The organism is Arthrobacter sp. ERGS1:01 (genome assembly GCF_001281315.1).
In the GTDB taxonomy this organism is placed as follows: Bacteria; Actinomycetota; Actinomycetes; order Actinomycetales; family Micrococcaceae; genus Specibacter.
Genome location: NZ_CP012479.1, coordinates 858,761 through 916,431, shown reverse-complemented (window position 1 = coordinate 916,431; position 57,671 = coordinate 858,761). Strand labels below are relative to the sequence as shown.

Sequence of the window (57,671 nt, the reverse complement as noted above, 5' to 3'; positions counted from 1 at the left end):
CCCCCAACCTTGACCGGCTGGCGGCCCGCGGCACGACCTTTGACCGGGCTTACACCCCCACGGCCATCTGCACGCCCGCACGCGCCAGCCTGCTCACGGGCCTGCAACCGTTCGAACACGGCCTGCTGGCCAACTACGAGTGGAACTCCGGGCACCGCGAGGAACTCCCCGACGGGCTTCCCACGTTTTCGGCGGCCCTCATCGAGCAGGGCTACCGCTTGGGGCATGTGGGCAAATGGCATGTGGGCAAGGACCGCGGCCCGGAACACTACGGTTTCGAGGGCGTGCACCTGCCCGGCGCCCTGAACGTCTTCGACGACCCCGGCTACGAGGACTGGCTCAAAGCCAACGACCACCCGGACTTCCACATCTCCAACCCCGTCTACACGACCCGGTCGGACGGCAGCCAGGGCCACCTGATTGCCGGGGTGACGGACCAGCCCACGGAGGCCACCTTCGAGGCGTTCCTGGCGGACCAGACCATTTCCAAGCTGCGCGAATTCGCCGCCGGGGCATTGGCGGCGGACGGCACCCCGTTCTTCCTCTCCTGCCACATCTTCGGCCCGCACCTGCCGTACCTGATTCCCCGCCAGTGGTACGACATGGTGGACCCCAACACGGTGGAATTGCCGGGATCCTTTGCGGAGACCTTCAACGGCAAGCCCATGGTGCAGCAAACCTACGCCGAGTACTGGTCCACCGACTGCTTCACGGTGGAGGAATGGAAGAAGCTCACGGCCGTCTACTGGGGCTATGTGTCCATGATCGACCACGAGGTGGGGCGCATCCTCGCCGTCCTCGATGAGCTTGGCCTGGGCGATTCCACGGCCGTCATGTTCACGGCGGACCACGGCGAGTTCACCGGCGCCCACCGGCTCAATGACAAGGGCCCCGCCATGTACGAGGACATCTACCGGATTCCGGCGATCCTGGCCCTGCCCGGCGAAATCGAACGCCGCGAGGACCGCTTCATCTCGCTGCTGGATTTCACCGCGACCTTCCACGAGATTGCCGGCGCCGACGCGTCCGGCGTGCAGGGGCGCTCCCTGCTTCCGCTGGCGGCCGGGCTGGAGGTGGACGGGTGGCGCGAGGACATTGTGTGCGAGTTCCACGGCCACCACTTCCCGTACGCGCAGCGCATGATCCGCAACAAGGAAGTGAAATACATTGCGAACCCGGAGGGCATTGACGAGTTCTATGACATGCTCGCCGACCCGGATGAGCTGAACAACGTGATCGACGTTCCGGCTTACCGATCCCAGGTCCGTGCCATGCGCCGGGCCATGTACGGCCAGCTGGTGGCCCGCGGCGACAAGTTCTCGCAGTGGCTTGCCTTCGCCGGAGACATTCCGGCGGACGAACGTGTCCGCCCGGAGACCGCCGTCGAACGCTTCATCAGCTAGGCACCCACCCATCCGAGGATGCCTCCCGCGGTCCACCCAAACAAAGGCACCAACCATAGTGAAACCGTTGAAAAGAACGACGGCGGCGGGCTTGGCGGCCGCCGCAGCCCTGGGCCTGTTTGCGGCAGTGTTGCCGGCAACGCTGGCCCCCGCACCGGCCCAGGCCGCCCCCATCACCGTCCCCGCCCAGGCGCCCCAACCGGTCAACCTGGCGCTGACCGGCAAGGCCACGGCATCCAGCGTGGAACCCGCATTACCGAACAACACGGCATCCCTGGCCATTGACGGGAACACGGCCACCCGCTGGTCCTCCGACTACGTGAACTCCACCTGGCTGCAGGTGGAGTTGGCGGCGGCCGGCCCCATCGACCACGTCAAGCTGGTGTGGCCCAACGCCGCGGCACGGGCCTACACGCTGGAAACCTCCCTCGACGGCGTCCAATGGACCGTGGCCAAGTCCATGACGTCCACCACGGGTCCGGGCCGCACGGACGAGGTGGCGCTGGGCGTGGCCAATGCCAAATTCATCCGCATGATGGGTTCGAGCCGCTGGTCGACGTTCGGCTATTCCATCTCCGAATTTGAAATCTACGGCGCCCCGGCACCCGTGGTCCCTGACAGCCTTCCCCTGGTCCCGGCCCCCGTCGCCTCGGCCCCCACAGACAAGGGCACCTTCGAGCTGGTGCCCGGAAGCCGGATCGTGGCCACGGGAGCCGCCGTCGACGCGGCCAACTACTTCGCCGCCAAGGCACGCGCAAGCACCGGGTTCGCCCTGCCCGTGACCGCCGGCCCGGCGTCGAGCCATGACGTTGAACTGTCCGTGGCCCCAGACTCCTCCGCGGACAAGCCCGAAAGCTACACGCTGCAGGCCGACGCCGGCGGCGTGAAGATCGCCGCGAACACGGCGGCCGGCGCCCTGGACGGCGTGCAAACACTGCGCCAGCTGTTCCCACAGTGGATCGAGTCAAAGACGCCCGTCGCCACCCCGTGGACCATCCCCGGCGTGGTGCTCAGCGACTACCCCCGCTATGAATACCGCGGCATCCAGATCGATGTGGCCCGTTCCTTCTACACGGTTGCGGAAATGAAGGCGCACATCGACAACGCCGCACAGTTCAAGTTCAACCGGCTGCACATCCACCTCACCGACGATCAAGGCTGGCGCATCGCCATGGACCAGCCGGCCGTGAACCCCTCGGGCATCAAATACACCGATTTGACCGACATCTCCGGCAAGACCGCCATGACGTACGACGGGTCCGGGAACCTCATGGGCACCGAACTGGGCCACACCGGCTACTACACGAAGGCCGACTTCGCCGAGATCGTCCGCTACGCCGGCCAAAACGGCATGGTGGTGGTGCCCGAGGTCGACATGCCCGGCCACACCACGGCCGCGCTGCACGCCATCCCGCAGCTGAACTCTGCCGGTTCGGTCCCCAAGCCCCAAGCCGGCGAGGCCACCGTACCCGCACAGGGCACCGGCGACGTGGGCAACTCCGGCTACGACGCCGACAGCCCCGTCACCTACGAGTTCACCAAGCAGGTCCTGACCCAGCTGGCGGCCATGACACCGGGGCCGTACATCCACATTGGCGGCGACGAGTCGCACTCCACCCCGTCCGACAAGTACCAGAAAATGGTGACCACCTTTGCGGGCCAGGTCACGGACCTGGGCAAGACCATGATCGGCTGGAACGAGTCCGCCGCGGCAACCCTGCCAGCCAACTCCGTGGTCCAGTACTGGAACGGTGACCGCCAAGCCACCGCCACCCGGGTACTGGCCAACAACGCCAAGGTGATCCTCTCCCCCGCCGAAAAGACGTACATCCCGCAGAAGCAGGACCCGTCCGAGACGGCCGGCGGCACGTGGGCCTGCGGTGGCGGCGGATGCACGCTGCAAAACCACTACGACTGGGACCCCGCCACCTACCTGCCCGGCATCGGCGATGACAAGATCCTCGGCGTGGAAACCGTCCAGTGGGGCGAATGGATCCGCGGCATGGACCAGACCGAGGAATACCAGTACCCGCGCACCCTGGCCACCGCCGAGGTGGGCTGGTCGCCGCAGTCGGTGAAGAGCTACACGGACTTCAGCAAGCGCGCCGGCAAACTCGGCGGCCGCCTGGGAATCGAAGGCATCAACTACTTCCACACCCAGGGGGTCACCTGGACGGCGCCCGATCCGGCACCGGCCACCGCCGTCACCGTCACGGACCCGGCAACCCTGCCGGCCACCTCACCAGTTGACCTGGGCATCCCGGCCACCGAGTTCGACGCCGGTGCGTACCTGACGCTGCACAAGCTGCCGGCCAACACCTGGCTCTTTGCCGCAGTACACGAGCCGGTTCGGGGCGCAGCTTCCCCCCTGACAGGTTCTCCCCTGACGAGTTCTCCGCTGGCGAGGGCGTCGGTTGCCGGCACCGCAGCTGACGGCGCCACGGGATGGATCCGCACGGATGCGCTCGGCAATGCGCCGCTCACAGTGCCCGCCGGGCTTGCCGTCGGAGACCACCTGGTGACCGTCCAGGGCGCAAGCGGCACGCTCGCGGCCTTTGGCTCGGTCACGGTTGCCGCGGTGGTGGAACCCACCGCCACTCCGACGACCGAGCCCACGGTCGAACCCACCACGCCGCCGACGACCGAACCGACAGCGGAGCCGACACTGGAACCGACCACGAACCCGACAATCGACCCCACGGTGAACCCAACCACCAACCCGACAGTTACCCCAACTACCCCAACGGTCGATCCCACAGCTACCCCAACGGTCGATCCCACAGCTGACCCGACGGCTGAGCCCACAGTAGACCCGACCACCGACCCCACCGCCGGGGCCACCACGGCACCGGCGGCGAGTAGCTCAGCAAGTGCCACCCTGACGGCGAGTCCGGCCGTCTCCGCGGCGGCGTCAGCAACGGCCGCGCCCTCCACGCCGGCAGCTGCAGCAGCTCCCGGGGACCTGGCCAGCACGGGGTCGAACTCCGCGCTGATGCTGGGCGGGGCGCTGCTGGCCCTGCTGGCCGGCATGATCGCGATCGGCGCGTCCCGCCGACGTCGCAGCACCCACTAGGCCGGAGAAGGATCCGACCATGGTGGCACGAAGCCGTGGGTGGTGTCCGGCAAGCCTTCCAGCCCGGACACCACCCACTTTCAAAAGTTGAAGGGACACCTCAACCCGCGTTGAGAGCCCAGATAATCCCCTTCAAAACTGTTGAGAGCCCAGATAATCCAAGGGATTATCTGGGCTCTCAACAGTTGTTGCAGTTTTTGCCGCGGAGATGTGTCCCTTCAGCGGGGCCGGGTTTGCTATACAGCGGCGAGCTCACGCTCCGGCGCTGCGGGCGCCGGAACCGGTGTGCCGGCGTCGTGCGTCAGCATGGATTCCTCGTTGAACGGATCCTGCTTGTCCAGGACCCGGTGCGCCTGGTCGGCGTCGATCTCCTTGACCCAGGTGCCCATCAATACGGTGGCCACGGCGTTGCCGGTGAAGTTGGTCAGTGCGCGGGCCTCGGACATGAACCGGTCGATCCCGACGATGAAGGACACCCCGCCCACCAGGTCCGGGCGGTGCGAGGCCAGTCCGCCGGCCAGCGTTGCCAGCCCGGCACCCGTGACACCGGCTGCGCCCTTGGAGGCGATGACCATGAAAACCAGCAGGCCGATCTGCTGCCCGAGGTTCATGGGGACGCCCATGGCGTTGGAGATGAACAGGGAGGCCATGGTCAGGTAGATGGCCGTGCCGTCCAGGTTGAAGGAGTAGCCCGTGGGGACGGTGATACCCACCACCGGCTTGGAGATGCCCAGGTGCTCCATCTTGGCGATGAGCCGCGGCAGGGCGACGTCGGAGGATGAGGTGGAGACGATCAGCAGGTATTCACGGCCCAGGTAGCGCATGAGCTTGAAGATGTTGAACCCGGTGGCCAGCTTGAGGATCAAGCCCAGGACCACCACCACGAACAGCGCACAGGTCAGGTAGAACGCCACCATGAGCAGGGCCAGCGAGCCGATTGCGGCCCAGCCGGTCACGCCGACGACGGCGGCGATGGCACCAAAGGCGCCGATCGGGGCGGTCCACATGATCATGACCAGGATCCGGAACACCACCGCCTGGACGTGGGCGATCCCGGTCAGCACGGCCTGGCCGGACTTGCCGAGCCGTTGCAGCGCGAAGCCCGTCAACAGGGCCACGAGCAGGGTTTGCAGGATGTTACCGCTGGTCAGGGCCGAGAACAGCGAGGTGGGAATGATGCCCAGAACGAAGTCCTGCGTGGAGCCGGCCTCGGCGCTTGCCTTGTAGACGGCGTCCTGCAGGTGCAGGCCCGAACCGATGGGAATGACGTTGCCCACCACCATGCCAATGCCCAGCGCAAACGTGGTCATGACGGTGAAGTAGGCCAGTGCCAGGCCCCCCACCTTGCCCACCGTGGCGGCTTTGGCAATGGAGCCGACGCCCAGGACAATGGTGCAGAAGATGATGGGCGTGATCATCATCTTGATCAGGCTCACGAACGCGTCGCCCATGGGCTTCAGCGATGCGGCAAATCCGGTCTTCCCGGGAAACACCAGGCCCACCACCACGCCAAGGACCACGGCCACGATGACCGCCAGGTACAGCCAGTGGGTTTTGTCCAAACCCCGACGCCGGACGGGCGCCTCGGTCTGGGACCCTCTTCTTTGAGAGCTCATTGTCACTCCTTTGTGCTTAGCATTGGTGGTGCGGTGTGCGATCCGCCTCACATAAGATTGCCCCGAGCTGTGAGATCAATCACCCTTGCGTTCATATTGGTCACGGGGACCCACACCACAACACTGGAAAGGCGGCAGATGGGCTTCAGGAATTGGAGCATCGCCCGGCGGCTGTTTGCTGCAAACCTGGTGTTCGTGCTGCTGCTGACGGCGGGCGTTGGCGGCGCCGCGTTCCTGGATGCCAAGTCCCGCAGCTACGCCCAAGCCGGGCAGCGGATGGTGACGCTGGCCTCCAGCATTGCCGACAACCCGCTGGTGGTCCAGGCGGCCGGCACGGCCGATCCCTCGGCCACCCTGGAACCGTACGCGCTGCGCGTCACGGCCGATGCCGGCGCCGATTTCATCACCATCATGGCCCCGGACAGGACCCGGTGGACCCACCCCAACCCGGCCCAGATCGGCAAGCAGTACATCGGCACGATTGCCCCGGCACTGGCCGGGCGCACGTTCACCGAGACGACGGCGGGCACGCTGGGTCCCTCCGTGCGGGCCGTGGCGCCCGTGAAGGACGCCGCCGGCACGGTGGTGGCGCTGGTGGCGGCGGGCGTGACGGTCAGCAACCTCGATGTGGCCCTAAACGCCCAGCTGCCGTCCATTGCCGGGTTTGCCGTGGTCATGCTGCTGGCCGGGGCGCTCGCGTCCTGGCTGCTGGGCCGGTACCTGCGCCGGGTGACCCTGGGCTGGGGTCCGGAACAGCTGGCCCGCCTGTTCGTCTACTACGACTCCGTGCTGCACTCGGTCCACGACGGCCTGGTGCTGGTGGACGGCAGGGGCGATCTCGTCATGTACAACGATCAGGCCGCCGTACTGCTGGGCATTCCCACCCGGCGCGAACGCCCCGGCATCCCCGCGCTCTCGGAGCTTAACCTCACGCCAAGCCTTGCACAGCTGCTCTCCAGCGGGCGGCGCGCCGAGGAGGAACTCCACCTGACGGACACGCATCTTTTGGTGGTCAGCCAGCAGCCCGCCGTCGAGCCCGGCCCGTCCAGGCGCGGTCGGCAACGGTCCGTCGGCTCCGTCGCCACCCTGGTCGACCACACCGAACTGCAGGCCCTCGACGACGAACTGCGCTCCAGCAAGACCCTCGCGGACGCACTGCGCGCCCAAACCCATGAACACGCGAACCGCATCCACACCATGGTTTCGCTGCTTGAGTTGGGGCGCACTGAGCAGGCGCTGGAGTTTGCCACGGCGGACCTCGCCATGACCCAGCAGCTGGCCGACGACGTCCTGAACACGGTGGACGAGCCGGTCATCAGCGCCTTGTTGATGGGCAAGATCTCCCAGGCCTCCGAGCGCGGCATCGAGCTCCGGGTGCGGGTGGACGGCGGCGGGGCGGCCGGCACCCTGTCCGCCCACGACGCCGTGACCGTGCTGGGCAACCTGATCGACAACGCCATGGACGCCGCCGACGCCGGTGCGTTGCCCCGCTGGGTGGAGGTGTTCCTGGATACGACGGCGGCAGGCACGCTCCTGCGGGTCTCCGACAGTGGCCCGGGCCTGGACGCCGAAGCAGCCGAACGGCTGTTCCACAAGGGGTACACGACCAAGGGCGCCGACGGCTATGGCCGCGGGATCGGCCTGGCGCTCGTGCAGCAGGCCGTCCGCCGGCTGGGCGGCACTCTCACCGTCCGCAGCACCCCCGGCGCCGAATTCACCGTGGCCCTGCCACCGCTCCCCCGCACCACATCCAACCCCCAGAAGGAAACCGACCATGGCCGCTGACCTCCCCGACATCCGGGTCCTGGTGGTGGACGACGAAGCGATCGCGGCCGCCGCCCACTCCGCCTATGTGGAGCGGTTGGACGGCTTCACGGTGGCCGCCACGGCCCACGACGGGCAGGGCGCCCTGCACGCACTCAAGGACGCGGCCGAGGCCGGCACCCCGGTGGACCTGGTGTTGCTGGACATGAACCTGCCCGACCTCCACGGCCTGGACGTCAGCCGGCGCATCCGTTCGGCAGGGTTTGCCGTGGACATCATCGCCATCACGGCCGTGCGGGAACTGGCCATTGTGCGCGGTGCGATCTCCGCCGGGATCGTGCAGTACCTGATCAAGCCGTTCACCTTTGCCACGTTCGCGGACAAGCTTTCGGGCTACCTGGAATTCCGGCGGCATCTGGCCGAACAAGCCAGCCAGGCGTCCCAGAGCGGCGTGGACCAGGCCTTCGCGAGCCTGCGCACGCCCACCGATTTGCCGCTACCAAAGGGATTGTCGGCACCCACCCTTGCGGCCGTGACGGAGTTTGTCCGCCACCAGCCGGGCGCGGTCTCCGCCACCGAACTCGTGGACCCGCTGGGCGTTTCCCGCGTGACGGCACGGCGCTACCTGGAGCACCTCGCCGATACCGGCACGGTGCTGCGCTCGGCCCGTTACGGGACGCCGGGACGGCCCGAAAACGAATACCGCTGGAATCGCTGAGCCGAAATTCCGCCGGTGCCGGAGGTGTTGGCGCCCTACTTAGGGGCACCCTAGGGCATCCCGTAATTCTTAACCAATTAAATCACATTAGTTTGACGTAAAGGTAATCCTAAGTAAGGCTAGGCTGTGCTAACTCACTTTGTCAGCCATTACCGATAGCAAGGATTCCCTTCGTGAAACTTCTGCCCGCCACACAAGAGCGCCCCACCGCCGAGCTGGAATTCGGTTCAGGGGTGGAACGGGCCCTGGCCGCCGGAAACCACCTTTTCAACTCAGGCAATTCCGACCGCTACGCCACCGAGGTCCTGCAGGGCGTCAACCTCGTGGCCGCCACGGTGGCCCGCACCACCCGACCCTTTACCGGCGCGACGCCGGCCGAGCTGGCGGAGTTGGTGGCCGCCGTCGATCTTGAGCAGACGCTCGAGGACACCACCGCGGCCCTGGCGGAACTTGAAACGCTGTACCTGCGCGACGCCGTCTACTTCCACGACACCAAATACGCCGCCCATCTGAACTGCCCCGTCGTCATTCCGGCGCTCGTGGGCGAGGCCGTGCTGTCCGCCGTGAACTCCTCCATGGACACCTGGGACCAAAGCGCCGGCGCCACCATGATCGAGCGGCGGCTCATCGACTGGACCGCCGACCGCCTGGGTCTTGGCCCGGACAGCGACGGCGTGTTCACCAGCGGCGGCACGCAATCAAACCTCCAGGCGCTGCTCATGGCCCGCAACCACGCCGTGGCCCGGCTGCGCCGGGACCCCGCGAATGCCGGGCTGCGCCTGCCCGCCCTGTTGGAGCGCCTGCGCGTATTCACGTCCGGGGCCAGCCACTTCAGCATCCGCAAATCGGCGTCGATGCTGGGCCTGGGGTACGACGCCGTCGTCGACGTCGGCTGCGACGAGAACCGACGCATGGACCCGGCCCTGCTGGCCGTCGAGCTTGCCCGGTGCAATGCGGCGGGCCTGGTGCCCATGGTGGTGGTGGCCACGGCCGGCACCACCGATTTCGGCACGATCGACCCGCTCCGGGACGTGGCCGCGCTCAGCCGAGCCCACGGCACCTGGTTCCATGTGGACGCCGCCTATGGCGGCGGGCTGATCGTCTCGGGCCGCCACCGACACCTGATTGACGGTATCGGACTGGCCGACTCCGTCACGATCGACTACCACAAGACGTTCTTCCAGCCGGTCAGTTCCAGCGCCATCCTTGTCCGCGAGCGCGCCAACCTGGGCCACGTCACGTACTACGCCGACTACCTCAATCCGGAAAGCGCCGCCCAGGCCAAGGTGCCCAACCAGGTCGACAAGAGCATCCAGACCACGCGCCGCTTCGACGCGCTCAAGCTGTGGCTGACGCTTCGCACCATGGGCGCCGACGGGGTGGGCGCGCTCTTTGACGAGGCAATCGACCTGGCGGCCGGCGTCGGGAGGGACCTGGCCGCCGATCCCGACTTCGAGCTCGCGGCCGGCCCGGAGCTGAGTACCCTGGTGTTCCGGTACCGCCCTGCCGGGACGTCCGAGTCCGACGCCGACCGGCTGAATCCATTGATCCGTTCCACCGTCTTTGCCTCAGGGGAGGCCGTGGTGGCCGGAACGAAGGTCGATGGCAGGCATTACCTGAAATTCACTCTGCTCAATGCGGAGACGACGCTGGGTGACGTGCGCCAGATCGTCGAGTTGCTGCGCTGCACAGGTGCCGCCCTGAACACCCGGGGCGTCGCGGCATGAACGCGGGGATGACAACCACTACCCCGGGCCACATCCACGACGTGGCCGGAATCGGTGTGGGCCCCTTCAACCTGGGCCTGGCCGCCTTGGCCGCGCCCGTGGACGGGCTGGACGCGGTGTTCCTGGAACGCCGGGCGGGCTTTGACTGGCATCCGGGCATGCTGCTCGAGTCGGCGCACCTGCAGGTACCGTTCATGGCCGACCTCGTGACCCTGGCTGACCCCACCTCGCCTTACTCATTCCTGAACCACCTGAAGGAAACCGGGCGGCTGTATCCGTTCTACATCCGGGAGAACTTCTACCCGCTGCGGGCCGAATACAACCAGTACTGCCAGTGGGTGGCCGGCCAGCTCCCCAACGTGCGCTTCGGCACGGATGTCAACCGTGTCACCTTCGCCAACGGCGTGTATGAGCTGCACTGCCAGGGGCCCGGCGGCCCCGAGGTGGTCCGCGCCCGCCGGCTGGTGCTGGGCACCGGCACGTCCCCGCACATCCCCGAGGCTGCGGCCGGCATCACCGATGCGGGAGGGCTGGTGCTGCACAACTCCGAGTACCTGGCCCGGCGGGAGGAATTGGTGCGCCAGCCCAGCATCACGATCGTGGGCAGCGGGCAAAGCGCGGCCGAGATCTACCACGAGCTCCTTTCCGAGATCGACGTCCACGGCTACCAGCTGAACTGGGTGACCCGGTCCGGGCGGTTCTTCCCCCTGGAGTACAGCAAGCTGACCCTGGAGATGACCTCCCCCGAGTACGTGGACTACTTCCATGCCCTGCCGCCGCAGACCCGTGACCGGCTGAATGCCGAGCAAAAGAACCTCTACAAGGGGATCGACGCGGAGCTCATCAACGACATCCATGAGCTGCTGTACACCAAGAGCGTGGCCGGCCCCGTCCGCACCTCCCTGCTCACGAACGCCGCACTGACCGGCGCCGCCCACAACCCGGAGCCGGGAACCCACACGCTGGACTTCCACCACCACGAGGCCGGGGCGGACTTCACCCTGGAGAGTGCCGCCGTGGTGCTGGCCACCGGCTACTCCTACCGGGAACCGGCGTTCCTGGCCGGCATTGCCGGGCGGATCCGCCGCGATGCGGCCGGCCGCTTCGAGGTGGGACGCAACTACGGCGTTGGTGCCGTGGCGGAGGACATCTTCGTCCAAAACGCCGAACTCCACACCCATGGCTTCGTCACCCCCGACCTTGGCATGGCCGCCTACCGCAACTCCTGCATCATCCGCGCCATCACCGGCCGCGAGGTGTACCCCGTGGAGCGCGGCATCGCCTTCCAACACTTTGGCGTGCCGCAGCGGGCTGTGGTGACGGCATGACATTCACCTTCCGTCCTGTTGATGCAGTTGCCGACGCGCCCCTGTTGCACTCCTGGGTCACCCGCGACTACGCCAGATTTTGGGGCATGCAGTCGGCCTCCGTGGTCGACGTCGCCGCCGAATACCAAGGCATCCAGGCATCCGGCCACCACACGGCGCTGCTCGGCCTGGACGACGGGATTCCGGTGTTCCTGATGGAACGCTACGACCCCTCCCGGTCCCCCCTCTACGGACTCTACGCCGCGAAACCGGGCGACGTCGGCATGCACCTGCTGGTCTCGCCGCCGGACCACCCGCGCCCGGGCTTCACCACCGCCGTCATGACGGCCGTACTGGGGCACCTCTTCGAGGATCCCGCCGTGGACCGCGTGGTGGTGGAACCGGACGCCGCCAACCACAAGATCCAGGCACTCAACGCCCGCCTCGGCTTCCGCCACCAGGCCCTGATCCGCCTGCCGGACAAGGAGGCCCGGCTGAGCGTATGCACCCGCCGGACGTTCAACGACGCCCGCCGCCACCTCATCACTTCATCCCCGCGCAAGGAGCAAACCCCATGACCGCCACCCTGACCGACCCGTTCCGCATCCCCCCGGCCGCGTTGCCGGCGGACACCGCCGCACCCACCGCACCCTCCTCACCGTCGGCCGCCGCCGTCGCACACCTCACCGCCGGGCATTGGGCCACAGCCAACCGGCACCTGGTCCGCAAGGCGCTGGCCGAGTTCGCCCACGAACGGCTCATCACCCCGGTGCCCGTGCCCGCAGCCGGCTACCTGCTGGCCAGCGACGACGGCGCCGTCGAGTACCGCTTCCAGGCCCGCCTCCTGCTGCTGGACCACTGGGCAATCGACGCGGCGTCGATCCGGCGCACCCGGCGCGGATCCGGCGTCGAGCTGCCGTTGGACGCCTTGGAGTTCATCCTCGAATTCCGCGGGTCCCTGGGGATTGGCGAGGATGCGCTGCCCACCTATGTGGAGGAAGTCGTCAGCACCCTCGCCAGCCACGCGTACAAGCAGCACGCCGCACGGCCCGGATCCGTGGAACTGGTCCGCGGCGTGAGCGGCGGGGCCGACCCCGCGGCCGACTTCCAGGCGATCGAGGCCGCCATGACGGAGGGCCACCCCTGCTTTGTGGCCAACAACGGCCGGATTGGCTTTGGCATCGACGACTACCTCGCCTACGCCCCGGAGGCCGCCGCGCCGGTGCACCTGGACTGGGTGGCCGTGCATCGCAGCAAGGCCGTCTTCACCGCGAGCGCGGGCCTGGACTACCGGGCCCATCTTGAGGCCGAGCTGGGTGCCGCCGCCCTGGCCGGCTTCGACAGCCGTTTGTCGGAAGAGGGCCTGGATCCGCGGGACTTCCTGCTCATGCCGGTCCACCCCTGGCAGTGGCGCAACAAGATCGCTGTCACCTTTGCCGCGGAAATCGCCCTGCGGCACGTGGTCTATCTCGGTTCGGGTGCCGACCACTACCAGGCCCAGCAGTCCATCCGGACGTTCTTCAACACCTCCGTCCCCGAGCGCTGCTACGTCAAGACGGCCCTGTCGGTATTGAACATGGGCTTCATGCGCGGACTGTCCCCGCAATATATGAAGGCCACCCCCGCCATCAACGACTGGCTGTCCACCCTCATCGAACAGGACCCCACCCTGCAACACCATGGCCTGGCCATGCTGCGCGAAAAGGCCGCCCTGGGCTACCACAACGCTTACTACGAGGCGGCCGCCGGGTCCGGCTCCCCGTACCGGAAGATGCTCTCGGCGCTGTGGCGTGAAAGCCCGCTGCCGTTGCTGGGCCCGGGCCGGCAATTGGCCACCATGGCGTCCCTGCTGCATGTGGACGCCGACGGCGTGCCGTTCGTGAGTGCCCTCATCCGCCGCTCCGGGCTAGCTGCCACCGCATGGCTGCGGCGCTACCTCCACGCCTACCTGGTGCCCGTGGTCCACTGCCTGTTCCGCTACGAGCTCGCGTTCATGCCGCACGGCGAAAACGTAATCCTCGAGTTTGCCGACGGCGTGCCGGTGCGGGCCATCATGAAGGACATCGGCGAGGAGATCGTGCTGATGGGCGACGCCGTCGAGGTCCCCGGGGAGGTGTCCCGCATCAAGGCGGCGATCCCGGAGGACGAAAGGGTGCTGGCCGTCTTCACGGACGTCTTTGACTGCATCTTCCGGTTCCTGTCCGCCATCATGGTCGAGGACGGGCTCCTCGACGAGGAGGCGTTCTGGGGCACCGTGGCGGCGGTGGTGCACGGATACCAGGACGACCACCCGGAACTGGCCGCCTCCTTTGCCCGGCACGACCTCTTCGCCGACACCTTTGAGCTCTCCTGCCTGAACCGCCTGCAACTGCGCAACAACCAGAACATGCTGGATCTGGCCGACCCGTCGGGCGGGCTCCAAAAGGCCGGCACACTCGTGAATCCGCTGGCAGCCTTCCGCCGCCAGGCTATCTAGCAGGACCCCGCGCGGGACCCGGCACCGCACCAGCTGCCGGGCCCCGCGCGTACTCCGGGAGGACGGCCACTCTCCAGCGTCTCCGCCCCCGCAGCCCTCGACTCATGTATACAAATTGATGAATTCTTGGATAGTTCCTTGAATTCCATTCCCGATTACCCCAACTCTGTATACACTGAGGGAATTGGTGGCACCGGACCACCCACACCCGAAGGAGGCGCGCATGCGGGCAAGCGAGAAGGCCTACGCCACCCTCCGCAGCGACATTGTGGACTGGCGCCTGCCGCCGGGCACGGTGTTGGCCGAGGTGGAACTTTCCGCCCGTTTGGGCGTCTCCCGCACTCCCGTTCGCGAGGCCCTTGCACGGCTCAGCGCCGAGGGCCTGGCCGAGCCGCAGAGTGGGCGCGGCGTGGTGGTCAGCGAGATTTCCCTGGACCATCTGGGCGAGCTTTTTGAACTGCGCTCCGCGCTGGAATGCCGGGCGGCGGAGTTGGCGGCCGTCCGCCGTGACCCCGCGGTGTTCCGGGACCTGTATGAGCAACTCAATGACGCCGGCCGGCTCATCACGGACGACGATCCCACCCGGTACGACTACTACCGGCTGGCCGGAGAATTGGACAGCGCCATTGACGCCGCCGTCGGAAACCACTACCTGGCCCAGGCGCTGAAGAGCCTGCGGGTGCACCTGGTGCGCGTGCGCAGGCTCTCCAAGGACAATCCGGCCAGGCTCCGCGATGCCGCCGGCGAACACGCCGCGATCGCCCTGGCCATCGCGAACGGCAACGCCGCCGTCGCCAGCGCCGCAACCACCGTGCACCTGGACAACAGCCTGCGCCACCTGCTCGCCTCCCGCCCCGCGGAGCCACCCCCGTCCGGGCCCTGACCCGTCATGTACGAAACAATTCTTCCCACCGTTTGAAAAGGAATCCCCATGGTTATCCAACACAACGTCCGCGTGTACAAGAGCGAAGAGAAGCTGCCCCGCGAGGACCAGCTTGCCTTCAAGATCGCCAAAGTTGCCGCCGATCCCGTTGCCGTCACCCCGGAGGTGACCGACATGATCATCAACCGCGTCATCGACAACGCCTCGGTCGCGATCGCCTCCCTGAACCGCGGGCCCATCGTCGCAGCCCGTGCGCAGGCACTGACCCACGCCCCGTCCACGGGAGGCGCCGGCGCCTCCGTCTTCGGCATCACGGAGAAGGTCTCCCCCGAATGGGCGGCCTGGGCCAACGGTGTGGCCGTCCGTGAACTGGACTACCACGACACCTTCCTGGCCGCAGAATACTCCCACCCGGGCGACAACATCCCGCCGATCCTCGCCGTCGCCCAGCACACCGGCGCGTCCGGAGCGGACCTTGTCCGCGCCATCGCCACCGGTTACGAAATCCAGGTCGACCTCGTCAAAGCCATCTGCCTGCACCAGCACAAGATCGACCACGTGGCGCACCTGGGCCCCTCGGCGGCCGCCGGCATCGGCACCCTGCTGAACCTCGAGGTCGAGACCATCTTCCAGGCCGTGGGCCAGGGCCTGCACACCACCACGGCCACCCGCCAGTCCCGCAAGGGCGAGATCTCCACCTGGAAGGCCCACGCCCCCGCCTTTGCCGGCAAGATGGCCGTGGAGGCCGCCGACCGCGCCATGCGCGGGCAGACCTCACCCGTGCCGATCTACGAGGGCGAGGACGGCGTCATCGCCTGGATGCTCGACGGCCCCGATGCCTCCTACACCGTGCCGCTGCCGGCCGACGGTGAAGCCAAGCGGGCCATCCTGGACACCTACACCAAGGAACACTCGGCCGAATACCAGGCACAGGCGTGGATCGACCTGGCCCGCAAGCTGCACGGCGAGCACCCCGAGGTCACCGACCCCGCCAACGTTGCCAGCGTGCTGATCAAGACCAGCCACCACACGCACTACGTGATCGGCTCCGGCGCCAACGATCCCCAGAAGTACGATCCCACCGCCTCGCGGGAAACCCTGGACCACTCCATCCCGTACATCTTCACGGTGGCCCTGCAGGACGGACGCTGGCACCATGTAGACTCCTACTCCCCCGAGCGTGCCGGCCGCGCCGACACCGTGGAACTGTGGCACAAGGTCACCACGGAGGAGGACGCCGAATGGACGCGCCGCTACCACTCCCTCGACATTGCCGAAAAGGCGTTCGGCGGCACCTTGGAGATCACGCTGAACGACGGCACGCTCATCACCGAATCCATCGCGGTCGCCGACGCCCACCCGCTGGGCGCCCGGCCGTTCGCCCGCGCCCAGTACATCAACAAGTTCCGCACCCTGGCCGCCGGCCTCGTGGAGCCGGCCGAGATTGACCGTTTCATCGCGGCCGCGGAGAATCTGCCCCATCTGGCCGCCGGCGAACTCGGCCAGCTGAACATCACCGCAGCCCCCGGCGTCGTCGACCTCGCCAACGCACCCAGGGGCCTGTTCTAAATGCTGTACTCAAAGAAAACGCCGGAACAGAAGCGCCGGGACCTGCGCGCCATGCTGGTCCCCGGCGCGGCCGTGCAGTTCCCGGGCGCGTTCAACCCGCTCTCGGCCCGGCTCATCGAGGAAAAGAAGTTCGACGGCGTCTACATCTCCGGCGCGGTCCTCGCCAATGATCTTGGCCTGCCGGACATCGGCATGACCACGCTGACCGAGGTGGCGGCCCGCGGCGGCCAGATTGCCCGCATGACGGACCTGCCGTGCCTGATCGACGCGGACACCGGCTTCGGCGAACCCATGAATGTGGCCCGCACCATCCAGGAACTCGAGAATGCCGGGCTGGCCGGCTGCCACATCGAGGACCAGTTCAACCCGAAGCGCTGCGGCCACCTGGACGGCAAGAACATGGTGGACCTGGACACGGCGGTCAAGCGGATCGCCGCAGCGGCCGACGCCCGGCGCGACGGGAACTTCCTGGTCATGGCGCGCACCGACATCCGCGCCGTCGAGGGCCTGGCCGTGGCGATCGACCGGGCCAAGGCCCTGGTGGACGCCGGCGCCGACGCGATCTTCCCGGAGGCCATGAAGGACGTCTCCGAATTTGAGGCCGTCGCCAATGCCGTGAACGTGCCCGTGCTGGCGAATATGACGGAATTTGGCAAGAGCGAGCTGTTCACCCGGGATGCCCTGGCCAACGCCGGAGTGGCCATGGTCATCTACCCGGTGACCCTGCTGCGCAGCGCCATGGGTGCGGCCGAGAGGGTCCTTGACGCCATTTCGGCGCACGGAACACAGGAGGCGGCGGTCCCGGACATGCTCACCCGGGCCCGCCTCTATGAATTGGTGGACTACGAGGCGTATAACCGATTTGATACAGGCATCTTTAATTTCCAGGTTCCCGGCCTGGACATCGGCAACAACAACGCTAACCTCTAAGACAAGTTCTTGTGGGACAAGGGAGATCCAACTGTGAGTGAAGAAGTCGTACGCAAGGGGCTGGCCGGAGTGGTGGCGGACTATACGGCCATTTCAAAGGTCAACCCGGACTCCAACTCGTTGCTGTACCGCGGCTACCCGGTGCAGGAACTGGCCGCTGCCAAGACCTTTGAGGAGGTGGCGCTGCTGCTTTGGACCGGCGAGTTGCCCACCGAGTCGGAACTGACAGTGTTCAGCGCCTTTGAACGGGCCAACCGCTCCATGGACAGCAGTGTCCGTGCCGCCATCGACCTGCTGCCCCTCGACTGCCACCCCATGGACGTGGCCCGCACCGCGGTGTCCGTGCTGGGCGCCAACCACCCGCTCGCCGAGGACTCCTCGCCCGCGGCGGAACTGGACAAGGCCAAGTCGTTGTTTGCGCAGTTCCCCTCGGTCGTCGCCTACGACCAGCGACGACGCCGTTCCCAGGCGCTCGTGGAGCCGCGGGAGGACCTGGACTACTCGGCGAACTTCCTGTGGATGACCTTCGGCGAGGAGGCGGCCCCCGCGGTGGTGGACGCCTTCCGGGTCTCCATGGTCCTGTACGCGGAGCACTCCTTCAACGCCTCCACGTTCACCGCCCGGGTCATCACCTCCACCCTGTCCGATCTGCATTCCGCCGTGACCGGTGCCATCGGGGCGCTCAAGGGGCCGCTGCACGGCGGAGCCAACGAGGCCGTCATGCACACCTTTGACGAGATCGGCATCCGCAAGGAGGAATCCCGCGAAGACGCCGCCGCCCGCGCCAAGGCATGGATGGAGGAGGCGCTGGCCCAGAAGAAGAAAGTCATGGGCTTCGGCCACCGCGTCTACAAGCACGGCGACTCCCGCGTGCCCACCATGAAGGGTGCGCTCGATGCGATGATCGCGCACTTTGACCGGCCCGAGATCCTGGGGCTGTACGACGGGCTGGAGCAGGCCATGGACGAGGCGAAGGCCATCAAGCCCAACCTCGACTACCCGGCCGGGCCCACGTACCACCTGATGGGTTTTGACACGGACATGTTCACGCCGATCTTCATTGCCTCGCGCATCACGGGCTGGACCTCGCACATCATGGAGCAGCGCGCCTCGAACTCCCTGATCCGCCCATTGAGTGCCTACAACGGCGTGGATGAGCGCCACATCGACTAGGCACGCCCTGGAGAATGGCGCCTTTTGTAATACAGTCAGCCCCGGCCCGTTGTGCCGGGGCTGACTGTATGGTGGGATGAATTACCTGCCGGGCCAACCGGCAGCCGTGGAAGTTTCGTCAGGAGCGCCGTGGAAAAGTCATCGTTGACAGCCCTTGCCCGTGAACTGCTCAATGCCGCCCGGGCCGGAACCAGCGGGCGCAGCGCCCGGACCGTCTTTGGCGGCCATGAGAGGGTACTGCGCCAAACCGTCATTGCCATGACGGCCGGGTCGATGCTCGACGAGCACGACAACCCCGGCGAGGCCACCTTGCAGGTGTTGGGCGGGCGCGTGGTGCTCACGGCCGGCGAGGTGTCCTGGGAGGGATCCGCGGGAGACCACCTGGTGGTGCCCGTGGCCCGGCACTCCGTCAGCGCACTCGAGGACTCCACGCTGCTGCTCACCGTCGCCAAACCCTGAGCCGGGAGCAGTAAACGCGCCGCTAGGTGATGAGCGTCCGGGTACTTGCCGCCACAGTCTCGTTGTCCGGATTCATCTCGATCCGCCAGTGCGCCCGCTCCCCCGAAAGGAAGGCCGGGAGCCAGTGGACGGCGTCGGCCCACATCTGTGCCCGCGGCAACTTCCCCACGGGGTACCAATGTGGCAGAATTTCATCGCTTTCCTGCGCCTGCCCGCTGAAATTCCGGCACAGGTAGACGGTGGTGGCCATGTCCCAGGCCGGCTTGGCGGGGAACACGAAGTCCACGGTCCCGGCGGGAATAAGATCGGCCTGGGCGACGGCAATGCCGCATTCCTCCATGACCTCACGGCAGATGGCCTCCTGCGTGGTTTCCCCCGATTCCACGTGCCCGCCCACCCCCACCACCTTGCCGGCACCAAAGCCGGTCTTCTTTAAACCGAGCAGCACCTCCTCGCCCCCGGCACGGGTGCGGAGCAGGAAGCACAAAGTCACGGCGGCAGCAGTCATGCCTCCAGCCTAGGGCACGGGCCCACTTGGCCGGAATGACGCGGATTTTGACACATTTTCATGCACCCAGGCAAATCACAGGAAAGCCGGATGTGTCAAATAACAAATATAGATTTTGCATGTTGAAACTTTCCCAGATGGTGCTTCATCCCACACAAGCCGCTCTCCTAAGGTCATCTCATGCCCGCTGCGAATCCGTTGGATCGCCCGGCCCCAACCATCATCCTTTGGAGGACCCGTGAAATTCTCACGCACCCTTGCCGTAGCCGCCCTGGCTGCCCTGGCCCTGACCAGTTGCGCACCGCCCACGTCGAACAACGCCGCCTCAAGCCAGGACGAAAAGGCCGGCACCCTGCGCGTTTGGCTGTTCTCCGAGGTCAACCAGGCCCCCAAGTCCGCCGTCGTCGACCAGACCGTGAAGGACTTTGAGGCAGCCCACTCGGGCGTCAAGGTGGACGTCCAGTACATCCCCGTCGACACGCGGGCCGAGAAGTTCAAGGCCGCCTTCAACGATCCCTCCAGCGCCCCCGACGTTGCCGAGTTCGGCAACACCGACCTGGCCAGCTATGTTGCCGCCGGCGGCCTCGCCGACATCACCGGCAACATCAAGTCCTGGGACGAGGGCAAGGACCTGGATCCGAAGGTCCTCGCCACCACCGCCATCAACGGCAAGAACTACGGCGTGCCGTGGTTTGTCGGCGTCCGCGCCCTGTACTACCGCACGGACATCCTCAAGGCCGCCGGCGTCGAGGTCCCCAAGACCATGGCCGGCATTGAAACCGCTGCCCGCGCCATCCGTGCCAAGAACCCGGACATGCTGGGCATCTCGGTGGGCGGTGCGGCACAATTCTCCGCCATGCCGTACCTGTGGGCCAACGGCGGCGCCATCGCCACCGAAAGCAACGGAAAGTTCACGGCACAGCTGGACACCCCGGCCTCCCAGGCCGGCATCACCGCGTACACGAACCTCTTGAAAGACGACATCTGCCCGGCGCAGACCTGCGCACAGTTTGGCGGCAACGCCAGCGTGCAGCAGTTCATCGCCGGCAAGGCCGGCATGACGATCGGCGGCGACTTCAACTACAAGGCCATCGCGGCCAGTGAGTTCAAGGACAAGTTCGCCGTCGTCCCCGTCCCCGGCGTCACCGCCGGCTCCGTCGCCCCGGCGTTTGCCGGCGGCAACAACCTGGGCGTCTTCAAGAGCACCAAGATGCGCACCCTCTCCAACGACTTCGTCCAGGCCCTGGCCAGCAAGAAGTCCCAGCAGGCCATGTTCGACGCCATGGGCAACCTGCCCACCTTCACCGACGTGCAAAAGAGCGTTGCACTGAAGAACCCCTACGTGGCACCGTTCATCGACACCATCGCCGCCGGCACCAACTTCGTGCCGATCACCTCCACCTGGTCCACCGTCGACGCCAAGGGCCTGTTCACCAACATGTACCAGCAGATCGTCACCGGCAAGGCCGACGTCGCCACGGCGTCGAAGGACGCCACGGCAGCCATGAACAAGATCTTCGAGACCAAGTAGACCGCACATGAGTATCCAAAGCACCGTTCCCGCCACGCCATCCGTGCAGGAACCGAGCCCGTCCACCCCGTCACGGCGCCCCGTCAAGCGCCGCGGCGGGGTGAGCCGGTTCGAACACTGGCTGTATTTGGCGCCCGCCCTGATCGTGCTCATCGCACTCATGGGCTACCCGCTGTTCCAGCTCATCAACGTCTCGCTGTACAACTACGGCCAGGACCAGGTCAGCGGCAACGCGCCCTTGGACTTCATCGGCCTGGGCAACTACCAGGCGCTCATGGCCGACCCCGAATTCTGGCAGGTCCTGGGCAACACCGTCATCTTTGCCTCCGCGTGCGTGATCCTGACCCTGCTGGCGGGCTCCGGCCTCGCTGTCCTGGCCACCCGCCTGCGCCCGTGGGTGCGCAACGTCCTCTTTGCCGTCTCGCTCGGCGCCTGGGCCACGCCCGCCGTCACCGGCAGCGCCGTCTGGCTGTTCCTGTTCGACCCCACCCAGGGCCTGGTGAACAAGATGCTGGCCGGAGTGGGCCTGCACCAGTTCGTGGACCACTCCTGGACCTATGAGAAGTGGTCGGCGTTCGGGCTGGTCGCCAGCGAAGTGGTCTGGTGCTCCTTCCCGTTCGTCATGGTCACCGTCTACGCCGGCATCCAGGCGATCCCCACGGAGGTCCTCGAGGCCGCACGCCTGGACGGCGCCTCCATGCCGCGCATCTTCGCCAACATCATGCTGCCCATGCTGCGCCCCATCGTCATCATCGTCACGATCCAGTCGATCATCTGGAACTTCAAGATCTTCTCCCAGATCTACATCATGACCGGCGGTGGCGGCATCGCCGGCCAGAACATGGTCCTGAACGTCTACGGCTACCAGCAGGCGTTCGCCGCCAGCCTCTACGGGCTCGGCTCGGCCCTGGGCGTCATCATGACGATCCTGCTGCTGGTCGTCACCCTTGTTTACCTGCGTCTACTCAAAAGGAATGGTGAGGTCCTGTGACCACGCTCAAACTGGACGGGCCCGCCAAGTCCGCCTCCCGCCGTCGCCCCTCCCGCAAGGGCTGGGCCGTCAACACGGCGGGGGTGCTGATCGCGATCGTCGTCGCCTTCCCGCTGTACTGGATGGTGCTGTCCGCGCTGAAGCCTGCCACCGCGCTCGACGCCGGCGACTCCACCCCCTGGACGTTCACGCCGTCATTTGACTCATTTTCACGGGTGCTGAGCGTGAACAACTTTGGCCAGTACTTCATGAACTCGGTCATCGTGGCGCTCAGCGTCGTGGTGCTCTCCACCGCCCTGGCGTTCCTGGCCGCGGTGGCACTGACCCGCTACAACTTCAAGATGCGCACCAAACTGCTCATCATCATCCTGGTGGCGCAGATGGTGCCCGTGGAGGCGCTGACCATCCCGCTGTTCTTCCTGTTCCGCAACTTCGGCGAATACGTCCCCGCGATCGGCCTGAACCACCTGGGCTCGCTGATCCTGGTCCATGTGGGCTTCAGCGTCCCGTTCGCCATCTGGATGCTGCGCGGCTTCGTCGCCGCCGTTCCGTTGGAGTTGGAGGAGGCCGCCAAGCTCGACGGCGCCAGCAGCTTCCGCTTCATCCGTTCGGTACTGTTCCCGCTGGTTGCCCCCGGCGTGGTGGCCTGTTCGGTGTTTGCGTTCATCTCCACCTGGAACGACTTCCTGTTCGCCAAGACGTTCATCATCTCGGCCCAGGAAAACTCGACCATGCCCATGGCCCTGCTGACGTTCTTCAAGCCCGACCAGAACGACTGGGGCGCCATCATGGCCGGCTCCGTCATCATGACCATCCCCGTGCTCATCTTCTTCATCGCCGTCCAGCGCAAGCTTGTCTCCGGACTGGCCGGCGCCGTCAAGGGCTAGGAAAGGCCTCCCATGCACACCCTGATCCCCGCCCCCTGGTCCTATTCGGGCACCGGTTCAACCCTGGCGCTCGACGCCGCCACCAGCGTCTCCTCCGCCCCGGAGCTGGCCGGTGCGCGGCGCTGGTTTGTCCGTGCCCTGGGTGCCGCCACCGGTTGGGACCTCCCCACCGCCCCGGCGGCCACCATCACCTTCGTCTTCGACGCGTCCGTGCCGGCCGAAGGCTACACGCTGGCCATTGACACGGCCGTGCGGATTGCCGCCTCCTCCGAGGCCGGCGCCTTCTACGGCGCCCAGACCCTGCGCCAGCTGCTGGGCCCGGCGGCGCTGCGCCAGGGTTCGATCGAATCGTCGTGGGAACTGCCAACCACCGTCATCACCGACCGGCCGCGCTTCGGCTACCGCGGCGTCATGCTGGACGTGGCCCGGCACTTCATCCCCAAAAATGACGTGCTGCGCTTCATCGACGTCGCGGCCGCGCACAAGCTCAACGTGTTGCACCTGCACCTGACCGACGACCAGGGCTGGCGGGTGGAGATCAAGAAGTACCCGCGCCTGACCGAGGTTGGCGCATGGCGGAAGGAGTCGAACCGCGGCGCCTGGCGTGCGGGCATCTTCGACGGCACCCCGCACGGCGGCTTCTACACCCAGGCGGACCTGCGCGAGATTGTCGCGTTCGCGGCCGCCCGGAACATCACCGTGATCCCCGAAATCGACGTTCCCGGGCATTCCCAGGCCGCCATTGCCGCCTACCCGGAGCTGGGCCTGGCCGGCAAGCCCTTGGAGGTGTGGACCCGGTGGGGCATCAACCCCAACGTCCTGGAGCCCACCCCCGTGGCCGTCCAGTTCTACAAGGACGTCCTCGACGAGGTCATGGACATCTTCGACTCCCCCTGGATCAGCCTGGGCGGCGACGAGGTCCCGCTGGATCAGTGGAACGCAAGCCCGTACGCCCTGCAGGCCGCCGCCGACCTTGGCTACGACTCCGTGGCCGGGCTGCACGGCTGGTTCGTGGGCCAACTGGCCGACCACCTGCACCTGCACGGACGCAAGGCCGGTGTCTGGGACGAGATCACCGACGTCGGCCTGCCCGACGGCGCCCTGGTCGCGTCCTGGCGCGGCTTCGAGGGCGGCCTGGCCGCGCTCGCCAAGGGCTACGATGTAGTCATGTGTCCGGAACACAAACTGTACTTGGACCACCGCCAGTCGGCGTTGGAGTCCGAGCCGATCCCGGTCGGCTTCGTCACCACCCTGGAGGCGGTGTACAATTTTGAGCCGCTGCCCGACGCCGATGGCGGCGACTACCCCGGCCGGCTCCTGGGCGCGCAGGCCAACATCTGGACCGAACACCTGACGTCGGCCCGGCGCATCGACTATGCCGCCTTCCCGCGGCTCAGCGCCATCGCCGAGGTTTTCTGGTCCAACCCGGACACCCGCTACTACGCCGACTTCCACGCCCGGCTCTCCCCCGCGCACCTTGACCGGCTCGCCGCGATGGGCGTGGAGTTCCGTCCCCTCGACGGCCCGCACCCCTGGCAGCAGCTTCCCGGCGTGGCCGGCTGGAAGCGGGACTACGACCAGGAGCAGCTCGATTCAGCCCTGGCCGTGCCGGTGCCGTGAGCGAACCGGAGGACAACGCCGAGAAGCGGAATTCGTCGTCGTCCCTGCGAAAGGCGCTCCTGTTGCTCTCCGTGGTGGCCGAACAGCCCACCACGGAGGGCATGTCCCTCGTGGACCTGGCGAAGCGTTCGGGGATCAACAAGAGCACGGTGCTGCGCCTGGCCACCCCGCTCATCGACGAGAACCTCATTGAGCGGGACCGGCTGACCGGGAAGTTCCGGCTGGGCTTTGGCAGCCTGCGGCTGGGCCAGTCGTACCTGGACTCGCTGGATTTGCGCAGCGCCGCGAACGACGAGCTGCGTTCCTTGATGCGCAAGACCGCCAACACCGTGCACCTGGTGGTGCTCTCGGGCCATGACGTGGTGTACCTGGACAAGGTGGAGGACGAGGCCACGGTGCGGATGGCGTCCCGGGTTGGCGCCACCATGCCGGCCTACTGCACCGCCGTGGGCAAGGCGATCCTGGCGTACAGCTCCGAGGAAGTGGTCTCCACCATCCTGTCGGCGCCGCTGCTGCCCATCACCGCCAAGACCATCACGGACCCGGCGGCACTGCGCCAGGAGCTCGGTGCGGTCCGGCGTCGCGGCTATGCCATCGACGACCGCGAGAACGAGCCCGAGGTGCGCTGCGTGGCCGCCCCGATCTTCAATCACGACGACGTGGTGGTGGCCGCCCTGAGCGTCTCCTCGCTGACCTCCCGGATGACCCCTGCCAAGGTGCGCGAGGTGGGTCCCATGGCGGCCGCCGTCGGGCTGCGCATCTCCGTCAAGCTCGGCTCCCGCCGGGCCGCGGCGAAGATCGCGCTTTAAACGCCTAACGGCGCTTTCCGGTCTTGTAGGGGGGTCCTAAACCCCCTACACGACCGGAAAGCGCCGTTTTGGCGTTAAGCCGTGTTTAGACGAACTGCCAGATCAGGGCGGCCATGCCGAAGCCCACCACGGACAGCACGGTTTCCAGCACGGTCCAGGTCTTCAGGGTGTCCTTGACGGACATGTTGAAGTACTTGGAGATGATCCAGAAGCCGCCGTCGTTGACGTGGCTGGCGATGATGGAGCCGGAGGCGATGGCCATGACCACCAGGGCCAGCTGCGGCTGCGAGTAGCCGGCGGCCAGCACGCTCGGGGCCAGGATGCCGCCGGTGGTGACAATGGCGACCGTCGCGGAACCCTGGGCGATGCGCATACCGGAGGCGATCACATAAGCGGAGAGCAGCAGCGGCAGGCCGGCCGTGGCCAGCGAATCGGCCACGGCCGTGCCCACGCCGGTAGCGGACAGCACGGCGCCGAAGAACGCACCTGCACCGACCACCAGCAGGATCATGCCGACGGGGCGCAGCGAGGATGACGTCAGCTCGGAGAGTTCCTGGCCCGTCATGCCGCGGCGCGTGCCCAGCAGCCACATGGCCAGCAGCACGGCGACGGTCAGCGCGATGGCCGGGCTGCCCAGGAACTGCAGGGTGGTCTTCAAGCCGCCGGCGGGCAGCATGACGTTGCCGAAGGTGCCGCCCAGGATCAGGATCATCGGCGTGCCGATGGCCAGCAATACGGTGCCAAGGCCCGGTTCGCCCAACTTCTTGGCTTCCTCGGACTCTTCAATGACGCGGTCCGCGGGGACCTCCACCATGACGCGCTTGCCGATCCAGGTGCCCCACAGGATGCCGGAGGCGAACCAGGCGGGAATGCCGCAGGCCAGGCCCATGATGATGAGCCAGCCCAGGTCCACGTGGAACAGTCCGGCGGCGGCCACCGGCCCCGGGTGCGGGGGCAGGAAGGCGTGCGTGACGGACAGCCCGGCCAGCAGCGGCAGGGCGTACAGGATCAGGGACTTCTTGCCCTGCACGGCGGCCACGTACACCAGCGGCGCCAGCACGAAGATGCCGATGTCGAAGAAGACCGGGATGCCCAGCACGAAGCCGGTGATGCCCATGGCCAGCGGCGTACCCTTTTCGCCAAACAGCTTCACGAGGCGCTGCATGAGCACCTCGGCGCCGCCGGAGCGTTCCAGGATGGCGCCCAGCACGGTGCCGAGCCCGATGATCACGGTGATGTGGCCCAGGATTCCGGCAAAGCCCTTTTCCAGGATGGAGTCGCTGCTCTTCGTGGCGGATCCCACCAGGTCCTGGACGGAGACACCGCCCACGAGGGCCACCGCAACGCCCACCACGAGCAGGGCGATGAACGGTTCAAGCTTGACCTTGATGATCAGGACGAGCAGCAGGGCAATGCCCGCGCCGGCCAGCAGTAAGAGACCGGCTGTGTCATGGTGCAGCCAGTTGAGGAAATCAGTCATGGAACGGTCTTTCGGCAGGGAAAAAGGTTAGCGGAGGATGCCGGTGAAGGCGGCGGCGCGGGCGGCGATGTCGGCCCAGGTCCCGGCGGCGACGACGGCGGGCGGCACCACGGCTGTGCCGCAGCAGACGGCGATGGCACCGGCGGCCAGGTAGTCGTTGGCGTTGTCGGCGCTGATGCCGCCGGAGGGCAGCAGCTTCACGCCCGGGTAGGGGCCTTGGAGGTCCTTCAGGTAGCCGGGGCCCATGGCGCGGGCCGGGAAGATCTTCACGACGGCGGAGCCCAGGTCAAGGGCCATGGCCACCTCGGTGGGGGTCAGGGCGCCGAGGCTGAACGGGATGCCGGCGTCGGCGGCCACCTTGGCCACCTCGGGGCGGATGCCGGGGGTCACCAGGAACTGGGCGCCGGCGTCGATCGCGGCCTTCGCCTGGTCCGCGGTCAGCACGGTGCCCACGCCGACGATGCCGCCGTGGTCGGCCGCGGTTTCGGCGGCACGGGCCACGTGCTTGAGCAGGTTGGGCGTGGTGTAGGTCAGCTCGACGCCGGTGATGCCGCCGGCCACGAGGGCGCGGCAGAGTTCGGCGGCGTCCGCGATGTCGGGGGCGCGGACCACGGCGATGGTGCGGTCCGCTTCGAGGCGGGCGATGAATTCTTCGTTATTCATGGGTGGGGAGGGTTCCTTCCGGGGTGCGGCGCAGTGCGCGGCCGGCAAGTGCGCCGGTCGGGTTGCCCGCGGTGATGGCGGCGACGCCGTTGACAAAGACGTAGTGGATGCCGGCCGCAGCCTGGCGGGGGTTTTCGAAGGTGGCCGTAGCGTCCACGGTGGCCGGGTCGAACAGGACCAGGTCGGCGGCGAAGCCCTCGCGGACCAGGCCCCGGTCCACGAGCTTCAGCCGGGCGGCGGGCCGCCCGGTGAGGTGGTTGACCATCTCCTCGAGGCTGAGCAGGCCCAGCTCGCGGCTGTAGTGGCCCAGGAACTTCGGGAACGTTCCCCAGGCGCGCGGGTGCGGTTTCCCGCCGACAAGGATGCCGTCGCTGCCGCCTGTGTGGGTGCGGTGGACCATGATGGCCTGCACGTTTTCCTCGTGCCCCACGTGCTGGAGGATGCCGGTGGCCATCTTGTCGCGCAGCAGGATGTCCACGAACGTCTCGAACGGTTCGGCGCCCGTCTCGGCGGCGATGGCCTCGATGGTCTTGCCCACGTAGTGGTTCAGTTCCGGGTTCTTGACCCCGGAAATTTCCAGGGTCTCCCACTCGGCCACCACGCCGTGGCAGCCGTCGGAGCCGTAGATCTCCACGTTTTCACGGATCCGGGCCAGCGTGTCCGGGTCCCGCAGCCTGTCCATGGTGGCCTGGCTGCCGCCCGCCGACGCCCAACTGGGCAGGATCGCCGAAAGCGTGGTGGCACCGGGCAGGTACGGGTAGGTGTCCAGCGTGATGTCCACGCCGTCGTCGAGGGCACGGTCAATCAGGCCCAGAAGTTCCGGCGCCCGCCCCTTGTTGGGGGCGAAGTTCATGGTGGCGTGCGAGAGGTGGAGGGCGCAGCCGGTCTCCCGGCTGAGCTCGATCATCTCGTCGTAGGCCTCCAGCGCGCCCTTGCCGTAGGAGCGGTGGTGCGGGGCGTAGAAGCCGCCAAACTCGGCCACCACGGAGCACAGCTGTGCCAATTCCTCGGTGGTGGCGTACATGCCCGGCGTGTAGGTCAGGCCCGAGGACATGCCCACGGCGCCGTCCTCCATGGCCTGGCGGATCACGGCCTGCTGGGCGGCGATTTCCGCGTCCGTGGCGTCACCTTCGCCGAAGCCGTGCACCATGGCCCGCACGGTGCCCTGCGGCACCAGGTAGGCGGCGTTCGTGGCGATGCCCTCGTCGAGCCGGTCAAGGTATTGCGCCACGGTGCGCCAGGAAAAATCGAAGTCCGCCGGGTTGTCGTTCCAGCCGGCGATCTTTTGCCGCACGCCGTCGAGGGTGGCGTCGTCGATCGGGGCGTAGGAGAGCCCGTCCTGGCCCAGTAGTTCGGTGGTGACGCCCTGGCTGAGCTTGGCGTAGTGACCGGGGTTCAGGAACAGTTGCAGGTCCGAGTGGGCGTGCATGTCGATGAATCCGGGGCTGAGCACAAGCCCCGTGGCGTCGATGACGCCGGGGCCGGGGGCATGGGTGCCCGGCGCGGTGATGGCCTGGATCTTCCCGCCGACCAGGACGACGTCGGCCGCGAACCGGGGCGCGCCCGTTCCGTCCACGACCGTGGCGTTGGCAATGAGCTGCTGCGGGGCGTTGGGTGTGTTTGTCACGACGGTCTAGAAGAACGTGTGGATGAGCTCCACCACGCGGTCGTCGGCGGCGGAGGCCAGCACGGGGATGAGCGTCCACTTGTCGAACGCGGTGCACGGGTGGGACAGGCCCAGCCGGACCACGTCGCCAATGGCGACCGTGGTGGTCTCGGGGTCGTAGCGCAGGAAGCTGTGCTGGTCGTTGACGGAGCTGATGGTTGCACCGTCCAGGGTGGCCATCTCCCCGCCCAGGGCATGGCCCAGCAGTTGGGGTTCGGGCAGGCCCTCATCGACCGGCAGGTCGCGCTTGCCGGCGTCCAGGATCGCCAGGCCGGGTTCGGGTGCGGACACCACCCGGGCCCAGGCGTGCATGGCCGAGGCGAAGGGAGCGTGCCCGGCCTCGGCCTCCGCACCCCGGCCAAACGGCGAGATGCCGCGGTAGAAGCCGTCGTCGTGCACCATGTAGGCGCCGCTGCGGATGATCAGCTCAACGCGCTGGCCCGCGGCGCCTGAAGGGGACGTGCCGTTGGTGGCGCTGCCTGCCAGGACGTCCACGACGTCGTCGAAGTAGGCGCTGCCGCCGGCCGTGAGGATGATGTCGGCGTCGGCGGCGTACAGATCGGCGGCGAGAAGGTGTTCGTGCAGCTCCTTCACGGCGGACAGGTAGCCGCGCACGGTGCCCAATGCGCCGGCGTCGGCGGTGTGGGCCAGGGAGCCTTCATAGCCGCCCACGCCCACGAGGCGCAGGTGGCTCGAGGCGTGGACCGCGCGGGCAATCGCCAGGGCCTCGGCCACGGTGCGGGCGCCGGTGCGTCCGCCGTTGCCGCCGAGCTCCACGATCACGTCCAGCACGGCGTCGGAGCCGGGGACGGCTTCGGGGATGGCGGCCAGGGTGGCGTCCAGGAGGGCGACGCTTTGGAGCGAATCGACCCAGGACACGACGGAGAAGTCGGGGCCCTGTGCGCCGGCAAGCCAGGTGACGGCCTGCGGATCGCTGAGCGTGTTGGCCACCATGACGCGGCGCAGGCCGAAGGCGTGGCCCACGCGCAGCTGGGAGGCGTTGGCCAAGGTGATGCCCCATGCGCCGTTTTCAAGCTGTTGGCGCCACAGCTGCGGTGCCATGGTGGTCTTGCCGTGGGGTGCCAGGAGCACGCCCTTTTCGGCGCACCAGCGGGCCATGCGGTCCACGTTGGCGGCCATGACGGCGGCGTCGAGGGTCAGGAGGGGTGTTTGCAGATCGGCCAGGTGCACGCCGGAGTTGACGTAGCCGCCGGCGCTTTGGCCGTGCGCGGCGGCGGGGACGGCCTTGAACCGCCAACCCAGCTCCACGTCGTCGAGCCTGTCGACCATGGCATTGTTGATGCCCGGTTCGATCGTTGCGCCGGTGTCCGTCGATGCTGCGTTGCTGCCCACTGTGGTGCCCACTGCCAATTCCCTTCACGGGCCAGCACTCCGGCCCCGTTGCGTATTTTGCAACGCTGGTTGCAAACTCACTAACGACATGTCTAACATGGTCTGGATTCGTCCGTCAAGACGGCGATGGCGCCGCCATCGCCCCACAATTCCGTGAGAGGAAGTGCAGAAGGTCCATGCTTTCAGTTGTATGCATCGGAGAGACAATGGCCATGCTCACCCCCACGGACAACGTGCCGCTGTCGGAGGCCACCGAACTCTTCTACGGCGTGGGCGGGGCGGAGTCCAACGTGGCCATGGGCCTGGCCGCCATGGGCGTTGACGCCCACTGGGTGGGCCGGGTGGGCCAGGACGGTTTTGGCACCCGCATCCTCAACGACCTTGCCGCCCACAGCGTCGGCACCATGGGTGTCGAGGCGGACCCGGATCGGCCCACGGGCCTGTACGTGAAGATCCCCGCCTCCGCCGCGTCCGACGACGGCGAGAGTTCCGTCCTGTACTACCGCCAAGGTTCCGCGGCCTCCGCCATGGGACCGGAGCTGCTGGCAAGCCCCAACGTCGCCGCACTGCTGGACGCGGCCGGGCTGATCCACCTCAGTGGCATTACGGCCGCCCTCTCCCCCAGCTGCCGGGCCATGCTTGCCGCAATCCTGGCCGGCCCGCGCAACGGCCGGCTCATCTCCTTTGACATCAACTGGCGCGGGGCGCTCTGGGCCCATGAGGACCGCGGCGTGCTGCGCACCCTGGCCAACCAGGCCGACGTCGTACTGGTGGGCACCGACGAGGCCCTCCCCGCCTTCGGCACCAACGACGAGGCCGAACTCCGCGCACTGCTGCCGGATCCGGCCGTGCTGGTGCTCAAGAACGCCGACACCTCGGCGATCGCGCTGATGCGCGACGGCGAACGCGTGGAGGTCCCCTCGCTGAGCGTGGACGTGCTGGAGCCAGTGGGCGCGGGCGACGCCTTTGCCGCCGGATACCTGAGCGGCATGCTGTTTGGCCTGGACCAGCGCTCCTCGCTGCGGCGTGGACACCTCAGCGCCGCCTGCACCCTGACGGTGCCCGGCGACCGCGGACCGCTGCCGGCCACCAACATCCTTGACCGCATCCTGGGCTGCTCCGAGGCTGACTGGGCGGCAACCACCGTGGGCCCCGGCCGGATCGAATCCCCCGCCCTCGCAGCGAGCGTGCCATGAGCCAGAGCCTGGTGCGGGCACTGGGGCTGATGACCCGGATTGCCGAACATCCCGCCACCCTGGACGAGCTGGCGTCGGGCTCGGATGTACACAAGACCACCATCATGCGGCTGCTGCACTCACTGGAAAGCGAACACTTCCTGGTGCGCAACGACGCCGGGCAGTTCCAGCTGGGCCGGCGGCTCTTCGAGCTCTCCTCCCGCGCCCTGGAACAACGCGACCTGCGCCAGGTGGCCCGCCCGCACCTGGCCCGGCTCAACGACCTCACGGGCCACACCGTCCACCTGGCACAGCTGGAGGGCGCCGAGGTGGTGTACATCGACAAGTTCGAGTCCCACCACCCCGTGCGCATGTATTCCCGGATCGGGCTGACCGCGGCGCTGCATTCGGCGGCCGTGGCGAAGGTGATCCTGGCGGACATGCCGCGCTCCCGACAGGAACACATTGCCGCGGGCCTTGACTACATCAAGATGACCGAGAACACGCTGACCACCCCGGAGGAACTGCTGGCCGAGCTGGCACTCGTCCACGAACAGGGCTGGGCGCATGACAAGTCGGAGCACGAATCCTTTGTGCACTGCATCGCCGCGCCCATCCGGGACGCGACCGGGCGGGTCGTCGGGGCGGCGTCGTTCTCCGTCCCCGTGGTGCTGCTCAGCTATGAAGACCTCCTGAAATTACTACCCGTACTAAAACAAGGGACACAGGCCATCTCCACCGATTTGGGCTGGGTTGCCACTGAAAGGAACACTCGATGAGTGAAAAAACTGTTGTATTGACCGAAAACGCCCCGGCTCCGGCCCACGTCTTCTCGCAGGGCGTGAAGAAGGGCAACATGTTCCAGGTCTCCGGCCAGGGCCCCATGGACCCCACCGTCAACGAGTACATCGGTGCCGGCGACGTCCGCGTCCAGACCCGTCGCACGCTCGAGAACGTCAAGGCCATCCTGGAAGCCGGCGGCTCCTCCGTGGAGGACGTCATCATGTTCCGCGTCTACCTGACCACGCGCGACGACTTCCCCGCCATGAACGAGGTTTACGGCGACTTCATCAAGGAGAACGTGCCCAGCGGCGCCCTCCCCTCCCGCACCACGGTCTTCGTCGACCTGCCGCACGAGGTCATGCTCGTGGAAATCGACGCCCTGGCCGTCACCGCGTAGCCCTCGAGCTCCACGCGCCCCCGCGACTGTGTTGCAGTTGTTGGACGATGAAAGCGGTTTCCCGCCGTTTTTGCTCCAATAACTGCAACACAGAACCCCGCGGGGGCGTTTTTGTGTTCGACGGCGGGTCAGTCGGCCGTGACGAGGGGGTCCGTGCTCGCGGCCGTGACGCCGTCGGAGGTTTCCACGGGCAGGCCGTTGCGGGCCCAGTATTCGATCCCGCCGATCATTTCCCGCACCGGGTAGCCGAGTTCGGCGAAGGCGAGGGCCGCGAACGTGCTGCCGTTGCAGCCGGGGCCCCACGAATACACCACCACGGGTGTCCCGGCGGGAATCAGCACGGCCGCCTGGTCCGGGATCTGCGCCGTGGGCAGGTGCAGTGCGCCGGGGACGTGGCCGTGCTCCCAGGAGGCGTGCCGCCGGGTGTCGACGAGCACGAATTCGCCGGCCGGCAGCCCCGTGTGGACGTCCATGACGTCGATTTCAAAGTTCAATTTGGCGCGGAAATACGCGGCGGCTTCGCTCATGGTCCCTACGCTACCGTGCCGGATCAGCCCAGCGCCCGCGGGTGGGCTGCGGCATACACCTCACGCAGCGTGTCGGCCGTGACCAGCGTGTACACCTGGGTCGTGGTGACCGAGGCGTGCCCCAGGAGTTCCTGGACCACACGGACGTCGGCACCGCCCTCCAGCAGGTGGGTGGCAAAGGAGTGGCGCAACGTGTGCGGGGAAACATCGGCCTCCACCTGGGCCCGCTCGGCGGCGGCCTTCAGGATGGTCCAGGCACTTTGCCGGCTGATGCGCCCGCCGCGGGTGTTCAGGAACAGCGCCGGGGTGCCCTTGCCCTTCGCGGCCAGGGATCCGCGCCCGCGCACCAGGTACGCCTCCAGAGCACGCAATGCGTAGGAGCCGATCGGCACGAGCCGTTCCTTGGAGCCCTTGCCGAACAGCCGCACCAGGGAGGGGCCGGCGTCGTCGGACGCGGCCAGGACAAGATCGTCCACATCGAGTCCCACGGCCTCGCTGATGCGGGCACCGGTGGAGTACAAGAACTCAAGCATGGCGGCGTCCCGCAGCCCGGCCGCGGTGTCGGAGCCTGCGGCCTCCAGGATCCGGGTGACGTCGCCAACACTGATGGCCTTGGGGAGGCGGCGCCCGGCCATGGGCGGGTGGACGTCGGCGGCGGGGTCTGCCTCGGTGAGCCCCTCCAGGGCCCAGAACTTGTGGAGTCCGCGCACGGCGACGATGGTGCGGGCTGCCGAGCGCAGGGCTAGGGCCGCTCCCCCGTCGGCGCCGTCGGAGAGCCCCTGGGCAAAGGTGCTCACGTGGTGGCGGGTGATGTCCGCCGGAGCACAAACCCGGGCGGCGGACAGGAAGTGCTCATAGCGCAGCAAATCGCGCCGGTAGGCGGCCAGGGTGTTGGCGGCCAGACCGCGTTCCACGCCCACGTGTTGGAGGTATTCCTCGATGCCCCGGCCCAACGCCGTGGTTGTGCCGGACGCCGTCATTGGCCGCGGTGGCCCGGGTGTGCCGGCCAGGGGGCGTCGGCGGCGCGCAGGGAGTCGAAGCCGTCGCGTGCGGCGGTGGCTGCGGCCAGGATGCCGACGACGGCTGACGGGTTGTGGATGCGTCCGGCCAAAACGGCGGCGGCGGCCTCGTCCAGGTCCACCCAGCGGAAGGCGATCTCGGCTTCCTCCTCGGTGCGCACGTGCCGCTCGTCCTCGGGAATATAACTGATCCCTCGGGCCAGGTAGATCCGGATTGCCTCGCTGGAGGATCCCGGGGAGTTGAAGAAGTCCGTCAGGACGTGCCAGGTGGCGGATGTCAGGTCCGCCTCCTCGGCCAGTTCGCGGGCAGCGCCGGTCAGGAAGTCCTCGCCTTCGACGTCCAGCAGCCCGGCGGGGATCTCCCACAGGTCCATCTGGACGGGGTGGCGGTACTGTCGCAGCAACAGCACCTGGTTGGCCTCGTTGAGCACTACGACGGCGACCGCGCCCGGGTGGGCGATGTAGTCGCGGGTCAGCGGGGCCGTGCCAGGGGCCAGGGTGAACGTGTCGGAAACGACGTCCCAAATGCGTCCCTGGTACACCGTCGACGACGACTGCAGCGTGCGGTGGCTGATGGAATCGGCCACCGGTTCCGCCTGCCCCGCGAAGGCTGCGGCGGAAGGTGCGTCAGCCGTCGTCGACGGTGTCCCGGGGGTGTTCACTCTAGGCGTCCAGCAACCGGGTGGCGTTCTGGCGGTCCAGGGCGGCGGCAACCAAGCCGGCAAAGAGCGGGTGCGGCCGGGTGGGGCGCGAGCTCAGTTCCGGGTGTGCCTGGGTGGAGACGTAGTACGGGTGCACCTCGCGGGGCAGTTCCACGAATTCCACGAGCTTGCCGTCGGGGGACGTTCCGGAGAACACGAGCCCGGCATCGGCGATCTGGGCGCGGTACTTGTTGTTGACCTCGTAGCGGTGACGGTGGCGTTCGGAGACGTCCGTGGTGCCGTACGTTTCGGCGATGACGGAGCCCTCGGTGAGCACGGCCGGGTACAGGCCCAGGCGCATGGTGCCGCCCAGGTCGCCCTTGCCGTCGACGATGTCCAGCTGCTCTTCCATCGTGGCGATGACCGGGTAGGTGGGGTTGTCGTCGAACTCGGAGGAGGATGCGCCTTCCAGGCCGACCACGTTGCGGGCGTACTCGATGACCATCGACTGCAGGCCCAGGCACAGCCCCAGGGTGGGGATCTGGTTTTCGCGGGCGAACTTCAGGGCGCCCAGCTTGCCTTCGAGCCCGCGGATGCCGAAGCCGCCGGGGACGCAGATCGCGTCGACATCGCCGATGGCCTTGCGGGCGCCGGCTTCGGTTTCGCAGTCGTCGGAGGGGACCCAGCGGATCTTGACCTTGGTGCTGTTGGCGAACCCGCCGGCACGCAGGGCTTCGGTGACCGAGAGGTACGCGTCCGGCAGGTCGATGTACTTGCCGACCAGGGCGATCTCGATGTGGTGCAGCGGGTTGTGGACGGCTTCGAGGAGCTTGTCCCACTTGGTCCAGTCGACGTCCTTGAACGCCAGGTCCAGGGCGCGGACGATGTAGGAGTCCAGGCCCTGGGAGTGCAGCGTCTTGGGGATGTCGTAGATGCTCGGGGCGTCCGGGCAGCCGATGACGGCTTCGACGTCGACGTCGCAGGCACGGCCGATCTTGGCATGCATGGCCTCGGGGAGCACACGGTCCGAGCGCAGGATCAGCGCGTCGGGCTGGATGCCGAGGGAGCGCAGCGCGGCAACGGAGTGCTGCGTCGGCTTGGTCTTCAGTTCCTGGGACGGGCCAATGTAGGGCACCAGGGAGACATGGGCGAAGAACACGTTGTTGCGGCCGATGTCCTGGCGCACCTGGCGTGCGGACTCCAGGAACGGCTGCGACTCGATGTCGCCAACGGTGCCGCCAATTTCGGTGATGATGACGTCGGGGGCGTTCGTGCCCTCGGCGGGCAGGCGCATGCGGCGCTTGATTTCATCGGTGATGTGCGGGATGACCTGCACGGTGTCGCCCAGGTATTCGCCGCGGCGTTCCTTGGCGATGACTGTCGAGTACACCTGGCCGGTGGTGACATTGGCGGAGCCTTCGAGGTTTTCGTCCAGGAAGCGCTCGTAGTGGCCAATGTCGAGGTCTGTTTCGGCACCGTCGTCGGTGACGAAGACTTCGCCATGTTGGAAGGGATTCATTGTGCCCGGATCCACGTTGAGGTAGGGATCGAGCTTTTGCATTGTGACCGAGAGGCCGCGCGCACGGAGCAGGTGGCCGAGGCTGGAAGCCGTCAGTCCCTTACCCAGCGAGGACGCTACGCCGCCGGTGACGAAGATGTGTTTGGTCGTCTTGGACTGACCACTGAACCGGGAATTTGATCGTTGCACCACGGAATTCGAGCCTATCATCTAATGAGCCAATAATGGTTCGCGGGCGCCTGTGAGATGCACCGCCGCCGCGTGAAATGCGTTGGTCCTACGGTGTTGCCCGCCGGGCGTCTGCCAACAATTCCTTGGCGTGTGCCTGCGCGGTTGCCGAATCCTCCTGCCCTGCCAACATGCGGGCCAGTTCGCGCACCCGCTCCTCATCGTTCAAAAGCCGCACATTGCTGGTGGTGATGCCGCCTCCTGAGGTCTTGCTCACAGAGCTTTTGGTTACAAGGATATGCTGGTCCGCAAATGCGGCAACCTGCGGCAGGTGGGTGACCACCAAAACCTGCACGTGCCGGGCCAGCATGGCCAGCCGGCGCCCGATTTCGACGGCGGCCTTGCCTCCCACGCCCGAGTCCACCTCGTCGAAGATGAACGTCGGGACGGGGTCGACGGCGGCCAGCACCACTTCCAGCGCCAACATCACGCGGGAGAGCTCACCGCCGGAGGCGCCCTTGCCCAGCGGCCGCGGCGAGGAGCCGGCGTGCGGCTGGAGCAGGAACGTGATGTCGTCGGCGCCGTGGATGCCGCGTTCGGCGGGGGTGATTTCGATGACGAGCTTGGCGTCGGGCATGGCCAGCGCCTTGAGTTCGGCACTGACCTGCTTGGAGAGCTTGTCCGCGGCGGTGCGGCGCAGCCGGGTGACGTCGGCTGCCAGCGCCTCAAGTTCGACGACGGCGGCGGCCACCTCGGCGTCGAGCTTTTCAATGCGGCCCGAATCGTCCGTCAGGTCATCCAGGCGCGTCCGGGCGGCGTCGGCCCACACGAGCACCTCGTCAATGCTGGGCGCGTATTTGCGCACCAGCACGCCAAGCTCGCCGCGGCGGTCCTCAACCTCGGCCAGCCGGCCGGGACCCTCGGAGTCAAGGGACGTTGCGTAGCCGGCAAGATCGCGGGCGATGTCGGCCAGCAGGAACCCCACCTCGGAAATCCGCTTGGCGGTCTCGGCCAGTTCCTCATCGGAGTCCGCAACGGTCTCCAGCAGGCGCTTGGCGGTGTCGACGAGCGTCACGGCGTCGGGCCCGTCGCCGTAGTCCTCGGCGATCAGGGCCTCGTGCGCGCCCAGGGACGCTCGGCGCAGTTCCTCCACGTTGCCCAGCTTCACGGCCTCGGCCTTGAGTTGCTCGTCCTCCGCCTCACGGGGATCGACGGCGTCGATCTCGGCCAGTGCGGCGGTCAGCGATTCGGCTTCCCGCAACCGCTCCCGGCTGGAGGTGCGCAGGAGTTCCAGTTCGGCGCGGGCGGCCCGCCACCGCTCAAAAACGGCCCGGTACTTTTCCATGGCGGCCGGGAACTGCTTTTGCGCCTCGGCGGCAAATTTGTCCAGCGCCTCGCGCTGGGCCGCGGGGTTCTTGAGCCTGATCTGGTCCGATTGCCCGTGCACGGCCACCAGGGTCTCCCCCAGTTCGGTCAGGACGCCAATGGGTGCGCTGCGGCCGCCCACGTGGGCCCGGCTGCGGCCGTCGGCACTGACGGTGCGGGCCAGGATCAGTTCGGCGCCGCCGTCGAACTCATCAATGTCGGCGCCGGCCTCCAGTGCCCGCGCCAGGGCGGCGTGCCCTTTGGGAAGGGTCAGCGTGGCCTCGGCCGAGGCCGACTTGGCGCCGTTGCGCACGGCGCCGGCGTCGGCCCGGTTGCCCAGCAGCAGCCCGACGGCGGTCACCACCATGGTCTTGCCCGCGCCGGTTTCACCGCTGACGACGCTCAGGCCGGGGCCCAGGGGCAGAGTGGACTCGGAGATGACCCCGAGGTCGCGGATCCGGATTTCCTCAATCATGAAGTGGTGCAACCCCTTCAAAGGTGCTGGGCAGGTGGGCCGGGGCGACTGTCAGGTCCGGCACGGGCGGGATGGGCCCTGTGTGATGACCCTCCGGCGAGGACTTGGGTTTGGGGCTTCTGATGATGGGCAGCTGCGAGGTGGGCGGCACGGCTTCCTCCGTGGAGGGTCCGCGCCAGCCCTGGACCGGCAGTTCAAACTTGCGCACCAGGCGTTCGGAGAACGGCGACTGCTGGGTCCTGGCCAGTTTGACCGGCTGGCTGGAGCGGGTCACCTCGATCCGGGCGCCCGGCAGCAGGTCCACGGTACGCCGACCGTCACACCAAATCACGCCGTGGGCGCCATTGCGGGTCAGTACCTCCACGGCGAGGGTGGAGGTGGGCGCCACGACGAGGGGCTTGGCGAAAAGGGCGTGGGCGCTGATGGGCACCATGAGCAGCGCCTCCACCTCGGGCCACACCACGGGTCCGCCGGCGGAAAATGCGTACGCGGTGGATCCCGTGGGCGTGGCCATGACCACGCCGTCGCAGCCGAAGGAGCTCAACGGACGGCCGTCCACTTCGGTGACGACTTCGATCATGCGTTCGCGGTTGCCTTTTTCCAGGGCAACCTCGTTCAGGGCCCAGGTGTGGGTGACCACCTTGCCCTTGACCCTGACCTTGACGTCGAGGGTCATGCGTTCCTCCACGGAGTATTCGCGGCGCACCACCCAGTCGACGGTTTGGATGAGGTCGGCCCGTTCGCTTTCGGCCAGGAACCCCACATGGCCCAGGTTGACGCCCAGCAGCGGGAGGTCGTGTTCGCGGACCAGTTCGGCGGCGCGCAGGATGGTTCCGTCGCCGCCCAGGACCATGACGAGTTCAATGTCGGCCAGGGTGACGTCACGGTCCAGGATTTCCATGCGGACGTCGGAGACACCCAGGTACCCGGTCATGTCGGCCAGTTCGTCGGCGTACATGACGGGCACGATGTTGTTGGCGTGGAGTTGTACGCAGGCCTCGAGGGCGGCAATCATCGATTCCTCGCGCCCCGTATGGGCAAGAATCAAGACGCGGCGTGTCATCTTACGGTGCTTCCTCAAGTGTTGTCGGTCAGGGCCAGAGCCGTGCCAGCAATTCCTCGACGGCACGGTCCCGTTCCTCGATCTTATGTGCCTGCGCCGACAGTTCCCGGGTGGCCCACAGAAAATACTCCACATTTCCGTCCTGGCCGGGCAGCGTGCTGGTTCCCAAACCGCGCAGCACCAGGCCGTTCTCGACGGCGGAGCTTGCCACCTGCCCCACGGCGCGGCGGCGCTCATTGTCGCTGCCGACGACGCCGGTGCGGGCCAGGCGCTCCTTGCCCACCTCGAACTGGGGCTTGACCATGAGCAACAGGTCCCCGCCCGGGCGTGTTGCCAGGGCCAGGGGTGCCATGACCATGGTCAGCGAGATGAAGGAGAGGTCGCAGACCGTCAGGTCCGCGGGTCCACCAATTTCCGTCGCTTCCATGTAGCGGATGTTGACGCCTTCATGGACGTCGACGCGGGGGTCGTTGCGCAGGGATTCGACGAGTTGGCCGTGGCCCACGTCGACGGCGGCCACGGAGGCTGCCCCGTTGCGCAACAGCACGTCGGTGAAGCCGCCGGTGGAGGCGCCCGCGTCAAAGCAGCGTTTTCCTGCCACCTGGACCTGCGGGAAGAAGGCCAGGGCGCCGGCCAGCTTGTGTCCGGCGCGGGAAACGTAGTCGGGTTCGCCGTCGTCGGACACAGCGATGGGTGACTCCGCCGTTACGGGCAGGGACGCCTTGGCGGCCGGCTTGCCGTCCACGCTGACGCGGCCGGCCTTGATGAGGGAGGCGGCGAGGGTGCGGGAGCGGGCAAGTTGGCGGTTCACCAGTTCCTGGTCGAGCCGGGTCACTGCACGGCTCCCGGGGCCGTGCCGCCCGTCATGACGGCGGCGGGATCGGCGTCGAGCTCGCGTTGGAGGTCCTCGAGCAATTCTGCGTAAAGTCCGTTGTGGGCCGAGGTGGGCAGGGTTGCGGCAGCACCCGCCCGCGCGACGACGGCGTCCACGGCGGGATCGCCCGTGGGGCCGGATCCGGCGGCGTGGCCGGCCGGTTCCTCACGCACGGGAGTCCGCCGCGAGCTGCCCGGCGCGCTGGAAGACAACGCGGGGGGCGGTCACGGTGTCCGAGTCCGGCACGGCCGCCCACCAGGCTGCGCACATGGCGCGCCCGGCGTTGAGGTCGCAGCTGCCGTCGTCGTTGCTGCCGGAAAGTGTCACGGTGATGGTGTTTCCGTCCACGCCGGCCTGCTCCCCGCCACACGTGAAGACGCCGCCGGCCCGGGTCGTTTCCGGGTAAGGCTGGTACAGGCCCTGCAGGTTTTCGATGATGAAGCGCGGGCGCTCCGCCGTGCGGGCCCGGAGTGCGGTGTCGACGGAGTCGACGCCGGTGAGCACCAGCGCCGTGGCCATGCCCGCGTTGTTTCCGCCCAGGATGTCGGTGTCCAGCCGGTCCCCCACCACCAGCGGCGCCGTGGCGCCGAGGCGCTTGGCGGCTGTGTGGAACAGGGGTGCCTCGGGCTTGCCGGCGACGAGCGGATCATGCCCGACGGCGGCGCGAACGGCCGCCACGAGCGTGCCGTTGCCCGGGGCGATCCCGCGGTCCCGCGGGATCGTCATGTCCGTGTTGGTGGCAATCCAGGTGGCCCCGGCGTTGATGGCGTAGGTGGCCTCCGCCAGGTTGGCCCAGCCCAGGTGCGGGTCAAAGCCCTGGATGACGACGTCGGGATCGTCGTGGGCACTGTCGACGGATTTCATGCCGACAAGTTCAATCTCGCGCACCAGGGCCTTGCTGCCAATGACCAGGACCTTGCTGCCAGCGGGAAACTTATCCGCCAGCAGCGCGGCCCCGGCCTGTGCCGAGCTGACCACCTGGTCGTCCTCGGCGGGGGCGCCGAGCTCACGCAGATGGGCGGCAACGTGCGCCGGGGTGCGTGACGCGTTGTTCGTCACGTACCCCAGTGCAACGCCATGGTCCGCCAGGCGTACCAAGGCGTCGATGGCCCCATCGATGGCGTGCGGCCCGGCATAAACCACGCCGTCCAAATCCGCCAGAATTGCATCGAATCCGGACAGCATAGTTTCCCCCGTCAAGGTGTTAGTTCTCCTGCTGACCGTGGTCGGCGTCGTCGTCGTCGCTGTCATCGGCGTCGTCGAAATCGGCCTCGGCGCTGTCCTCGTCGGACTCGGCGTCGTCGGACTCGAAGTAGTCCGAATCGGCGTCGTCCACGTTGGTGTCCTCGTGCTCGTTCACCGGGGCGTTTTCCTCGGCGACGGACGGCGCGGTGGCCGGTTCCATGACGTCGGCAACACGGGGGCGAGTGCGCGGGGCATCCAGCGGGATGTCCTCGTCGTCGCCCAGGTCCACGATGATCGAGTCGGTGCTGTCGTCCAGGCCCAAGGCTTCTTCGGCAACAAGCGCCTGGCGTTCCCAGGTCTTGGCCTCGTCCTTGCGTCCGGCGGCGCGAAGCACCATGCCGTAAGCGCGGAACAGGCGCGGGCTGAAGGAGAACGCCCGGTTGATGTCCAGCTGCGGGATTTCCAGCGCGGACAGGGCGGCGTCGAGCTCGCCCAGGTCGCCACGGGCACCGGACTCGACGATGGCAAGTTCAACCTTGCCGGCCGTGTCAAGGGTGGCGGCGTCCTCGGACTTGATCAGGTCAAGTGCCTTGTCGGGACGGCCCAGTCCGCGCTCACAGTCGGCCATGAGCGGCAGGTGGACGTTGGAGCCGCTGATGCGGCGGTAGGTACGCAGTTCGCGCAGCGCCTCGGCGTAGTTGCCGGCGGCGTAGGCCGTCATGGCCACGGCCTCACGGACACAGGCCAGGCGGCCACCGCGACGGCTTGCCGCCAAGGCGTGCTGGAAAGCAAGCTCGGGGTCGAAGTCGATCAACCGGCCGGCCATGACCAGGTGCTTGGAAACCCACTCGTTGTTGCGTGAATCCAGGATGCGCAGCTGGGCGCGGGTGACCTTGTCCAGTTCCTCGCCCGTGACGTCGCGGTCAATTTCCGGCGAACGGTCGCGGTCGGGGCGGTTTGCGCTGCGCAGGTCCGCAGCGTTCCGGACGGGTGCCTGACGGGGGCCGCGGTCTTCGCGGTCACCCTGCGGGCGGCTGTTGTAGGGGCGGTCTCCACCGGTGCGTGCCGGGCGGTCGTTGTAGCCACCGCGGTTGTCGCGGTCGCCGGCCGGACGTGCCGGACGGTCGCCATAGGGACGGTCTCCACCGGAACGTGCGGGACGGTCGCCATAGGGCTTGCGGTCTTCACGGCGGCCGTTGACCATGGGACGGTCCGCGCCACGCTTTTCGCGGTCGCCGAAGCCGCCACGGTTGTCGCGGTCGCCGGCGGGGCGGGCCGGACGGTCGCCGTAGGGGCGTCCACCCTGGCCGCCGCGGTCATCGCGGTTGCCGTACGGGCGATCGCCGCCGGTACGGGCGGGGCGGTCGTTGTAGCCACCGCGGTTGTCGCGGTCGCCGGCGGGACGTGCCGGACGGTCTCCGTACGGGCGGTCGCCGCCAGTGCGTGCGGGGCGGTCGTTGTAGCCACCGCGGTTGTCGCGGTCACCGGCCGGGCGTGCCGGACGGTCTCCGTACGGGCGATCTCCACCAGTGCGTGCGGGACGGTCGTTGTAGCCACCGCGGTTGTCGCGGTCACCAGCGGGACGTGCCGGACGGTCACCGTACGGGCGATCTCCACCAGTGCGTGCGGGACGGTCGTTGTAACCACCACGGTTGTCGCGGTCACCGGCCGGGCGTGCCGGACGGTCACCGTACGGGCGATCTCCACCAGTGCGTGCGGGACGGTCGTTGTAACCACCACGGTTGTCGCGGTCACCGGCCGGGCGTGCCGGACGGTCACCGTACGGGCGATCTCCACCAGTGCGTGCGGGACGGTCGTTGTAACCACCACGGTTGTCGCGGTCACCGGCCGGGCGTGCCGGACGGTCACCATAGGGGCGTCCACCCTGGCCGCCGCGGTCATCGCGGTTGCCATAGGGGCGGTCGCCACCGGTGCGGGCCGGACGGTCGTTGTAACCACCACGGTTGTCACGGTCGCCAGCGGGACGCGCCGGGCGGTCGCCGCGGTCATCGCGGTTGCCGTAGGGACGGTCGCCGGAGCCACCGCGGTTTTGGCCTCCGTTGAATCCACCGCCGCTGCGTCCGTGTGAATTTCCTTCGCGGTTGCCACCGTAATGCTCAGCCATGCCGACTCCTAAACCTTTGAGCGCACTAACTGGCACAGTAACAGCCGCTCTTCACTATTGATCTTCTACTGCAAAAATCTTGGACCCAATGGTCCACAGTACAGTCTAGTCGAGGCTGAGCGGCCCGCCCATGAATCTGGCGAATCTGGCCACGATAAGTGACCAATCACAATCAAAATCACCCTCACCATGACCGCCGTCACCCTGCTCGAACTCCACCGTCACCCGGCAGGAGTCGGCCGAAACGCCGTCGAAGCGAATTTCGACGTCATGGGCCGCCTGTGCCTCCATCCCCAGGGTCCACTCCAACTTGATCAGCTGGGGTGATTGCCAGTCCACCACATCCGCCCAAACGAGCTCTTCACCGTCCTCGGATTCCTCCACCACATGATCGCGCAGGAACGCCACGTGCGATCCGTCGCCGAAGACGCTCTGGGTGTCGACGGGCCACCACAGGTGTGCACCATCGGTGAAACCGTCGAAGGCGTGCTCCACTGGAACCCCGAGAACTACTGTCTCGGTCAGAGTGGACGTCTGCACAGGGGCAACATAGTCGGGCTCGGGCGCGTGAGAAAAGATATTCGACATTCAGCAAGCCTACGCTCCAGCCGGACGCCGTGTATCGGGAAGTTGCGATTCCTTTGCGGGGCCGGTTCATCGGACTGGCACGAGGGTGGATCTGCCCTACACGGCACCGAACCGGATCTCAGCACGGGCGTGGGCCTTGGCTGCCTCCTCCTCACGGTTGCGGGCCGGCGCATGGGTGACCAACGAGTCAAGCAGGTGCTGGGTGACCTGGGCGATCTGCTCCACGGCCTCCGCAAAGGCCTCCTGGTTGGCCTGCGACGGTTTGGTGCTGCCACTGATCTTGCGTACGTATTGCAGCGCGGCTGCGTCCACTTCGGCCGTAGTGGCGCGGGGTTCAAAGTTATAGAGGGTTCTGATATTCCTGCACATACGCCATGGTAGGCACAGCTCCGTTGTCTTCTCCATCAGCTGTGGCGGGTTCGACGGCGTTTCCGCCGGGTCATATGGATGGCCCCGGTCCCTTAAACAGCAGTGGCCCCGTGTGGGGGCCTGCGTGGTGTGGTGGGTGTGTGTGGGTTGTTAAAGGTGGGGAGGCCCCGCACGGTGTGTGTGCGGGGCCTCTACCCTTTTTGGTGTTGTCCGGCGGTGTCCTACTCTCCCACATCCTCACGAATGCAGTACCATCGGCGCTGTGGGTCTTAGCTTCCGGGTTCGGAATGGGACCGGGCGTTTCCCCCACGCTATGACCACCGTAACTCGTTCCCCAATCCCGGTTCCATTGCTGGTATCCGGGTGGGTGGCTTGTTGGGTGTTCTTGTTGGAACAACAATATTTAGTTTACAGGATCGTTGCTGGTGGTGCCGTGCCCACCGGGGTGGGTTTGGTCACTACCGGGTTTGATCCTGGTGGTGTTTGGTTTCCCGTGTGTACCGAACGTGCCGGCCCCCGTTAGGTTCGGGGGTGGGTTTGTTGGTTGGGAACCACATAGTGAACGTGAGCAGTGTGTTGTATCGGTACCTGGGGTGTGAATAGCTTTTGAAGGTTTATTCGCACTCCGTGGTGGTGATACTTGTGTGTAGTGTAAGTTATCGGCTTATTAGTACCGGTCAGCTTCACGAGTCTTTAGTCCTCGCTTCCACGTCCGGCCTATCAACCCAGTGGTCTAGCTGGGGGCCTCTCACACTTGCGTGTATGGAAATCTCATCTTGAAGCGAGCTTCCCGCTTAGATGCTTTCAGCGGTTATCCCATCCGAACGTAGCTAATCAGCGATGCACTTGGCAGTACAACTGACACACCAGAGGTTCGTCCGTCCCGGTCCTCTCGTACTAAGGACAGCCCTTCTCAAATTTCCTGCGCGCGCAGCGGATAGGGACCGAACTGTCTCACGACGTTCTAAACCCAGCTCGCGTACCGCTTTAATGGGCGAACAGCCCAACCCTTGGGACCTACTCCAGCCCCAGGATGCGACGAGCCGACATCGAGGTGCCAAACCATGCCGTCGATATGGACTCTTGGGCAAGATCAGCCTGTTATCCCCGAGGTACCTTTTATCCGTTGAGCGACGGCCATTCCACAATGTGCCGCCGGATCACTAGTCCCGACTTTCGTCCCTGCTCGAGGTGTCCCTCTCACAGTCAAGCTCCCTTGTGCACTTACACTCGAAACCTGATTGCCAACCAGGCTGAGGGAACCTTTGGGCGCCTCCGTTACTTTTTAGGAGGCAACCGCCCCAGTTAAACTACCCATCAGGCACTGTCCCTGACCCGGATTACGGGCCGAAGTTAGATGTCCAAAGTGACCAGAGTGGTATTTCAACGATGACTCCACCACAACTAGCGTTGCGGTTTCACAGTCTCCCACCTATCCTACACAAGCCACTCCGAACACCAATACCAAACTATAGTAAAGGTCTCGGGGTCTTTCCGTCCTGCTGCGCGTAACGAGCATCTTTACTCGTACTGCAATTTCGCCGAGTTTATGGTTGAGACAGCGGGGAAGTCGTTACTCCATTCGTGCAGGTCGGAACTTACCCGACAAGGAATTTCGCTACCTTAGGATGGTTATAGTTACCACCGCCGTTTACTGGGGCTTAAATTCTCAGCTTCGCTACCGAAGTAGCTAACCGGTCCTCTTAACCTTCCAGCACCGGGCAGGAGTCAGTCCGTATACATCGTCTTGCGACTTCGCACGGACCTGTGTTTTTAGTAAACAGTCGCTTCCCCCTGGTCTCTGCGGCCCACACCCGCTCACGGAACGCTAGGTTCCTTCACGGGGCAGGCCCCCTTCTCCCGAAGTTACGGGGGCATTTTGCCGAGTTCCTTAACCATAATTCTCTCGATCGCCTTAGTATTCTCTACCTGATCACCTGTGTCGGTTTGGGGTACGGGCAGTTGGAACCTCACGTCGATGCTTTTCTAGGCAGCATAGGATCACCGAATTCCCCCATACGGGGGTCCCATCAGATCTCAGAATCGTCATTGAAGACAACGCGACGGATTTGCCTATCGCGTTTCCTACGTCCTTAGACCGGGTCTACCATCGCCCGGCTCGGCTACCTTCCTGCGTCACACCTGTTAATACGTTTACCTCCCTGACTCAGGTCCCACGCTCCCCACACAGCCTGGCCCCGAAGGACACGCACTGGCGGTTTGGGTGGTTAGTATCATCAGTTCAATATGGGCGGTTCTTCACCGGTACGGGAATATCAACCCGTTGTCCATCGACTACGCCTGTCGGCCTCGCCTTAGGTCCCGACTTACCCAGGGCAGATTAGCTTGACCCTGGAACCCTTGATCATTCGGCGGACGGGTTTCTCACCCGTCTTTCGCTACTCATGCCTGCATTCTCACTCGTGTGGGCTCCACCGCTAGTTCACACTGCGGCTTCAATGCCCACACGACGCTCCCCTACCACTCCAAACCCCTGAACCAGGAACGAATCCTTAGCTTGGGTAATGTTTGAAATCCACAACTTCGGCGGTGTACTTGAGCCCCGCTACATTGTCGGCGCGGAATCACTTGACCAGTGAGCTATTACGCACTCTTTTAAGGATGGCTGCTTCTAAGCCAACCTCCTGGTTGTCTAAGCAATCCCACATCCTTTCCCACTTAGCACACGCTTAGGGGCCTTAGTTGGTGGTCTGGGCTGTTTCCCTCTCGACTATGAAGCTTATCCCCCACAGTCTCACTGCTACGCTCTCACTTACCGGCATTCGGAGTTTGGCTGACGTCAGTAACCTTGTAGGGCCCATTAGCCATCCAGTAGCTCTACCTCCGGTAAGAAACACGCAACGCTGCACCTAAATGCATTTCGGGGAGAACCAGCTATCACGAAGTTTGATTGGCCTTTCACCCCTACCCACAGCTCATCCCCTCCATTTTCAACTGAAGTGGGTTCGGTCCTCCACGCGCTCTTACACGCGCTTCAACCTGGCCATGGGTAGATCACTTCGCTTCGGGTCTAGATCACGCCACTGCATCGCCCTATTCAGACTCGCTTTCGCTACGGCTTCCCCACACGGGTTAACCTCGCGACGTAACACTAACTCGCAGGCTCATTCTTCAAAAGGCACGCCATCACCACAACTAGGGTGGCTCTGACGGATTGTAAGCACACGGTTTCAGGTACTATTTCACTCCCCTCCCGGGGTACTTTTCACCTTTCCCTCACGGTACTTGTCCGCTATCGGTCATTAGGTAGTATTTAGGCTTATCAGGTGGTCCTGACAGATTCACACGGGATTTCTCGGGCCCCGTGCTACTTGGGATACTCACCAGGGAGTGCACTGCATTTCGGTTACGGGACTCTCACCCTCTACGGCAGGCCATTCAAAGCCCTTCACCTATACATGCACCATTCCCCTCAACGAACCGGCAGATTCGTAACGGTAAGTCCCACAACCCCGACCATGCAACGCCCGCCGGCTATCACACATGGCACGGTTTAGCCTGTTCCGCGTTCGCTCGCCACTACTAACGGAATCACTATTGTTTTCTCTTCCTGTGGGTACTGAGATGTTTCACTTCCCCACGTTCCCTCCACACACCCTATATATTCAGGTGTGGGTCATCACCTCGCCTTGCGACGGGTAACGGGGTTCCCCCATTCGGACACCCTCGGATCAAAGTTCGGTTATCAACTCCCCGAGGCTTATCGCAGATTCCTACGTCCTTCTTCGGCTCCTAATGCCAAGGCATCCACCGTGTGCCCTTAAAAACTTGACTACACAAAATAGTCAAAAACACACTAAAACTTATATCGAGAGAACCATGAAAATCAACACCACCAACACCCCAAAAGGGTGTCAACAGCATCAGATCCAGGTTCATATATCTCAAAGAAATTGCTTCCTTCTATAAGATGCTCGCGTTCACTATGTAGTTCTCAAACAACAACCCCAACACACACTCCCCAACCACGTCGAACCCGCACCAAAGTGCCTGTCCTTCCCGTGACGGTCGGTTGTGTGTGGGAAACCAGAAACAAACAACTTTCGTTGTTGTTTCAGGACCCAACAGTGTGCCAAACGCTTAACAACCACACATCTTTCAACCCATCACGGTTCTTTCCGCACACCCCACAAGGAAGTGTTGTACTGGAACCAGGCTGCCAGATGCCGATCATCGGCTGTTTTATTGATATTCCACCCTTGAGCAACCCACCGAGAAACAAACGTTCTCGCAGCAGGTCTTTACTCCTCACACCACCAACACGAAACCATGCGGTCTCCGTCGTGGTGTTTGGTGCTCCTTAGAAAGGAGGTGATCCAGCCGCACCTTCCGGTACGGCTACCTTGTTACGACTTAGTCCCAATCGCCAGTCCCACCTTCGACCACTCCCTCCCTTGCGGGTTGGGCCATGGGCTTCGGGTGTTACCAACTTTCGTGACTTGACGGGCGGTGTGTACAAGGCCCGGGAACGTATTCACCGCAGCGTTGCTGATCTGCGATTACTAGCGACTCCGACTTCATGGGGTCGAGTTGCAGACCCCAATCCGAACTGAGACCGGCTTTTTGGGATTAGCTCCACCTCACAGTATCGCAACCCATTGTACCGGCCATTGTAGCATGCGTGAAGCCCAAGACATAAGGGGCATGATGATTTGACGTCGTCCTCACCTTCCTCCGAGTTGACCCCGGCAGTCTCCCATGAGTCCCCACCACTACGTGCTGGCAACATGGAACGAGGGTTGCGCTCGTTGCGGGACTTAACCCAACATCTCACGACACGAGCTGACGACAACCATGCACCACCTGTAAACCGACCACAAGTGGGGCACCTATTTCTAGGTGTTTCCGGTTTATGTCAAGCCTTGGTAAGGTTCTTCGCGTTGCATCGAATTAATCCGCATGCTCCGCCGCTTGTGCGGGCCCCCGTCAATTCCTTTGAGTTTTAGCCTTGCGGCCGTACTCCCCAGGCGGGGCACTTAATGCGTTAGCTACGGCGCGGAAAACGTGGAATGTCCCCCACACCTAGTGCCCAACGTTTACGGCATGGACTACCAGGGTATCTAATCCTGTTCGCTCCCCATGCTTTCGCTCCTCAGCGTCAGTTAATGCCCAGAGACCTGCCTTCGCCATCGGTGTTCCTCCTGATATCTGCGCATTTCACCGCTACACCAGGAATTCCAGTCTCCCCTACATCACTCTAGTCTGCCCGTACCCACCGCAGATCCGGAGTTGAGCCCCGGACTTTCACGGCAGACGCGACAAACCGCCTACGAGCTCTTTACGCCCAATAATTCCGGATAACGCTTGCGCCCTACGTATTACCGCGGCTGCTGGCACGTAGTTAGCCGGCGCTTCTTCTGCAGGTACCCTCAACCAACTAAACACTGGCCTTGTTCCCTACTGAAAGAGGTTTACAACCCGAAGGCCGTCATCCCTCACGCGGCGTCGCTGCATCAGGCTTTCGCCCATTGTGCAATATTCCCCACTGCTGCCTCCCGTAGGAGTCTGGGCCGTGTCTCAGTCCCAGTGTGGCCGGTCACCCTCTCAGGCCGGCTACCCGTCGTCGCCTTGGTGAGCCATTACCTCACCAACAAGCTGATAGGCCGCGAGTCCATCCAAAACCAATAAATCTTTCAACCAACCACCATGCGGTGAAAAGTCAATATCCAGTATTAGACCCAGTTTCCCAGGCTTATCCCAGAGTTAAGGGCAGGTTACTCACGTGTTACTCACCCGTTCGCCACTAATCCCCGACGCAAGCGTCGGTTCATCGTTCGACTTGCATGTGTTAAGCACGCCGCCAGCGTTCATCCTGAGCCAGGATCAAACTCTCCGTTAATAACTAAACAGACACACAACAACACACCGGAAAAAGATGATGAAGTCATGCACTAAATTCGAAACCAGCTAAACGGCCAGTCATCACCACAGGGGCGGCAACAACCAACCAAATAACCAATTCAATACAATAAATTGGTATCAATAAAACTTGGCACACTATTGAGTTCTCAAACAACAACTGCATCCGAGTAATTCCTAAATGTTTTTCTCACTTAGTTTTCGTCGCTGCGATATTCATACTTTATTTCATTGGAATTCACTTTGTCCAATCCGCACCGTGTGTGGCTGGTCACTTCATGAATTCCACAAACCCGTATTTTCAATCAAATTGAATTCAAATCGAAGAGTCGATTGTATTCATTTTAGTTTGTTTGGATTTGGCTTCTTGCGAGGTGGTGGGCGCTTCCCCGCAAGCGGAGTGGCCCAGCGTTGCGCAAGCAACAGATAGAACAATACACAGATGCCCGCCCCCAAGGCAAATCGGGGACGGGCATCTATGTCACGGTGCGGGCGTGGGCCCGGTGGTTTCGGCAAGCCCAACCACCACCAGGGGATCAGCCGGCCAGTTCCACCATGGACAAGGTACGCTTTCCGCGGCGCACCAGCAGGTACTTGCCGTGCAGCGCCTCGGTGCCGCCAAGGACGGCGTCGGGGTCGGTGACCTTGACGTTGTTGACGTAGGCCCCGCCCTCCCCCACCGTGCGGCGGGCGGCCGAATTGCTGGCGGACAGGCCCGAGGCGACCAACAGCTCCACAATGGTGATGCCGGCGGCCGGTGCGGCTGCGCGCGGCAATTCGCGGGTGGCCGATTCCAGCGTCTCAATATCCAGTTCAGCGAGGTCGCCCTGGCCAAACAGTGCCGCCGAAGCCGCGATGACCTTCAAGGTGGTGTCCACGCCGTGCACCAGGGAGGTGACCTGGAAGGCGAGAGTCCGCTGGCCTTCACGGGCCTGCGGCTTCTCGGCCACGGCCTGGGCAATCGCGGCGATTTCCTCGCTGCCAAGGAAGGTAAACACCTTGAGGCGGTCCACCACGTCGGCGTCGGCCGTGTTGAGCCAGAACTGGTACATGTCGAACGGGCTGCACATGGCGGCGTCGAGCCAGATCGCGTTGCCCTCGCTCTTGCCGAACTTGGTGCCGTCGGAGTTGGTGATCAGCGGGGTGCCCAGCGCGTGGACGGAGGCGCCCTCGACCTTGCGGATCAGCTCTGTGCCGCTGGTCAGGTTCCCCCACTGGTCGGAGCCGCCCTGCTGGAGCACGCAACCGTACTGGCGGTACAGCTCCAGGTAGTCCAGGCCCTGCAGGATCTGGTAGCTGAACTCGGCGTAGCTGATGCCCTCGTCCGAATTCAGGCGGGAGGCAACAATATCCTTCTTGATCATGGTGCCGACCCGGAAGTACTTGCCAATGTCGCGCAGGAAGTCGATGGCGCTCATGGGCGCGGTCCAGTCAAGGTTGTTGACCATGCGGGCGGCGTTGTCCCCTTCAAAGGACAGGAAGCGCTGCACCTGGCCCTGCAGGTAGCCAACCCACTCCGCAACCGTCTCCTTGGAGTTCATGGTGCGTTCCGCCGTCGGACGGGGGTCCCCCACCAGGCCGGTGGAGCCGCCCACCAGGCCCAGCGGCTTGTGGCCGGCCAGCTGCATGCGGCGCATGGTCAGCAGTTGGACCAGGTTGCCCAGGTGCAGGCTGGGGGCGGTGGGGTCAAAACCGCAGTAATACGTGATCGGCTCACCGGCGAGCAGCTCCTCGAGGGCTGCCTCGTCGGTGGAGACCTGGACCAGGCCCCGCCACTTGAGCTCCTGCCAAACATTGGCGAAGCTGGGATCGTTCTGGGGGGCGCTGAGTTCAGTTTGCAAAGACACGCTCCAAAATTACCAGCACGACGCCGATTCTTCCGCCTTGTGTCCGGCCCGGGGCCCGCCGTGGTGCTGCCGGCGTGCCCCGAGCCAGGTTCTTACACCTTTGCCTACGCTTCGATTCCCGCCGGCAGCGGCTCCGAGGCGATCAGGCGGAGGCGCTGCGTGGGCCGGGTCATGGCGACGTAGAGGTCGCCCACCCGCCCGCCGGCGCCGGCCAACAGGGCCGCGGGCTCCACGATGACAACGCCGTCGAACTCGAGCCCCTTGGACTCGTGCGGGTCGATCACCACGATGTTCTGCTCCACGGACCCGGCGCCGTGGCCCACCCTGGCGCCAAAGACGGCACGGAGGGCGGCCGCCGTTTCGGCCACGAGGGACGGCGGGGCAATTACCGCCACCAGGCCGCCAGACACCGCGGCGGACTCCTCCGCCATGACCTCCACCACCCGGGAGACCAGGCCGCCCGGGGCGACCCTGTCCACGATGGGCGCCCATTCGCCGTCGCGCACGGCCTTGGGGGCCGAAACCACCTGGCCGGCGGCGTTCGCCATGCGCACGGCGGCCTCGGCGATCTGTGTGGGCGTGCGGTAGTTGACGGTCAGTTCCTCCAACGCCCACCGCTCCCCCATGAACGGCGTCAGCGCCTGCCGCCAGGATGTGGCCCCTGCCGCGGAACTGGTCTGGGCGATGTCGCCCACGATCGTGAAGGACTTCACGGGGCAGCGGCGCACCAAGAGCCGCCACTGCATGGGCGAGAGTTCCTGCGCCTCATCGACCACCACGTGGCCGTATGCCCAGGTCCTGTCGGTCAGTGCCCGCTCCGCGTTGGTGAGGGATTCCTCCTCGATGACGTTGTAGTCGGCCAGCTGTTCGGCCGTGAGAATGCCGTCGACCCCGGAGTCCTCCAACTGCTGGTTCATGTTGGAGATGGCTTTTTCGGCATTGGCGAGGTCACGCTTGCGCTGGGCGTCCTCGGTGGCCTGGGCCCGGCCGCCGCTTGCGTCGAGCTCGCCGAGGAGTTCGGCGGCCTCGTCCAGCAGCGGGACATCGGATTCGGTCCAGGGCGAGTTGGCCGGGCGCAGCAGCAGGGCGCGTTCGGCGTCGCTGAGGTGGGGGGCCACCGCGGCAAGGATCTCGGGCTTGCTGAACAGGTCGCGCAGCAGTTTTTGCGGGCTCATGGGCATCCAGCACAGGTTGAGCATGACCCGCACGTCGCGGGAGCCGCGCACGTCCTCGGCCAGGTACGACCTGTCGGCGGTGTTGCCGGCGCCCGTCGATTCGATGTGCTCGCGCAGCTGGTCCGTCAGCTCCCGGAGCAGGGTCTTGACGAACGTCAGGCGGGCCTCGTTGTGGGGTTTGCCCGTGGCCCGGGCCTTGTCCCTGGCGCGGCGCACCTGGCGGGAGGTGAGCACCAGGCGGGTGCCCTCGACGTCGAGCCGGGCATCGCCGCGGGGCAGCCGCTGACGGTTGGCGACGGCGTTCGCGACGACCTGCGCCATATCCAGGCGGCCCTTGATCCGGGCGACCTCGGGAGCCTCGACGGCGGTGGCGGTGACGCCGGGCAGCAGGTGGCCCAGGCTGGCCATGACGACGCCGGTCTCGCCCAGAGAGGGCAGCACGCGCTCGATGTACTTCATGAACGCGCTGGAGGGGCCCACGAGCAGGACGCCGGCGGACTGCAGCCGTTCGCGGTGCGTGTAGAGCAGGTAGGCGGCGCGGTGCAGGGCCACGGCGGTCTTTCCCGTGCCGGGACCGCCCTGCACCACCAGGGCTCCGCTCAGGGGGGACCGGATGATCCTGTCCTGTTCGGCCTGGATGGTGCCCACGATGTCGCTCATGCGGCCGGTGCGCTTGGAATTCAGGGCCGCCAGCAACGCCCCTTCACCCTGCAGGTGTTCGCCTTCCACGAGCATGGTGTGGTCCAGGACGTCGTCCTCGATGGCCTTGACGGCGCGCCCCTGCAAAATCAGGTGCCGGCGGCGGCGCACGCCCAGCCGCTCGAAGGCGGTGGACTGGTAGAACGTGCCGGCTTCCGGGGCGCGCCAATCCACCATGAGCTGGCGCAGGTCCTCCGTAGACAGGCCGATGCGGCCAATGTAGCGCTCTTCCCCGGAGTCCAGGTCCAGCCGGCCAAAGACGAGCTTGTCGTCGACGGCGTTCAGCTGGGCCAGGCGGTTTTCATACAGCGAGGCAAAGGCGTCGCGTTCGGAGCGGTTTTGGTGCGTGCCCATGGACTTGGTGCGCCGCACCTCCCCCAGCTGCTCGATCTTCTCGGCACGGAGTTCATCCAGGCGGGCATACAAGCCATCAACATAGGAACGTTCGTGGGCCAATTCGGCGTCATACATGCAAGGCTCCTTGTACAAAAGGCGGACCGTCTATTCTATACCCGCGCATCCGACGGGCGGTTCCGGCCGCGACCGCCGCCGTCACTACACGTGCAACAGGGATACAACCTCGTGGCCGGGAAGATTGTTCCGTCCGGGCAGTGCATCGATTTCCAGGACCACGCCGATCCCGGCGACGACGGCGCCGGTGCGCTCCAACAGTGCCGCGGCGGCGCCGAGCGTGCCGCCGGTGGCCAGGACGTCGTCGAGGATCAGCACGCGGGTGCCGGCCGGGACGTCACCCTGGTGGAGCTCCAAGGTGGCTTCGCCGTACTCCAGCGCATAGCTCTCCGAGAACACGGCGCGGGGCAGTTTTCCGGCCTTGCGGACCGTGATGACGCCGGTGCCCGTGGCATAGGCCGCGGCGGCCGCCAGGAGGAAGCCGCGGGCTTCAACGCCGGCCACGGCGTCGAACTTTCCGGCGAACGGTGCCACCAGGGCATCGACCACCTGGCGCAGGGCCGCTCCGTCGGCAAAAACGGGGGTTAAATCTTTGAAAACAATTCCCTTCGACGGGTAGTCCTCAATGGTGGCGCACAACCGTTCAACAACCGCGGAAACATCAGGATTTTCGGGGCTTGCGGGCTGGGGCTGGGAGGGGCTGGCGGGGGCTTGAAATGTCTCGTTCACCCTACAACGCTACAGGCACCTTTGGACGGGGTTTTGCGATGGGTAAAAAGGTGCTTATATATTCTCCGTGCAACACAACATTTCACTTCCCGGGCATGGTGTCCGGCTTGTGCCGCTACGGCGTCGTCACGCGGCAGATTTGTTCACCTACATCGATGTAGACATGTGGGCCGGCATGGCCTCGGAACGCCCCACGTCCAAACGCGCCCTGGAGCGGTTGTTTGCCGCCCGGATCGTCGACCCGGCCGTCATTGCCTTTGCCGTGATCGACGAGGAGACCGGCACCGTCGCCGGGACCACGAGCCTGTACGACTATGTCCCGGACCAGTCACGGGTTGAGCTGGGGATGACCTTCTTTGGCCGGAACTACTGGGGCCGGAACGTCAACGCCGCGTCAAAGCTTGCCCTGCTGGGCTTCGCCTTCGAGGAGCTCATGGTGCACCGGGTGACGTTGCGCTGCGATGTGCGCAACACGCGCAGTGCCGCCGCGATCGTCAAGCTCGGCGCGAGTCTGGAGGGTGTGCTGCGCGGTTACCGGCGCGGCCACGACGGCTCCCGCGTGGACACCGGCGTGTACTCCATCCTGGAGCACGAATGGCCCTCGGCCCGTTCCGGACTGGTGCATCGGCTCACCCCGGCGGACCTGCTGCCGGAGGTGACCGAGCTCATTGAGCTTTCGGAGCAGCTGGTGCGGGCCGACGCGCAGAACGCAGCACTCCCGGCTTGAACCTGGAGACCGTGGGGTCCCCGGCAATCCAAAACCGCCACGGGTACTGCTCGGTGCCACCCGGTCCGCTGATGCCCACCCGCGGGCCCGTCATGACAGACGGTTCCAGCCGGTCCGGAAGCGTCACGGTGACCTCGCCGCGCAGCGCCGGAATGCCGTTGTGCTCCCGTCCCAGCCCCATGGCCTTGGCGAGCCTTGCCGGGCCCTGGGCAAGTTCGGCGTCGCGCCGGGCGGTGGGCCGGCGGGAGCGTGCCAGCTCCAGGCCTTCCACGATCTCGCCGGCGCGCATCAAGCACCCCGAGGGCGTCCCCTCCGGCCGGCAGACAAGGTTGGCGCAATAGTGCATGCCGTAGGTGAAATACACATACAGGTGCCCGGGCGGGCCAAACAGGACCGCGTTGCGGTTGGTCTTGCCGCGGTAGCTGTGGGCGCCGGGGTCCGGATCCGGCGAATCCGCCGGGCCCAGGTAGGCCTCCACCTCGCTCAGGCGGACGACGACGGCCCCCTCGTCGCCCTCATGGCGCACCAGCGCGCCCAACAGGTACGGCGCGACCTCGGTGGCCGGGCGCTGCAAGAGTTCCAGGATGTCCATCTGGCGGCCCATGACACCACGCTAGCAGGGCCGGGCAATACCCTTGCTGGGGGCATGGGAGGATGTTTTCATGGCGATCACCCTGGACTTCACGCCCCCTTTTGAACCCGGAATCTTTGATTTCCTGGCCGCCCGTGCCGTGGCGGGAGTGGAGGAGGCCGATTCCGCCGGCTATGCGCGGACGCTGGCGCTGCCCGGCGGGCACGGCTGGTTCCACCTGGTGTGGGACGGCGCAACGCTGCAACTCGACTTCGACGTCGAGGACCCCGCCGACGCCCCTGCACTGGTGGCCCGGGTTCGGCAGTTGTTCAACCTCGACCACGACCCGTCCATCATCGACGCAGCCCTGTCCGCCAACCCTGTCTTGGCCCGCCGGGTGGGCGAATTGCCGGGGATCCGACTGCCCGGTTGCGTGGACGCGCACGAGATCCTCATCCGGGCCATGATCGGCCAGCAAATCACCGTTGCCGCGGCCCGGACCGCGCTGAACCAGCTGACGGCGCTGAGCACCCCCAGCCGGCTGCCCCACGGCTCCCTCACCACACTGTTCCCGTCGCCCGCCCAGATCGCCGACGGCGGGCGCGGGATCCTGCGCGGACCGCAACGGCGCACCGATTCCATCCTGGCCGTAGCCGGGCTGCTCGCCGCCGGCACCCTGGAGGTGGGCCGGGCGGACACCCCGGAATCGTTGGCCGCGAAACTGCTGCCGCTGCCGGGGATCGGCCCGTGGAC

General features: G+C 65.9%; 45 protein-coding genes and 3 rRNA genes (2 of these 48 running past the window's edge). 23 read left to right on the top strand and 25 right to left on the bottom strand.

The features are described 5' to 3' along the window. Both AL755_RS07990 and AL755_RS07985 read left to right on the top strand, forming a co-directional pair. A protein-coding gene (locus tag AL755_RS07990; protein WP_054010552.1) for a sulfatase-like hydrolase/transferase crosses the window boundary here: on the top strand, positions 1-1,403 show its 3' portion. It extends 133 nt beyond the left edge of the window; the window shows 1,403 of its 1,536 coding nt (coding positions 134-1,536); the start codon falls outside the window, past its left edge; its stop codon occupies positions 1,401-1,403. 58 nt (positions 1,404-1,461) lie between these two features. Next, positions 1,462-4,476: a family 20 glycosylhydrolase gene (locus AL755_RS07985; RefSeq protein WP_160318872.1), complete on the top strand. Its 3,015-nt coding sequence runs from the start codon at positions 1,462-1,464 to the stop codon at positions 4,474-4,476. Between the two features lie 236 nt (positions 4,477-4,712). Here the strand turns inward: AL755_RS07985 and AL755_RS07980 are convergent, their stop codons facing one another. Beyond that, entirely contained in the window at positions 4,713-6,092 is a 1,380-nt protein-coding gene (locus AL755_RS07980; RefSeq protein ID WP_054010550.1) for a cation:dicarboxylate symporter family transporter, read from the bottom strand. 138 nt (positions 6,093-6,230) lie between these two features. On the opposite strand from AL755_RS07980, the gene AL755_RS07975 reads away from it, so the two are divergent. From AL755_RS07975 to AL755_RS07925, 11 genes are all read left to right on the top strand, one after another. Next, complete coding sequence (locus AL755_RS07975) at positions 6,231-7,877, top strand: sensor histidine kinase (protein WP_054010549.1); 1,647 nt, start codon at positions 6,231-6,233, stop codon at positions 7,875-7,877. Further along, the gene (locus AL755_RS07970) at positions 7,867-8,574 is read left to right on the top strand and encodes a response regulator (RefSeq protein WP_054010548.1); all 708 of its coding nucleotides are present in this window, start codon (positions 7,867-7,869) and stop codon (positions 8,572-8,574) included. Before AL755_RS07975 ends, AL755_RS07970 begins: the two co-directional genes overlap by 11 nt. A gap of 173 nt (positions 8,575-8,747) precedes the next feature. Beyond that, positions 8,748-10,301: a pyridoxal phosphate-dependent decarboxylase family protein gene (locus AL755_RS07965; protein WP_054010547.1), complete on the top strand. Its 1,554-nt coding sequence runs from the start codon at positions 8,748-8,750 to the stop codon at positions 10,299-10,301. 8 nt (positions 10,302-10,309) lie between these two features. Continuing rightward, positions 10,310-11,629 carry a lysine N(6)-hydroxylase/L-ornithine N(5)-oxygenase family protein gene (locus AL755_RS07960; protein ID WP_054010546.1) on the top strand — a complete coding sequence of 440 codons (1,320 nt, stop codon included), beginning with the start codon at positions 10,310-10,312 and terminating at the stop codon, positions 11,627-11,629. Beyond that, positions 11,626-12,186 (top strand): GNAT family N-acetyltransferase, encoded by a 561-nt coding sequence (locus tag AL755_RS07955; RefSeq protein ID WP_054010545.1) that lies wholly within the window; start codon positions 11,626-11,628, stop codon positions 12,184-12,186. The genes AL755_RS07960 and AL755_RS07955 overlap by 4 nt, the downstream gene beginning before the upstream one ends. Next, positions 12,183-14,084, top strand: a complete 1,902-nt coding sequence (locus AL755_RS07950; protein ID WP_082369013.1) for an IucA/IucC family protein — start codon at positions 12,183-12,185, stop codon at positions 14,082-14,084. Before AL755_RS07955 ends, AL755_RS07950 begins: the two co-directional genes overlap by 4 nt. A gap of 223 nt (positions 14,085-14,307) precedes the next feature. Next, positions 14,308-14,967 carry a GntR family transcriptional regulator gene (locus AL755_RS07945; protein ID WP_054010544.1) on the top strand — a complete coding sequence of 220 codons (660 nt, stop codon included), beginning with the start codon at positions 14,308-14,310 and terminating at the stop codon, positions 14,965-14,967. Between the two features lie 48 nt (positions 14,968-15,015). Beyond that, positions 15,016-16,536 carry an MmgE/PrpD family protein gene (locus AL755_RS07940; protein WP_054010543.1) on the top strand — a complete coding sequence of 507 codons (1,521 nt, stop codon included), beginning with the start codon at positions 15,016-15,018 and terminating at the stop codon, positions 16,534-16,536. Beyond that, complete coding sequence (gene prpB, locus AL755_RS07935; RefSeq protein WP_054010542.1) at positions 16,537-17,466, top strand: methylisocitrate lyase; 930 nt, start codon at positions 16,537-16,539, stop codon at positions 17,464-17,466. Between the two features lie 33 nt (positions 17,467-17,499). Continuing rightward, positions 17,500-18,639, top strand: coding sequence for a bifunctional 2-methylcitrate synthase/citrate synthase (locus tag AL755_RS07930; protein WP_054010541.1), 1,140 nt, complete (start codon positions 17,500-17,502; stop codon positions 18,637-18,639). A gap of 129 nt (positions 18,640-18,768) precedes the next feature. Next, entirely contained in the window at positions 18,769-19,098 is a 330-nt protein-coding gene (locus AL755_RS07925) for a cupin domain-containing protein (protein ID WP_054010540.1), read from the top strand. A 22-nt stretch (positions 19,099-19,120) separates the two neighbouring features. On the opposite strand, the gene AL755_RS07920 is transcribed toward AL755_RS07925, so the two are convergent. After that, complete coding sequence (locus AL755_RS07920; RefSeq protein ID WP_054010539.1) at positions 19,121-19,606, bottom strand: 8-oxo-dGTP diphosphatase; 486 nt, start codon at positions 19,604-19,606, stop codon at positions 19,121-19,123. A gap of 238 nt (positions 19,607-19,844) precedes the next feature. On the opposite strand from AL755_RS07920, the gene AL755_RS07915 reads away from it, so the two are divergent. The 5 genes from AL755_RS07915 (at position 19,845) to AL755_RS07895 (ending at position 25,444) form a co-directional block, all read left to right on the top strand. Next, on the top strand, positions 19,845-21,137 hold the full coding sequence (locus AL755_RS07915; RefSeq protein WP_054010538.1) for an extracellular solute-binding protein: 1,293 nt from the start codon (positions 19,845-19,847) through the stop codon (positions 21,135-21,137). A gap of 7 nt (positions 21,138-21,144) precedes the next feature. Next, a complete protein-coding gene (locus AL755_RS07910; protein ID WP_082369012.1) occupies positions 21,145-22,128 on the top strand; it encodes a carbohydrate ABC transporter permease in 984 nt (327 codons plus the stop codon). Positions 22,129-22,211: 83 nt separating this feature from the next. Beyond that, the gene (locus AL755_RS07905) at positions 22,212-23,015 is read left to right on the top strand and encodes a carbohydrate ABC transporter permease (RefSeq protein ID WP_445290506.1); all 804 of its coding nucleotides are present in this window, start codon (positions 22,212-22,214) and stop codon (positions 23,013-23,015) included. 12 nt (positions 23,016-23,027) lie between these two features. Beyond that, a complete protein-coding gene (locus AL755_RS07900) occupies positions 23,028-24,635 on the top strand; it encodes a beta-N-acetylhexosaminidase (protein WP_054010537.1) in 1,608 nt (535 codons plus the stop codon). Next, complete coding sequence (locus AL755_RS07895) at positions 24,632-25,444, top strand: IclR family transcriptional regulator (RefSeq protein ID WP_054010536.1); 813 nt, start codon at positions 24,632-24,634, stop codon at positions 25,442-25,444. The genes AL755_RS07900 and AL755_RS07895 overlap by 4 nt, the downstream gene beginning before the upstream one ends. Positions 25,445-25,529: 85 nt before the next feature. On the opposite strand, the gene AL755_RS07890 is transcribed toward AL755_RS07895, so the two are convergent. The 4 genes from AL755_RS07890 to AL755_RS07875 are packed head-to-tail and all read right to left on the bottom strand — an operon-like array spanning position 25,530 to position 30,618. Beyond that, a complete protein-coding gene (locus AL755_RS07890) occupies positions 25,530-26,924 on the bottom strand; it encodes a GntP family permease (protein WP_054010535.1) in 1,395 nt (464 codons plus the stop codon). A 27-nt stretch (positions 26,925-26,951) separates the two neighbouring features. Then, on the bottom strand, positions 26,952-27,587 hold the full coding sequence (locus tag AL755_RS07885; RefSeq protein WP_054010534.1) for a bifunctional 4-hydroxy-2-oxoglutarate aldolase/2-dehydro-3-deoxy-phosphogluconate aldolase: 636 nt from the start codon (positions 27,585-27,587) through the stop codon (positions 26,952-26,954). Next, positions 27,580-29,214, bottom strand: coding sequence for an N-acyl-D-amino-acid deacylase family protein (locus tag AL755_RS07880; RefSeq protein ID WP_054010533.1), 1,635 nt, complete (start codon positions 29,212-29,214; stop codon positions 27,580-27,582). Before AL755_RS07880 ends, AL755_RS07885 begins: the two co-directional genes overlap by 8 nt. Positions 29,215-29,220: 6 nt before the next feature. Then, a complete protein-coding gene (locus tag AL755_RS07875) occupies positions 29,221-30,618 on the bottom strand; it encodes an alanine racemase (protein WP_237762629.1) in 1,398 nt (465 codons plus the stop codon). Positions 30,619-30,782: 164 nt separating this feature from the next. On the opposite strand from AL755_RS07875, the gene AL755_RS07870 reads away from it, so the two are divergent. Genes AL755_RS07870 through AL755_RS07860 form a run of 3 tightly spaced genes read left to right on the top strand, consistent with a single transcriptional unit; the run spans position 30,783 to position 32,961 of the window. Next, complete coding sequence (locus AL755_RS07870) at positions 30,783-31,802, top strand: sugar kinase (protein WP_054010532.1); 1,020 nt, start codon at positions 30,783-30,785, stop codon at positions 31,800-31,802. Next, the gene (locus AL755_RS07865; protein ID WP_054010531.1) at positions 31,799-32,560 is read left to right on the top strand and encodes an IclR family transcriptional regulator; all 762 of its coding nucleotides are present in this window, start codon (positions 31,799-31,801) and stop codon (positions 32,558-32,560) included. Before AL755_RS07870 ends, AL755_RS07865 begins: the two co-directional genes overlap by 4 nt. Next, positions 32,557-32,961 (top strand): RidA family protein, encoded by a 405-nt coding sequence (locus tag AL755_RS07860; protein WP_054010530.1) that lies wholly within the window; start codon positions 32,557-32,559, stop codon positions 32,959-32,961. The genes AL755_RS07865 and AL755_RS07860 overlap by 4 nt, the downstream gene beginning before the upstream one ends. A 128-nt stretch (positions 32,962-33,089) precedes the next feature. Here the strand turns inward: AL755_RS07860 and AL755_RS07855 are convergent, their stop codons facing one another. The 18 genes from AL755_RS07855 to AL755_RS07770 form a co-directional block, all read right to left on the bottom strand. Further along, complete coding sequence (locus tag AL755_RS07855; RefSeq protein WP_054010529.1) at positions 33,090-33,488, bottom strand: rhodanese-like domain-containing protein; 399 nt, start codon at positions 33,486-33,488, stop codon at positions 33,090-33,092. A 23-nt stretch (positions 33,489-33,511) separates the two neighbouring features. Further along, positions 33,512-34,468, bottom strand: coding sequence for a site-specific tyrosine recombinase XerD (xerD, locus tag AL755_RS07850; RefSeq protein ID WP_054010528.1), 957 nt, complete (start codon positions 34,466-34,468; stop codon positions 33,512-33,514). Beyond that, positions 34,465-35,094, bottom strand: coding sequence for an NUDIX domain-containing protein (locus AL755_RS07845; protein ID WP_054012935.1), 630 nt, complete (start codon positions 35,092-35,094; stop codon positions 34,465-34,467). Before AL755_RS07845 ends, xerD begins: the two co-directional genes overlap by 4 nt. A 76-nt stretch (positions 35,095-35,170) precedes the next feature. After that, positions 35,171-36,877, bottom strand: coding sequence for a CTP synthase (locus tag AL755_RS07840; RefSeq protein ID WP_054010527.1), 1,707 nt, complete (start codon positions 36,875-36,877; stop codon positions 35,171-35,173). A 67-nt stretch (positions 36,878-36,944) separates the two neighbouring features. After that, on the bottom strand, positions 36,945-38,675 hold the full coding sequence (gene recN, locus AL755_RS07835) for a DNA repair protein RecN (RefSeq protein WP_054010526.1): 1,731 nt from the start codon (positions 38,673-38,675) through the stop codon (positions 36,945-36,947). Then, on the bottom strand, positions 38,668-39,738 hold the full coding sequence (locus AL755_RS07830; RefSeq protein WP_082369009.1) for an NAD kinase: 1,071 nt from the start codon (positions 39,736-39,738) through the stop codon (positions 38,668-38,670). Before AL755_RS07830 ends, recN begins: the two co-directional genes overlap by 8 nt. 28 nt (positions 39,739-39,766) lie before the next feature. After that, positions 39,767-40,573: a TlyA family RNA methyltransferase gene (locus tag AL755_RS07825; protein WP_054010525.1), complete on the bottom strand. Its 807-nt coding sequence runs from the start codon at positions 40,571-40,573 to the stop codon at positions 39,767-39,769. Continuing rightward, on the bottom strand, positions 40,570-40,785 hold the full coding sequence (locus tag AL755_RS07820) for a hypothetical protein (RefSeq protein ID WP_054010524.1): 216 nt from the start codon (positions 40,783-40,785) through the stop codon (positions 40,570-40,572). The genes AL755_RS07825 and AL755_RS07820 overlap by 4 nt, the downstream gene beginning before the upstream one ends. Next, positions 40,778-41,812, bottom strand: coding sequence for an HAD-IIA family hydrolase (locus tag AL755_RS07815; protein ID WP_054010523.1), 1,035 nt, complete (start codon positions 41,810-41,812; stop codon positions 40,778-40,780). The genes AL755_RS07820 and AL755_RS07815 overlap by 8 nt, the downstream gene beginning before the upstream one ends. A gap of 4 nt (positions 41,813-41,816) precedes the next feature. Continuing rightward, positions 41,817-43,922: a hypothetical protein gene (locus tag AL755_RS07810; protein WP_054010522.1), complete on the bottom strand. Its 2,106-nt coding sequence runs from the start codon at positions 43,920-43,922 to the stop codon at positions 41,817-41,819. Between the two features lie 105 nt (positions 43,923-44,027). Next, entirely contained in the window at positions 44,028-44,510 is a 483-nt protein-coding gene (locus AL755_RS07805) for a hypothetical protein (protein ID WP_054010521.1), read from the bottom strand. Positions 44,511-44,606: 96 nt separating this feature from the next. Further along, a complete protein-coding gene (locus tag AL755_RS07800) occupies positions 44,607-44,879 on the bottom strand; it encodes a DUF2277 domain-containing protein (RefSeq protein WP_054010520.1) in 273 nt (90 codons plus the stop codon). A 208-nt stretch (positions 44,880-45,087) separates the two neighbouring features. Next, positions 45,088-45,204, bottom strand: a 5S ribosomal RNA gene (gene rrf, locus AL755_RS07795). A gap of 321 nt (positions 45,205-45,525) precedes the next feature. Then, positions 45,526-48,674 (bottom strand): 23S ribosomal RNA (locus tag AL755_RS07790). 530 nt (positions 48,675-49,204) lie between these two features. After that, a 16S ribosomal RNA gene (locus tag AL755_RS07785) occupies positions 49,205-50,739 on the bottom strand. Together the 16S, 23S and 5S rRNA genes form the textbook arrangement of a ribosomal RNA operon. Before the next feature lie 556 nt (positions 50,740-51,295). Further along, the gene (gene tyrS / locus AL755_RS07780) at positions 51,296-52,606 is read right to left on the bottom strand and encodes a tyrosine--tRNA ligase (protein ID WP_054010519.1); all 1,311 of its coding nucleotides are present in this window, start codon (positions 52,604-52,606) and stop codon (positions 51,296-51,298) included. Between the two features lie 104 nt (positions 52,607-52,710). Then, positions 52,711-54,951: a HelD family protein gene (locus tag AL755_RS07775; RefSeq protein WP_054010518.1), complete on the bottom strand. Its 2,241-nt coding sequence runs from the start codon at positions 54,949-54,951 to the stop codon at positions 52,711-52,713. An 84-nt stretch (positions 54,952-55,035) separates the two neighbouring features. Next, complete coding sequence (locus tag AL755_RS07770; RefSeq protein WP_082369008.1) at positions 55,036-55,620, bottom strand: adenine phosphoribosyltransferase; 585 nt, start codon at positions 55,618-55,620, stop codon at positions 55,036-55,038. Between the two features lie 67 nt (positions 55,621-55,687). Between AL755_RS07770 and AL755_RS07765 the strand changes: the two genes are divergently transcribed. After that, positions 55,688-56,347 carry a GNAT family N-acetyltransferase gene (locus AL755_RS07765; RefSeq protein WP_082369007.1) on the top strand — a complete coding sequence of 220 codons (660 nt, stop codon included), beginning with the start codon at positions 55,688-55,690 and terminating at the stop codon, positions 56,345-56,347. Here the strand turns inward: AL755_RS07765 and AL755_RS07760 are convergent. Then, positions 56,286-56,951, bottom strand: a complete 666-nt coding sequence (locus tag AL755_RS07760) for a DNA-3-methyladenine glycosylase (RefSeq protein ID WP_054010515.1) — start codon at positions 56,949-56,951, stop codon at positions 56,286-56,288. The two genes, AL755_RS07765 and AL755_RS07760, sit on opposite strands and share 62 nt — an antisense overlap. A gap of 58 nt (positions 56,952-57,009) precedes the next feature. Between AL755_RS07760 and AL755_RS07755 the strand changes: the two genes are divergently transcribed. After that, a protein-coding gene (locus AL755_RS07755) for a DNA-3-methyladenine glycosylase family protein (RefSeq protein ID WP_054010514.1) crosses the window boundary here: on the top strand, positions 57,010-57,671 show its 5' portion. Its footprint extends 214 nt past the window's final position; only the first 662 of its 876 coding nucleotides appear in the window; its start codon is at positions 57,010-57,012; its stop codon lies beyond the right edge, outside the window.

What these genes read in the sequence shown, in the direction of transcription:
- AL755_RS07980 (WP_054010550.1), bottom strand. Translation starts at nt 6,092, where the DNA reads ATGAGCTCTCAAAGAAGAGGGTCCCAGACCGAGGCGCCCGTCCGGCGT.
- AL755_RS07975 (WP_054010549.1), top strand. Translation starts at nt 6,231, where the DNA reads ATGGGCTTCAGGAATTGGAGCATCGCCCGGCGGCTGTTTGCTGCAAAC.
- AL755_RS07970 (WP_054010548.1), top strand. Translation starts at nt 7,867, where the DNA reads ATGGCCGCTGACCTCCCCGACATCCGGGTCCTGGTGGTGGACGACGAA.
- AL755_RS07960 (WP_054010546.1), top strand. Translation starts at nt 10,310, where the DNA reads ATGACAACCACTACCCCGGGCCACATCCACGACGTGGCCGGAATCGGT.
- AL755_RS07955 (WP_054010545.1), top strand. Translation starts at nt 11,626, where the DNA reads ATGACATTCACCTTCCGTCCTGTTGATGCAGTTGCCGACGCGCCCCTG.
- AL755_RS07950 (WP_082369013.1), top strand. Translation starts at nt 12,183, where the DNA reads ATGACCGCCACCCTGACCGACCCGTTCCGCATCCCCCCGGCCGCGTTG.
- AL755_RS07945 (WP_054010544.1), top strand. Translation starts at nt 14,308, where the DNA reads ATGCGGGCAAGCGAGAAGGCCTACGCCACCCTCCGCAGCGACATTGTG.
- AL755_RS07940 (WP_054010543.1), top strand. Translation starts at nt 15,016, where the DNA reads ATGGTTATCCAACACAACGTCCGCGTGTACAAGAGCGAAGAGAAGCTG.
- prpB (WP_054010542.1), top strand. Translation starts at nt 16,537, where the DNA reads ATGCTGTACTCAAAGAAAACGCCGGAACAGAAGCGCCGGGACCTGCGC.
- AL755_RS07920 (WP_054010539.1), bottom strand. Translation starts at nt 19,606, where the DNA reads ATGACTGCTGCCGCCGTGACTTTGTGCTTCCTGCTCCGCACCCGTGCC.
- AL755_RS07910 (WP_082369012.1), top strand. Translation starts at nt 21,145, where the DNA reads ATGAGTATCCAAAGCACCGTTCCCGCCACGCCATCCGTGCAGGAACCG.
- AL755_RS07900 (WP_054010537.1), top strand. Translation starts at nt 23,028, where the DNA reads ATGCACACCCTGATCCCCGCCCCCTGGTCCTATTCGGGCACCGGTTCA.
- AL755_RS07890 (WP_054010535.1), bottom strand. Translation starts at nt 26,924, where the DNA reads ATGACTGATTTCCTCAACTGGCTGCACCATGACACAGCCGGTCTCTTA.
- AL755_RS07885 (WP_054010534.1), bottom strand. Translation starts at nt 27,587, where the DNA reads ATGAATAACGAAGAATTCATCGCCCGCCTCGAAGCGGACCGCACCATC.
- AL755_RS07870 (WP_054010532.1), top strand. Translation starts at nt 30,783, where the DNA reads ATGCTTTCAGTTGTATGCATCGGAGAGACAATGGCCATGCTCACCCCC.
- AL755_RS07865 (WP_054010531.1), top strand. Translation starts at nt 31,799, where the DNA reads ATGAGCCAGAGCCTGGTGCGGGCACTGGGGCTGATGACCCGGATTGCC.
- AL755_RS07860 (WP_054010530.1), top strand. Translation starts at nt 32,557, where the DNA reads ATGAGTGAAAAAACTGTTGTATTGACCGAAAACGCCCCGGCTCCGGCC.
- AL755_RS07855 (WP_054010529.1), bottom strand. Translation starts at nt 33,488, where the DNA reads ATGAGCGAAGCCGCCGCGTATTTCCGCGCCAAATTGAACTTTGAAATC.
- xerD (WP_054010528.1), bottom strand. Translation starts at nt 34,468, where the DNA reads ATGACGGCGTCCGGCACAACCACGGCGTTGGGCCGGGGCATCGAGGAA.
- AL755_RS07840 (WP_054010527.1), bottom strand. Translation starts at nt 36,877, where the DNA reads ATGATAGGCTCGAATTCCGTGGTGCAACGATCAAATTCCCGGTTCAGT.
- recN (WP_054010526.1), bottom strand. Translation starts at nt 38,675, where the DNA reads ATGATTGAGGAAATCCGGATCCGCGACCTCGGGGTCATCTCCGAGTCC.
- AL755_RS07830 (WP_082369009.1), bottom strand. Translation starts at nt 39,738, where the DNA reads ATGACACGCCGCGTCTTGATTCTTGCCCATACGGGGCGCGAGGAATCG.
- AL755_RS07810 (WP_054010522.1), bottom strand. Translation starts at nt 43,922, where the DNA reads ATGGCTGAGCATTACGGTGGCAACCGCGAAGGAAATTCACACGGACGC.
- AL755_RS07805 (WP_054010521.1), bottom strand. Translation starts at nt 44,510, where the DNA reads ATGTCGAATATCTTTTCTCACGCGCCCGAGCCCGACTATGTTGCCCCT.
- AL755_RS07800 (WP_054010520.1), bottom strand. Translation starts at nt 44,879, where the DNA reads ATGTGCAGGAATATCAGAACCCTCTATAACTTTGAACCCCGCGCCACT.
- AL755_RS07775 (WP_054010518.1), bottom strand. Translation starts at nt 54,951, where the DNA reads ATGTATGACGCCGAATTGGCCCACGAACGTTCCTATGTTGATGGCTTG.
- AL755_RS07760 (WP_054010515.1), bottom strand. Translation starts at nt 56,951, where the DNA reads ATGGGCCGCCAGATGGACATCCTGGAACTCTTGCAGCGCCCGGCCACC.